Raw genomic sequence first — 55,795 nt, forward strand, 5'->3', positions numbered from 1 at the left:
ACGTAAACGTCGCTTTGATGGGTGCTCCCCCACTGCTCGAGGAGAGCGCACATTGATGGATCCAAAAAAGTTGCAATTGCCTTCGTCTTCCGAACTTCTGGCCAGACTTCGTTCCAAGGATGGCCGGCGCAGCGCCGCCGAGTTGGACGGCGACATGGAGTTCCACATGAAAATGGCCGATGATCTGGTTCGGCGCTACAAGCGAATGAAGGCGGAACTCGCCAACGCGCCGGACGAGCCGATCCCACCCAACCGCCAAGTGGTCGTCGACCGCGATCAGGGCGCTCTGACCGCTCTCCGCGCCAAACGGGCCAAGAAGAAGCGGTTGAACTGACCCGCCCCTGCACGGCATCCAAGGGGGAGACCGTGCCCCTCAACCCAGACGCCCCGCGAAAGCGGGGCGTCTTCTTGGGTCAGAACTTCGGACGATAAGGTCGGGTGTCTGATTTGGAGCCGCCTTGCTGGTCATCCTGTTCAAGCGGGGCCGGGGGCTCTTCTTTCTTCGAAAAGCGCGGCATGTCGGGAGTCCAACTGTCGGCATCGACTGGGAATTTTTTCAGCATGTCGGCACTCCAGTTTTCCAGGCTCTGGGCGCGCTCCTGCAACTGCTGAGCGTAGCGTTGCTGAGCGTCTTCGCTGATCGCTTCCCGCGCTTTCCGCCACGCGCTGCGGCGCTCGCTCACGGCCGCCAATCGCCTGTCGCGCCGCTGTTGCCACTCGCGGCGCTGCCACGGCATGGGCTTCGGGTGTTCGGCGTCGAACGCTTGGAGCTCTTCACGTGCAGCCTCCCATTCCGCCTTCGCGCGCTTTTCGGCCGCCTGCTCCCGCAACAAGCGGCCGGTCTCGTGGACGACTGCTTTCATGTATCGCACCAGTTGGCGGAGGTGGACCGCGAACGTCTGCGTGTCGATGTGCGCCTTCAAGCGCGCGGCGTAGTAGCTCAAGATGCGGGGGGTGTAAACGAACAGCGCGTGACTGGGCCCCACCATGCCGGTCGCCCACAGCTGCCTTGCTTCCGTGTAAGCCTCCCGCGCCGCCCCTCGGCGCCCCTCAACGGTGGCCAAGCGGGGTGTATTGCCGCGCGGTTTGGCCTTGGGGGTGATGCGAATCTCGCCGGGATGGGACAGCGCATCGGCGGCGTGGGGCGGCGCTTGGCCGATCGCAGCATTGAACGCGCCCAGCGCCGTCGCCTCGCCCTTTCGCTCCAACGCGGTGGCGTGCTTGCCGAGGTGAATCGTCGGCTCGCGGGTCAAGCCGAGTGCTGCCGCGAGGTCTCCCCGCGATTCCGCGTCGGCGCGCTGATCCTCCAGGCTGCGGTGGTCGACGCGCGCGCTGACGGCGGCCCGCTCCAGGTGCTGGTTGATCACCCTGGCGACCATCTGCCGCGTCCACTCGACTTCCGCCCGGCCCGTGGGGCCGCCGTCGAGTTCACGGGTCTTGCCGTCGAGGCCCAACGGACCGATGCGCCTTGTGGTGGCCAGCATGTGCACGTGGTGGTTGAGCGAGCCCTCTGCCGCGGGCCGGTGGATGCTTACTTGCATCGCGAAGCGGTAGCGGGTCACCAGCTCGTCCGCCAGCGCCATGGCGACGCCCACGCGCTGGTCGTCGCTGAGCTCGTGTGGCAGGGCGACTTCGAATTCCCTGGCGAGGGTCGCGTCCTTGCGTTTCTCCGCCGCCTCCGCCGCGGCCCACAGCGCGCCCGGCTCGAACGCCCAATTGGGGGCGTCGTGCGGCGCGATGCACCGGGTTTCGACGACACCGTTGCGGAAACGGTAGTTGTGGTGGCGCCCGGTGGCCGGGTCGGTGAGCAGCATACCGGCGCGGTAGGCGGCCGCTGCGATCGCCGACTGGCCTTTGCTGCGGCTGATGGTTTTGACGTGTGCGTGATAGATGGCCATTGAATCCTTGCGAAGTGGGCGAGGATTCGTTTATGGCATCGCACGCGGCGTTGGCAAGAGGCTTTTGAAGGCTTTTTTCTTCTGCTGTTGCGCTGTGCGTTTGGGGTTCGGGGGCGACGCCCCCGACGCACGCGTCCGACGCAGGAGGATGCATAAGTGCGCTCTTGCTCCACGTTGTTCGCTTTGCGTTTTCTTGCTTTTCCGACTTTGAGTTTTTCGTCGTTTCAGTTGCTGCGAACCGTCTTGACGCGGGAAGAATCAACGCTTCAATCGGAGCACCCCACCTTCGAAGGATGCCCCCCGCATGCAGCAAACCGATCACCTGCACAGCAAAATCGCCCGCGCGACCACGCGGCTGGCGCAACTCCAGGCGCAAGATCTCATCGCGGCGCAGCGCAAGGCCTTGCGCGATCGCCAACAGGCGCGCCGCGACAGCGAGCGCCGAAAGCGCCGGCTGGCCGAACTGGTCATCGCCGCCGGCGCGCAAGACCTGCCGGATGCAGAAGTGACCGGCGCGCTCGCGCACTACGTGCGCGAGCGCCGCGACCACAACCTCCAGCAGCAAGCCGATCTGTCGGGCCAACGGCTCCTAGAAGCGATGCTTGGGCCGCCGAGCGCCCCATGATCGCCCCCGAGTCCTTGCAGACTTAGGGATATGCCCGCCCGCTCGACAGCTTGGCGCTGTTTTGACACCGTATGGGCACCATCCGGGCAATGGATTGCACATGGCTGCTACCAAGCAGGAAGCCGCGGCGCGCGCCGCCAAGAAAATCCTCGGCCACTTCTCACCCACACAGGGCGTGCCGTGGGAGACGCTGCGGCAAGCGGCTGAGAAGCAGGTCGCGGCCCGGCGCCAGCGAAACGACACGGGCTACACGGTCACGCTCAACGAGGCCGCCGGCCTCTTGGCGCTTGAACCCGATCGGCTGCGCCGCCTGGTGGTCAAGCATCCCTTCGGCCCTCCGCCGCTTTTCAGCAGGCCCGCGAGCAAAGTTTCATCCAAGTCCGTCGGCGGCGGGGAGAAGCCCGTGCGCAAGCCGAACACCGTGCAGCGCGCTTCGCTCGTGCGGTTGTTCGACTGGCACGACGCGCTCGTAGCGCAGGGCGCCGTCGAGCCGATCGGCGAGCGCATCCACCCCGATGCGCGCGTCGGGGGCACCGAAAACGCGTTCGTGGCCCGCGACCGCTCCGTCCTCACCGTGCGCGCGCCGTTTCTCTACAGCCGCGACAAGCGCGGCAATTTCAAGATCACCGGCGTGGCGGACCCGGACGACTTGAACGGCCTGCTGCGCAGCCTCGGGGGCCGAGAGGTGAAGCTGCAAGCGCTCTTCCTCACCTTCCCCGAAGCTTTCCAACTGCCTTGGCAATCCCTACCGATCCGCCAAGCGGTGGCGGATGCCTACGCCGCCATCGTGCAGGACGCACTCGCCGCAGCGCGCGCCCACGTGGCCGCGCTGGAAGCCGCTCGGCTGACCGCCGTTCTGCTGCCTGCCAACAGCGACCGTCCGAGGCCGCGTCGGCTGTAGCGGTTGAATCGAACTGGCGGTATGCCGCCAGTTCCCCAAGCCTCGAATCCCCCAGTTCCTAGCATGCGCAGCGTCGCCCCTCGGCGGCGCTTCTCTAACCCTCGCCGCACGTGTCCTCGATCGGACGCGACGGCGGCGCATTGCACAAAGGAATTGACATGGTCACGAAACTTAAAAGTCGGGTTGCCGTCCAGAAGTGCGTGGGCTTCGATCGCAACGCACCGGGCGGAACCACCACGACCTGGCTGACGCCCAAAACTCTCGTGGACGTGCTCGGACCGTTTGATCTAGATCCGTGCGTCCCGCCCCAGATGCCCTGGCGCACCGCGACTCGAATGCTCACTGTGAAGGAAGATGGTCTAGCGACACCCTGGCCTCGGTCGGCGTTCGTGTTCCACAACCCGCCCTACGGCAAAGGGCAAGTCGCCTGGATGCAGAAGGCGGCCGAGCACGGGAATGGGGTCACCTTGGTGTTGGCCCGTTTTGACACCCGGTGGATGCACGACTGGGTGCTCAACCATCCCGCAACGACCGCGCTGGTGTTCGTCAAGGGACGTGTTCAATTCTGCCGGCCGGATGGATCTCCCGGCCCCAGTTCCCCGGCACCATCCATCTTCATCGGCTACGGGAAAAAAGCCTCGAAGCGTCTGGAGCGCGCCGTGCGTTCCGGCGCGATCTCAGGCGCGTTTTTCGCGGTCGATCGACTTGCTCTTGTCGCTCGAAACCATTCCGTCGCTGCCAACGACGAATGCTATCGCTTGCCGCTTGGCGCCGGTTGATCCGTGGACAAAATCAGACTTATTTCGTCGGTGGCCAAATGGACGCCGACGCTCTCAATCATCGCAGTGCTTACGCGCGTTCGGACCTCCCGCTGCCAACAGGGAAATGAAGCCATGATCAGGACTTGTCCTTGTAGGCGAGCAACCGAAGCGCGTTCACCACCACGAGCAAGGTAGAGCCTTCATGAATGGCCACCGCCGGACCGATTCCCAGCCCAAAGATCGTGGCGGGCACGAGGAAGGCGACGATGCCCATGCTGACGAACACGTTCTGGCGAATCACCCCACGCGTGTGTCGGCTGAGCCCGACGGCGAACGGCAGGTGCCGCAAGTCGTCGGCCATGAGCGCCACATCGGCCGTTTCCAGCGCGACGTCGGAACCTGCCGCGCCCATGGCGATGCCCACCGTTGCGTTGGCCATTGCCGGTGCGTCGTTGACCCCGTCACCGACCATCGCCACCTTGTCCTGCGTGCGCAGCTTGCGAATGGACTCGACCTTGTCGTCGGGCATCAGATCGCCCCAGGCTTCGTCGAGCCCCACCTCCTTGGCGATGGCCTCCGCGACGCGTTGGTGGTCGCCGGAGATCATGATCATCCGGGAGATGCCCTGTCGGCGCAGTTCGGCGAGCGCGTCCTTGGCGCCTTCCCGCGCGGTGTCCAGCAAACCGATGGCGCCCAGATCCCGGCTGCCCTTGCGCACTACCATCGTCGTGCGCCCGGCTTCCCGCAGCTTGGCGATAGCCGCGGCGGCCGATTCGCCCAACGGAGCGATGCCGTCGGCACCGAACATTTCGGCCTTGCCGATCCAGACTGGCTCGCCATCCAGTTGTGCCTGCACGCCGCGGCCGATCAAGTTATCCAGGTCGCTGGCCGTGCCGATCGTCGCGTTGCCCAACCGTTCGCGCCCGTCGCGCGTGATCGCTGCTGCCAGCGGGTGGTCGCTGAGTGACTCGACTGCCACGGCGACTTGAAGCAATTCTTCATCGGTAACGCCATCGACCGGCACCACATCGGTGATCCGCGGACGTCCTTCCGTCAATGTGCCGGTCTTGTCGAAGGCCATCGCGTTGAGCGACCCCAACTCTTCCAGCGGCGCGCCGCCCTTGATCAGCACGCCGGAGCGTGCCGCGCGCGCGATGCCCGACAGCACCGCGCTGGGCGTGGCGATGGCCAGCGCGCAGGGGCTGGCGGCGACCAGCACCGCCATCGCGCGGTAGAAGCTGTCGCGGAAGGGTTCGTCCACCACCACCCACGCGAACAGCAACAGGAATGCCAGCACCAACACCGCCGGCACGAAGATGCGCTCGAATCGATCCGTGAAACGCTGGGTCGGTGATTTTCGGGTCTCGGCCTCGCTGACCATTTTCACGACGCGGGCCAGGGCGGAATCGCTGGACTTGCGCGTGACCTCCACTTCGATGGCGCCGCTGCCGTTGATGGTGCCGGCGAACACGCGCGATGCCGCATCGACGGCATCAGGACGTTCGCGCGAAACCGCGGTATCCGCCACGGGGCGCTTGTCGACCGGAATGCTTTCGCCGGTCACCGGTGCCTGATTGACGCTTGATGTGCCCTGCACGACAAAACCGTCGGCCGGCAGGCGTTCGTTCGGTTTGACCAGGACGATGTCGCCCACGACCAGCGCGTCGACCGGGATGTCCTGCACGTTGCCCTCGCGCCGAACGGTCGCCGTGTCTGGCGCGAGTTCGGCCAGCGCTTCGATGGCGCGCTTGGCGCGGCCCATCGCGTAGTGCTCGAGCGCGTGGCCCAAGCTGAAGAGGAAGAGCAGCAGCGCGCCTTCCGCCCATGACCCAAGCGCCGCGGCGCCTGCAGCGGCCACCAGCATGAGCGTGTCGATCTCGAAGCGCTTGAGTCGCAGGTTGTCGTAAGCCTCACGGACCGTGTAGAAGCCCCCGAACACGTAGGCCAAGATGTAGAACGCCGTAGGCAACCAGGACGGAGCGGACGAAGCGAACTTCCCGATCAGGAAGCCGGCCAGCAGCAGCGCGCCGCACGTCAAGGCGAAGATCAGTTCTGTGTTCGGGCCGAGCAGGCCGCCGTGTGCGTGGGAATGATCGCCTTCCTTGCCGTGCGAATGCTTATCGCCTTTGCCATGGTTGTGGCCATCGCCTTCGGCATGCGTGTGCCCATCTGCTTCCACATGATCGTGGGCTTCATCGCCGTGATCATCCGCCGCCCCGTCGCTGCGGCGCGGCAAACTGGGCGTCACTTGCATTTCGGCCAGGACAGAGAGGATCTCATCCTCGCTCAACTGTTGACGGTCGAATTCGACGTGGACCGCGCCCGCCGCGCTGGCTTCGGCCTCCAGCATCCCAGCGATCAGCTTCAAGCGATCGGCCACGGTCCGGGCCCGGCGCTCGTGGGTGATGCCGTCCACCATCCAGAAGGCGTGGCCATAACGTTGGCTGATCGCGGCGCCGGTGCTCTGCACGACTTCCCTGATGCGCGCCAAGGGTATTGCGTCGGCGTCGTAGTGGATACACAGCTGCGTGGGCATGTTGCCCACCGCGGCGCGCACGTGCACCTTCTGGATGCCGTTCCGACCTTCCAGTTCGTTCACCAGTCGGCCGACGCATGCGTCCGCTTCATGCGGCAGGTCGGGCAGCAGTATCTGCAGGTCGATGCGAAGCTTCTCGGTCATTGCCGTTCTCCTTCGACGCTAGGGTCTAGCCCTGGGATATCAGTGAAAAATCGAACCCGCTTGGCAGGCAAATTACTGCCTTCGCAGGCATGGTCAACCGGCGGCGACATTGGCTGTCAGCCATCGCCGGTCTTGCTGTTCTTGACGCTTGTGAGGATTTCGATGCCGCCCTTGAAGGCGATCAGTGCGATCAGCGCACCCGCCACCAGGTCAGGCCATGGCGTTCCCAGCCAGAGCACGAGTGCACCAGCGACGATGACGCCGCCGTTGGAAATGAAATCGTTGAAGCTGAAGGTCTCAGCGGCCTTCATGTTCACGTCGTCCGAGCGCAGGCGCCTGAGCAGAACCAGACACCACAGGTTGATTGCCGCCGCTGCCAGCGCGATCAGCATCATGGCTGGGCCCAACGGTTCCGCTCCGCTGATCCACCGGCGCACCACGTCGACCACCACCGCAACCGCGAAGAGCAGCAGCATCGCGCCTGAGACGGTCGCCGCCCCGCGCTTCCACGCGGGGCGGCGATCAATCGCCAGGTAGCTCAACAGGTAGACGGCCGCATCCGACGCGTTGTCCACGGCGTTGGCCAGCAGCGCGCTGGAATCGGCGATCCAACCGGCCACGCCCAGCCCCACGAACAGGCCCAGGTTCCACAGCAGGACCTGTCGCAGGATCCGCTTCTGCTGGACGCCGCCGGCGGTCATGTCACGTGCCGCTTCGGTCGCTTCGCCGTGGCCCGAGCCGCGAACGTGGGCAGCACGAGCAAGGTGAGCACCGTGGCGGTGAGCAGGCCGCCGATGACCACGGTCGCCAAGGGCTTCTGCACCTCCGCCCCCGACCCGGTGGCGATCGCCATCGGGATGAACCCGACGATGGCCACGAGCGCCGTGGTCAGCACCGCGCGCAGACGGCTGGACGCACCGTTGGCTGCGGCCTCAAGTGGTGCGTCGCCTGCGGTGAGCCGTTCGCGGATCGCTTGCATCAGCACCAGCCCATTGAGGGTGGCCACTCCCGACACCGCGATGAAGCCCACGGCAGCCGATACCGAGAACGGCATGCCGCGCACGAGCAACGCCAGGGCACCGCCCACCAGCGCCAGCGGCACGCAGACGAAGACCAGCCCCGCCTCGCGCACCGTTCCCAGTGCCATATACAGGAGCGTGCCGATCAGCAGGAACACGACCGGGACCACCAGCAACAGCCGCGCCTCCGCCCGCTGGAGGTTCTCGAACTGCCCACCCCACGTCAGGTAGATGCCGGAGGGCAAGGACACACCGGAAACCGCGGCTTGGGCCTCCTTCACGAACCCACCCAGATCGCGGCCTCGCACATTCGCCTGCACCACGATGCGTCGACTGCCGTTGTTGCGGCTGATCTGGTTGGGCCCTTCGGTCACGTCGATTCGGGCAAGGGACGACAGCGGCACCGTTGTGCCATCCGCAGTCACCACCGGAAGCGCGGCCAGTTGCGCGGGATCATTCCGCGCCTCTTCGTCCAGACGCACCACGACATCGAAGCGGCGGTCGCCCTCGAAGATCTTGCCGGCGGCCGTGCCGCCGACGCCGGTGGCCAAGGCTTCGCTGACGTCCGCAGCGCTCAGCCCATACTGCGCGGCCGCCGCGTGGTCGATGCGCACGGTGAGCGTCGGCAGGCCGGATATCTGCTCCACGCGCACGTCGGCTGCACCCTGCACGCCGCGCAACTTCACCGACACCTGATCGGCCACGCGTTGCAGCACTTCGAAGTCGTCGCCGTAGACCATCACCGCCAAATCCGTGCGCACGCCGGAGATCAGCTCGTTGAAGCGCAACTCGATGGGCTGGCTGAACTCGAACGCGTTGCCGATGCGGTTGCCGACGACCTTTTCCAAGCGCTCGATGAGCGCTTCCTTGTCCAGCGACGGGTCCGGCCATTCCGACCGGGGTTTGAGCACGATCACGCTGTCGGAAATGTTGGTCGGCATCGGATCGATGGCGGCCTCGGCGGTGCCGGTGCGGGAGAACACCGTCGCAACCTCCGGCTCCTTCGCCAACGCTTTCTCCAGAGACACCTGCATCGCCAAGGACTGCTCCAGCGACGCGGACGGCACCCGCAACGCCTGCATGGCGAGGTTGCCTTCGTCCAGGGTGGGCATGAACTCGCGCCCCAACGAGAAGAACGCTCCTGTGCCCATGGCCAACATCAAGGCTGCGCTGACCAGCACCGCACGTGGCCGCGCGATCGCAGCGCGGATGGCCGGCTCGGTCTTGCGGCGTGTCCACCGCAGGATCCTGGTTTCGTGTTCCTCGGCGTGGCCTTGCGTGTCACCGCCATGCTGGCCTGCTTCCGCATCCGGAGCGTGGGACGCATTCTTGGCGTGCACCTCCTTCGGATCCCGCACGAACAGCGCTGCCATGGCGGGCACGAACGTGAACGAGAAGATGAAGGCGCCCACAAGCGCCAGCATGAAGGTCGCAGCCATGGGCTGGAACGTCTTGCCCTCCACCCCTTCGAGCGTGAGGATCGGTGCGAACACCAGCAGGATGATGAGCTGACCGAATGCAGCAGGCCGCACCATCTTGCGTGCCGCCTGGATCGCCACACCCAGCCGTTCGCCTGCGGAGAGATGCCGGCCGAGTTCGGCCTGCTTCTGCCCCAGCATCAACAGCGTCGCCTCGATCACGATCACCGCGCCGTCGACCAGGATGCCGAAGTCCAGCGCGCCCAGGCTCATGAGGTTGCCGCTGATGCCGAAGCGGTTCATGCCGATCACCGCGAACAGGAACGACAGCGGGATCACCAACGCGGTGATCGCCGCCGCACGGATGTTGCCGAGCAGGAGGAACAGCACCACGACCACCAGCAGCGCGCCTTCGGTCAGGTTCTTGGCCACGGTCTTGATGGTTGAATTCACCAGCAAGCTGCGGTCCAGCACGGGTTCGGCTTCGATGCCCGGCGGCAGCGTCCGGTTGACCTCCTTGAGGCGCTCCGCTGCGGCCTGGGCCACGGTGCGGCTGTTGCCCCCGGCGATCATCAGCGCGGTGCCGAGCACCGCCTCATGGCCGTCCCGTGTGGCCGTGCCCAACCGCGGCGCCTGGCCGAGTTCGACACGCGCCACGTCGGAGACCCGCACCACCAAACCGTCGCGGTTCGCCACCGGCGCCTGCGCGAGGTCATCGATGGTCTGCGCCAGGGCGTCGGCACGGACGATGAGACCCTCGCCGCCGCGCTGCACGAAGCCCGCGCCGGCCTGCACGTTCGAACGCTCCAGCGCACGCACCAGATCGCCCATGCCCAAGCCGTAGGCCGCCATGCGTGCCGCGTCGGGACGAATGGCGTATTCCTTCACGTAGCCGCCGATGGTGTCCACGCCGGCCAGACCGGGCGTCGACCGCATCTGCGGCGCGATCAGCCAGTCCTGGACGGTGCGCAGGTAGGTCGCTCGCTGTTGCGGCGTGGTCAGCCGGTCGCCCTCGGGCGTGAGGTAGGCCTTGTCGGCCTGCCACCCGGGCTCGCCGGCCTTGGCGACCTTCTTCGCGTTGAAGGGCACGTAGTCCACCGTCCACATCAGCACCTCACCCAAACCCGTCGTCACCGGCGACATCATGGGCACCACGCCTTCGGGCAGATCCTCCTCGACTTCGCGCATCCGTTCGGCCACCTGTTGGCGGGCGAAGTAGATGTCGGTCTGGTCGGTGAAGATCGCGGTCACCTGCGAGAAGCCGTTGCGCGACAGCGAGCGGGTGCTGCTGAGTCCCGGAATGCCTGCCAGCGCGGTCTCCAGCGGGTAAGTGACCTGCCGCTCGATCTGCCCCGGCGCGAGCGCCGGCGCGATGGTGTTGATCTGCACCTGCCGATTGGTGATGTCCGGCACGGCATCGATCGGCAACCGGCTGAGTTGAAACAGGCCATATGCGGCGAGCATCGCCGCGGCGAAGACCATCGCCCAGCGGAATCTCACCGCTGTTTCGATCACGATCTTGAACATGGCGGCGCCCTCAGTGACCGTGCTCGGCTTCGCCCTTGGCGAGCTCTGCCTTCAGCAGGAACGCGTTGCTGCCAGCGATACGCTCGCTGCCAGTCAACCCGTTGAGCACTTCGATGCGGCCACCGGCGCGACGGCCGGCGAGCACGGGCATCGCGCGGAAGCCCGTGTCGGTCACCACGAACACGACCGATCGGCCTTCGACGGTCTGCACCGCGTCGGCAGGCACGCTCAGGGCCCGGCCTTGCCCCGCGGACACCACGACACCCGCGACCGGCGAACCCGCAGGCGGCAGCGTCCCGGACTCGGCGCGAGCGCGGATGACAGCCATACCGCCCTGTTCGCGGACATCGGCCGCAGCGCCGATCACCACGGCCGTGAAATTCCCGGCCGGACCGGACACTTCGATACGAGCACCGGGCGCGACCTGTGCCGCCAGTGCCGGCGGCGCGGAAAACACCAGTTCGGTCTGCTTTGGATCGGAGACGTTCGCCACCAGAGCACCTGCACTCACCACACTCCCCGGGGTGACCTGCACCGCGCCCACCACGCCCGCCACCGGGCTGGTGATGGTGATCCGGCCGCTCGCGTCCGGCGTGCCGGCAGCGCTGGCCTGGGCGACCGCAGCGCGAGCAAGCGCATCGGCCGCCAGCGAGCGAGCGCGTGAGGCTTCGAGTTCCTGCCGGGCGACCACGCCCTGCGAAACCAGAGACTGATCGCGTCGGAACACCAATCGTGCCGCCTCCGCCTCTGCCCGAGCCGCGTCGGCGTTGGCCCGCATCGTCGCAGCTTCGCCGCTGACGACCACTGCGAGCGGCTGGCCAGCGCGGACCTGCGTGCCTGGCGCAACGATCACGCGCTCCACCCGACCGGCGATGGACGATGCCACTGCGGCCCGAGCACCGATCGAAGGCTCCACCCGGCCGCTCAGCCGGGTCTCGCCACCGCCACCACGCGACACCGCGACAACGGTGATGCCGGAGGCTTCGATTTGTTCTTTCGTGAGCGCAACGGTGCCTTCTTCTTCGGCTCCTTTCTTGCCTTCTTCTTCGCCGTGCCCGCCTTCGTCGGCGTGCGCATCAGCCCCCTCACTTTCTTCGTTGTGGCCCTCTTCTCCAGCGTGGGCGTCGGCAGCGTCTTTGTCTTCGGCGTGTTCGGCGTGGGCCGCTTCGCCAGCGTCGTCGCCTGTCACACGCGCAAGGCCGAAGCCTGCTGCCAAGGCGATCAGGATCGCGGCAACCAGCACCAGTCGGTTGTTCTTGAATGTCATCGGGATTCCCCAAAAGGAGCACGGCCTTCCAGGCCGGCCAAGTCGATTTCGGCGCGGACGCGCGCGAGGCGCGCTTCCACGGCGGCGTTGCGCGCGGAGATGAGCGAGGCGCGCGTGCTGCGTAGTTCAAGTTGCGAGAGACGCCCGGCGTCAAAACCGACACGTGCCATGCGATAGGCCTCTTCAGCGGCGCCAACACCGCTGTCGGCCGCGCGAACGCGCGCCATCGATGCCGACAGCGTGGCCTCTGCAGCCAGTCGATCGGCCCGGGCTTCCTGCTGCTGGGCGGTCAGACGCGCTTCGGCAGCGCGCTGGTCGGCGTAAGCAGCACGGACACCGCCACGGTTGCGGTCGAACAACGGCACCGACACGCTCAAACCGATGGTGAACGCATCGTCCCCGGTCTCGCGGAAGCGACGCATGCCCATGCTCGCGCTGAGATCCGGACGGGCGCGCCGCTGCTCCACCGTGAGGCGCTGACCGGCTGCATCGACCTCGGCCTGCGCGATGCGAACGGCCAACGGGTCGCTGGCGTCGAGCGCATGCGATGCAGGCGCAGTGTCCAGCAAGCTCGCGCCAAGCGTTTCCACAGGGGCGTCGAGCATGGCGATCGCGGAAAGTCGGGCGAAGGCCGCATCGCGCACGGCGCGGGCTTCTTCCAGCTGGGCGCGTGCCGCATCGGTCTCGCTGCGCGCCTGGATACCGCGCAGAGTGGCCTCTCGACCGGCTTCCACCAGCAACGCGACTGCACGCGCATCCTGCTCGGACAGGGCAAGCGCTTCAGCGGCGAGATCGTAGCGGCGCGATGCCGCCTCGGCATCGCTGTAGGCCTGCGCGAGCCTGCCTGCGGCCCGCCAGCGCATCTGCTCGCTGCGCAGGCCGGTGGCGAGGGCATCGGCCCGAGCGGCGCCGATGCGGGCGCTGCGCTGGCCGAACAGTTCCAGCGGCTGCGTGACGGACACCGTGGTCTCGGCGTTGCCGAACCCGCGGTAGGGGCCGGAACCCTGGATGTTTTCGGTCTCCCAACTGAGGGAAGGGTTCGCGATGGCTCGCGCTTGTTGCGCACGGGCATCGGCGGCCTCGGACAGCGCCGCAGCCTCGATCGCGGCGGGCATCTGCTCCAACCGTGCGAGCAGGGATTGATAAGACGGCGCGACTTCCCGTGTCTGCGCCATCGCCAAGGGCGATGCGCAGACAAGGATAGCCACGCCCAGCCAGACCGCTCTGAGCGGTCGGCCAAGCAACATGGGCATTGGACACTCCTGGATCGAAATGGACGTGGAAAGCGCCCGCGCAAGGCGGGCGAAACACGTCAGATCCGGGGCGGCCTCATGAGTCCGTCGGACGCATTCGCCAAGAGGTTGGCGTCATCGATCGGTTGCGGATCGGCGGCCTTCAGAAAGAAGGCACCGACCGCCGACTGCGGCGGCAGGTCCGCCGTCGTGTGGTGGCAGTGGTTGTGCACGCAAACGTCGTGGGAGGCTTCGCCGGTGTCTTCTTTACCGGAGCTGTCCTCGGTATGAGACGCCTGATCGCCATCGGTCACGAATTCGGCCGAGTGAGTCGATTCGCCTTCCAAAGAGCAAGAAAAGGCCTCCGTCACAGGCATCAAAACCATGACTGCAAGAAGCAGCATGGCGATGGGGCGCGTGAATGGGCGGAAAAACCGATGCATAACCAAGATTATGAAGGTATCAATGCGTGTATACAATTACAGCGGCTCCCCATCTGGCTCAGGAGCATTCAGGTCGTTTCCCTGGCCGGCGGGCAGCCCCACAGATACCTGAGGTCTTGGCGTCGCGCAACTGCCAAACAGGTCCAGGGCGGGCTCGTAAACAGCGGTGGTCACCTGCATCAACCCCAGAACGGAATGGAACAGGTTGTCGTGGCTGGCCGGCTGATCGGCCCGGGCCCTCACGCAGCGCATGTCGATGCCGGTGCTGGCGATCATGCCGGGCGAGAGCCAAGCCACCATGGGCACCTTGATCTGCGTGTCCGGTGCGATCGCATACGGGAAGCCGTGCAGGTAAATGTTGTTCTCGCCCAACGACTCACCGTGATCGGACAGGTAGATCAAGGCCGTGTCGTGGGACGCGTCCTGGGCCAGCATGCGGATCGCCTTGGCCAGGAAATCGTCGGTGGCGAGGATGGCATTGTCATAGGCGTTGACGATCTGTTCGCGGCTGCACCGCTTCAGGTCGGCTTCCCGGCAATCGGGCAAGAAGCGCCTGAACTCGTCGCCGTATCGCTTGTAGTAACTGGGACCATGGTTTCCGATTTGATGTAGAACGACCACCACGTCCCCGGGGTTGTCGTCGATGGCATCGTGCAAGCCCTGCAACATCACGGCGTCACGGCACGCTTCGTCATTGCACATCGGATTCTTCGGCGGCTTCCGGTAGGACTGGAATGGCAGTCCATCGCAGACCCCTTTGCATCCCGTCTGGTTGTCGCGCCACAGCGTCCGGACCGCCGCCCTTTCCAGCACATGCAGAAGCGAATCGGAATTGCTGATGAGCTGCTGGTCGTAGCGTCGACGGCCGGTGGAGGAAAACATGCAAGGCACAGAGACTTCGGTGTTCGAGCCGCACGCGCTCACGTCCTTGTAGTTGACGACGTCCAGACGGGCCAGTTGCGGCGTGGTCTGGCGGCCGTAGCCGTTCAGGCCCCAGTTCTGGGCGCGAGCGGTCTCGCCCACGACGATCACGAGGAAATGCGGTTTGGTCGATGCGGTGTGTCCCTGAAGTCTCGCGTCCGCACCCACCACCTGGCGCGGCCCTTCAGGTGCACGAGCACGCTCGGCGAGGACCTTGGTCGTGGCCACCAGCACATTGCCAGGCGCAATCATGTAGCGCAGCGACGGATGATTGCGCATCAGAGGCGAAAGGTCGTCGAACGCAACGAACAAGGATGCAGCAGTCAGCACGATCATCGAGAAGGCGAACAGCAGTCGGCGCATCAATGCCATCCGAAGCGGACGCACATGGATCCGAACCAGCCAGACCAGCAACGACGGCAGCGCACCGAACAGCAGCAACGACACCCCGAGATCCAGCGTCAGCAGCTCTCCCGCCTCGGTGGTATCGGTGCGCAGCACGTTCCGGATCATGCTTGGATCGATATAGACCGAGTATTTCTTCGAGAAATACGACACCCCAGCCGCAGCCAGAAGCAACAGGGTCAGCGCAGGCTTTGCGACGGCACGCGGGATCAGAACCACGAGTAGCAGCGCATGAAGGGCGAAGATGGCGAGGGCAGCGCAAAGCACCACGACCCATGCATCGGATTCGGAAAGCGTGCCAGCCGCTCGCATGCCTGACCAGAAAGCGGAGTTCGTGGCCAGTACGAAGTATGCGGCCACGACGACAATCAAGCCTTCGATGCTGATCGAAGGCAGATTTCTAGCCAGCGATCCACCTAAACCTGTGCGTGCCACACGAGGACGACGTGTTTCATCGAGAGGGCGCTTCATCAGTGCGGCCCTCCCGCAAACGGGTTCACATTGAAACGGGACGCAACACGCCTGCGCGGCGGCGCCTTTGATGGCGACACACGCACATAGGCGGCCACGCCCGAACCGGCCGCGTTCCGCGGCCGGGCGAGCAAGCTGCACATGGGAAACTCCTGGATTGAGAAATGACGTGGAGATGCGCGCCTGCAGTTGCAGGCGTCACGTCAGGCCCGTGGGGGCCTCATCAATCCATCGGAGCAGTTGGACAAACGGTTCGCGTCCTGGCGGGGATAGGCGGCTCCGCCGCGCCCATGGTCCGGGGCGGCCAGCCCGTCAGACGGAACGTCCGCTGTGGTGTGGTGGCAATGGTTGTGCGCGCAAACACCGTGCTGGGTATCGGCTTCACGCTGCTTGCCGGACGGATCAGAAGCGGTGCGCTCTCCGGCTTCGGCGGCATAGGTGGATTCGGACTCGAACGCGCAGGCGAAAGCATCGGCCACGGGCACAGCGGCCATGACTGCGATCAGCAGCATGGCGACGAAGCGCCCGAGATGTCGAAAAGGCCGTCGCATGTGCCATGAGTATGAATCCATACCCTGCAAGGCCACAAGACGGGCGCAGCCTTGGGGATACCGGTGTCGCAGGCGCGCTGGGGCGGCGCTTCCTGTTGCATGCAGGAGGACGACCCAACGTAGGTTCCTGTGCGCCGCTCGCCAAGGTGCGCGCATCAAAGTTTGGCACTGGCCTGCTCCGACAGTGGTGGCGAAAACAGAGCCATGCCGGTCAGCGCTTCATGGGTAGCCATCGAAAACGTTAAGGATTTGGTTTCCAGTTCGAGCGCGAGTGCCTCACGCGCTCAATTTCTACACGTCCGCCGATGCGGCGGTAAAGAATAACGAAGTGCCCATCGTGGGTCGTGTAGAGATGCGAATCCGCTAAAGGCCCTTGCTTGTAGGTGGCCACACCATCGAGCGCGTTTCCTTCAGCCTCAATCCGATCATCCTGCTCGGCGGCCGCGGCGTGTATCTGCGGATCCGCACTTGCGATCGCACGCTCCAGCGCGTTGACTAGGAACCAGGTGCGATCATTGAGCGCAGTCTGTTTCCATTCAACTGTCACGCGCGCGCGCCCCCGTTTCGCACAGCCGCATCAAGGCGCGCTTGCTGCTCGGCCTTGACCGCATCCATCTGCTGCTTCGCTTGGAAGCTCGATAGAGCAGGCCTAGGATCGGCGCGAGCTTCCAGAACGTCCTCACGCAGGGAGGCGACATAACGGGCATCGGCGTCTTTGAGCTTCATCGCCGCCGACCGATCGGGACGACGTCGAACGCCTTGGCCTCCTTCAGCTTCCCATTGCACGGCATCGACTCGGAGCAAATCCAACCGCACGCCCAACTCGCGCAGGACTTTCAGGGCGCTCTCAAAGGTGCCAAACCGACGGGGTTCGTTGGCCTTGGTGGCCAATACCCGGGCTTGGTTATAGGTGTGAAGTTGCACAGTCCAGCCGCCGGGCAAGCCGATCACCTCGGCCTGCTTGACGGCACCGGCGTCCACCAGCTCTCGCGCGGTGGCTAATTTCAAGAATTCGGCCATCACAAAGACCTTTCATTCATTTATTGGGATGCAATTTACCATTAACTGGGTGTCAGTCAATGAATAGAGTATGTCAGCGAAAAGGGACGGATTCCCAGCCCGAGCGCCAGCCCGTCTGCTCCGCGTCCTATCAGGCCTTTATCGGGCACCGTTGGCCCGGATCCTCCACCTGCAGAGCTGACGCTTGCGGTCAGCGGGGGCCTGCCAACGCGTCGTCGATCTGCCGCCGCGCCTCCAGCGGTTGGTTCATCGCCTGCGCAGTTGGCACCGCCACGCGAGGCGCTTTCGGATCCGGAGGGTCCTTCCGCGCGAAGAGCGTCTGCGCATCGGCACTGGCCACGGCGCGATCCGGGTCGAAGTCCGCCTTGACCGTGGCGCTGGTCAGCGCGCGTTGCGCGGGCCGGGGGTGCGGTTCGACGGAAGCGTATTGGCGTATGTGGGGTCAAGATGAAGATGGGCCGCAAGCAAGGCCAGCGCGACCAAGCGCTGGCCGCGCTGTTGAAGTAAACGGTGAGAGCTTGGGCCAAGAGCTCAAGCACGCCATCTCCCCGGTCCAGACAGGAGACAGCCGCGCCGACTTGCCTCCGAAACGCGATTGCGCGCGGTATTGCATCGCACTCTCGGTGCATAGGGCTGAGCGGATTTGGATCCGCTTCTGGCGTGGTCTCGATGGCCTAAACGCTTGCAACAGCAGCGCCGCTCATCCAGGAAATTTCGGATACTTCTGCTTTGGGTGCTTGGCTTTCCACTCGCGGTGAGAAACAGTGCCCTCCCACGCAGCAAACGATCGCGGCGGTCGGCCGCGACCGGACCAGGTCTCGCCCGTGTGCGGAAGCCAATACTTCGGCGGAGCTTCCGAAACAGCACGTGCCGCCTTCTTCGCCGGACGCGTTCCGGCTGCCACCAGCGCGGCGATCTCGCTCTTTTGCTTGGCGTCGAAGGAGCTCGCGAACAAGTGCAGGATGCTCATTGTCTGAGCGAACGCGTCGTCGGTTTGCTCCTTTCGCAGTTCTTGCTCCTGCTGATCCAAGCGGCGGATTTCCTCGGCCAATTCCGCTTTGGCCGAGGCGATGGATTCAAGGGTCGGTTTCATAATCAAGAAGTTGGAATCGCGTGCGGACAATTGTAGCGCCACGCTCGGCTTTGCTTGCTTGACGGGCACCTGCTCGGTGGTATGAATCCACTTTTCCGGAGGATCCCATGCCCAATCCGCCATACCCGGTCCCCACCGCGAAAGCGCACGCCCCCTTGATTGATGACGAAGAGCGGGCGATTCGCCAGTATGCGGTCGAAGAAATGTTCCGGGTCCACGCCGAAATCGGCCATCGCTTGGACGACTGCTGCTTGCCTCTCCTCGATCAGTTCACCAACGGCGAGTTGGATGTCGACGAGTTGCACGCGGCGATGATGCGGCTTTATTACCACTGATCCGGATGAACGTGGCGGCGAATACGCAAATTTTAGCTTTACGGCCTTTCACTCAACGATGCGATCATCTTGACGGAGGTGGTTATCTTGGTAGGAATCGAGCTCCCCCAGGAGGCCGCCCATGACCGCGAAACACATCCACATCGTCCGCACCGCCCCGATCGCCGATTCCGAACGTGCCGTGCGGCGCGGCGTCGTCGACAAGCTCGTCGCAGACTGCCGCGCAGCGGGCGTTCCCATTGGCCCGCACGCCATGGACGTCATGGAACGTTTCGCAACAGGCGAAGTCGACGCTGACCATTTGCATCGCGAGATGCGCGTGGCCGCCACGCTGGAAAAGAGCTCTTACAACACCTCGACGCGCGAAGGTCGGCAAGCTTGACCGCCGGAACTCTGCCTAGAGGAACGGCGCAACGCGATACGAGCGCGGGCCGGTCGTGTGCGAGATCAGAATTGACTAACAACCCAGCGCGGGTTCGGTCTGATTCGACTCTTTCGACGTATTCTGAAAAGCCTAACATTTATCAGACGTACAGACTTAGACTAACAACCGCGCCGTTAGGCATTCCTTGAACAGTACAGTTATGCCCGTGATGCATGCATTGGGATTTCACATCCAAAATCCCTTATTTTTCTAGCCTTTCTTGTAACCATCGCCCTAAGAACAGTCACCTGCCCCAGTGCCACTTGTTGCGCATGTTTTAGCGCCTCTGGACAGCGATCAGGATTGCCAAAACCCCGTTGACGGATTTCTTTTATCCCCTATCACGTCTCCTGACTTCACATGGAGATCAACGTGACAGATGACGCTGTTGATGACATCGACTCTTACATGAAAGCCCCAAAGGGCGTCCTCATCCTGGCGGACGTTCGAATTGGCCGCATGAAGGTCGGGAAGATGGTGATCCAAGGGGCTGATGCGGCCCAAAGCGCGCTGGATGTCATCCGACATTCCTTTGAGAACACGCGCCGGGTGCGGACGAAACGCTTAGGAACGCGCCATGCCGACGCGCTGCCCCTCGGGTCCCCCGCACGCATGCTCTCGGTGGAGATCGCCGACTATGTCGGTCACCTCAAGCGGCGTCGGCTAAAGAAGGACACTATCGATGCCGTCACGCGAACGTTGCGCGTGCTTCTCGCCGCGTGCGGCGACACCGTCGTGTCGAACATCACGACCGAGCACATCTACCTCGCATGGGACCTGCTCACTTGGGCATCGCCCGGAGACATCTGGGAACTGCATTTGAAGTCGGTTCCCCCAGAAGACATGCTCGCGCAGGTCAGGCGCCCGGACGGCCGACCCGCCGCATCCAAGACACTCGAAAAGCACCGCCGCTTTCTGACGACGTTCTTCAAAAAACTTCAGACAACGGGCGCGATCTACCAGTCGCCCATGGCGGGTTTCGGCAAGTTGCCCAACGATCTCCGACGCCCCGCGAACAGCGTGGTCCGCTACTTCTCCGAACAGGATTTGAAGAAGATTTTCGAACCGGGCACGTTCATCCCATGGGCGAAGAAATACCCGCATCGGTGGTGGTGCCCCATCCTGGCGCTTTACACCGGCGCCCGCATCAACGAGGTCGCGCAGCTCAAGCTCTGTGACGTGTTCGAGAAGGCTGGCCGCTGGTGGATCGCCATCCAGATCACGGACGACGCCGAGGCACCGGACAAGACGCACTCGGCTTCCAGCCAAAGCCTGAAAGGCGTGTCGGCCATCCGAACCATCCCGATCCACCCCAGACTTCAGCAAGCAGGCTTTCTGGAATTCGTCCAAGACATGCATGTGTGCGGGCACGAGCGGCTCTTCCCCAACCTGCCCGCCGGGACGAACAAGGAAACCAAAGAGTCCAATCGGCGCTACGGGAGCGCCATCGGACGCCAGTTCGGCGCCTACCTCAAGGACTTGAAGTTCGGCGTCGGCATCGGCTTCCACGCCTTTCGCCACGTGTTCATCACCCACTTGTCGAAGAAGCGGGTCCACGACGGCGACTTGGCTCTGCTAACCGGCCACAGCAAAGGAAACGACTACCCCGTGCTGCAAGTCTACAAGCACCCAGACGAAGTCTTGGACGACCAGGCGAAGTGGGATGCCATCGTGAAGTTCACCCCGGACGTCGAGGTGCCCAAGTATCGCAAGGGCCAGTTCCGCGAGGCGTTGTCCGACCCCTCTAAGTTCTATCCTCCGCTCAAGCAGTAGATAAGTGCAGAGTACTTCCCACAACTGCGCCTAGGATGTGAGTCGCCTATCGTATTCAGGTACGCGTTTGCCCATCTTGACTTTAGCCGCTATAAGTTGTAACTTAACCCTCAATGGGGGCTTTAATGGCCATGTGGAAGCTGCCCAGGAGTCTACCGAAGGGGGCCACCTTTTTAGACCACGCAGGTTGCGCCAAATGGTGGGCAATCCTGTGATACCACAAGAAGAGTTCGCAATCGCGAGCTCTTTTTTTTTGGGAAGTTGCGAGAATGGACAAAGAACGCGTAGTAGAGATTATCACGCAACTGGTGTCTGAGCTTGGCCCCATCACGGGTTCCAAGCTGTCTTCTTTGCTTAGGAAAGCAGATGGATCTTGGAATCCGAGTGCGTATGGCGTGCCGACGCTCGGAGTGTTTATTTCAAGTTTCGTGCCGCAAGTTAGCGAAGTGGGCCGAGCCGGCTTGGATCCGCTCTATGGAATACATCACGCTGACAGGGACATCGTAACTGCCGCAGTTGAAGATATCTGGCGAGCTTGGTCAAGTCCGAACAGTAAGCTTGCAGTTGAAGTTAGCGCTTCCACAGGTGAACTGAGGACGGTAGAACGCCATCAACCTATTACTACAGGATGGGCTCGCTTAGCCACGCCGGATGCCGATGCGCACCGATCAATGGCCCGCGACTTCATCGCATTGCAGTTTCCTTCCGGCGATCCCGAACTTTCCGAATTGATCACACCTGACACTTACTGGTGGCAGACGTGGTTTAAGCAAATCAGACAACGCAAACTTGCGCGTGTTTGGTCGGACTTCCGGCGTGCTCGCCTTTTCGCAGAGTTTGAGCGCGCGGTATCGCTGGCAACCATCTCCCCTGAAGCTGATGCGTCTGCCCGTCTGCTAGTGCGGCGATGGGGTAGCTTAGGCGCTGAATTACATGAAACACTGGCGCTTCGCAGTGAGTCTCCAAATAAGAGCGAACTTCGCACAATCGCAATGCTTGCGATTGAAGAAATGAACGACGACGAGTTGTTAGCACTTCGTCTGCCTCTCGGCCTTGTATTGCGCGCCATCAAACGCAATCGGTGACGCGCCAGCCAAGGACCGGGCACCATGCGATTTTTGTTCATACTTGATCGGCATGCTCGAGCTTTGGATGCTGTGATCCAAGAACTCGGCGTGAGCGATATTGAAATCATTGCCGTCTCCAAGCGAGATCGCACAATTGCAACTCCTTTGCTTGAACGACTGATCAAAACTCAAACAGCAGTTGGTTTGTGTGAGATTGACCGAAGCTACCGAAAAAGTCTAGGCAATTTGACCTTTAGCTTGTGTCGAAAAGCGTTTCGGAGTGATGACGCAATATTGAGAGAGTGGTTAAAGCCACCACCACCGGCTCCTACAGCAGAGTCACCTGCTCCGTCTGCAAGTTTTCTGAATGCTTCCTCTATCCAGCCAAGGTTGATACTTGCGGATGGAGCACTCGACAGAGCAGATGAAATCCCCGAGCACCGGTGGCTGTTCGTGAGCAAATCTGCGAGCCTGCTTGCTAGATACGCAGGTGGGGAAGCGATGGGAGACATGCGAAATTGGGAGCATCTACACGGTGTTGACTTCGCGGCTACCGGTAAAGTGATTCACGTCTACAAGTTGCCTGGTCAACACAAAGCAACAAAAACGCAGTGGCATCTGAAACAGGGCGATAAAACAAGTGCGATAAGTGCTGCCCGAATTTATTTTGATAGCTGCTCGGTAAATGGAGAGATGCACACAATTGTCTTCTATGTCGGTCCTCATCCACCCGACGGGCAGTATGAGCCGAAATTCAGCAGCGCGCAGTGGGTAAAGCGAGAGAGCTAAGTCGACCACAATTGACTCAAAGAGTCGTAAAGAAAAGAGGCAAGTCTATGCCCAAGTTCAACTTTTGCCTTTGACGAATTCTTTCAATCGCTCCAATGCCTCTTTCTGCTTCGCAGCCGGTAGCTTCGCCACCAGTAGGATGACGTCAGCCATCACCTCGGACGTTGCGTGGAAGTAGGCAGCCGGCACCCCCAAAGCTTTGGCCAAGGCCTGCGCCGTTGCCAGATCCGGTTCGTGCTCACCGGTCTCGTAGCGGCTCATGCGGGCTGCCCCGGCGACGGGGTCGACCATCCCAATGCGCCTCGCCAGCTCCGCCTGGGTCCAACCCGCCGCCGTGCGAGCGCCGCGGAGGCGCTTGCCGAACAAGGTGGTTGGCGGCTTGGGCTTGGGCATCGATGCAGTTGCACGGTGGCTGAACTCCCAGAATTTTGATCTTTCCAACTCGGCATTGCATTTGCGATTATCGTAAATGCCGCCGGGTGGTGGTTCAACGGGGATACCCATGCATACGAACAAAGGATCGGGCCTTTTAGCCCTCGCCTGCGCTTTCGCGCTCGCCGGCTGCAGCGCCGGCCCCTCGAAGGCCGATGCCCAGAAGGCGATCGAGGCCGAATTCTCCCGGATGTTCGGGGCCGCGCTCCAAGGCGTCGAAATCCAGGGCTTCGAGATGGCCGGCTGCCGAAAGGCCAAGGCCGCCGACGGCTACGCCTGCGACGTCACCGGGAAGGTGGTGCTCAACATCGCCGGCACCCAGCAGGTCCGTCCGCTCCAAGGGAACCTCCGCTTCCGCCGGGACGGCGGCGGCTGGAAGGTCTACGAGAAGTGAGGGCCGCCTCCATGACCCAACATTCCTACGCGAACGTCGGCTGCGCGACGGTCATCCTGGGCGGCTTCGGGCTGCTCCTCTTCGGAGTCGGGCTGGACGAACTCTCAGGGAGCCGGTTGGCCCCGGCCGGCGGCTACCTGCTCGGCGCGGGAGCGGTCTGGGGCTTCCTGGCCTTCCTCTGGGCCATCAACATCCGCGCGAACGGGCGCCGGGCGTGGGTCGCCCGGCAGCCCTACCCTCACTTAGCCGAAAAGGGGCTCAAGCGTGGCGGATTCTTGAAGGGAGCGGCCGTGACCTGGGTGCTAGTGGCCGCGGCCCACGCGGCAGCCTACTTCGCGGTGTTCCAGCCAGCGCTGAGCGATGGCTTGCGGACGACCGCCATGTCGCTGGCTTACGGCATCCTCCCGCTGTGCCACCTCGTGGTGCCGCTGACGGGAGGGTTCCTGTGGAGCGCATGGGTGGGCTCGTCGACGCCCAAGAGCTAGCGAGTCAGATTTGGAATCTCCTAGAAGTCCTGCAAGAACTTTTCTTACGGTATCCGGAGTAATCACATGCTGCCTGACGCAGGCGGCGTTGATCGGAGTAGGACCTAAAATATCTAGAAGAGAACCTATTCATCGAAAACATGCTCACTGTTCGTCAGCAATTTTCTTGGTCAAATAACTCCGATACTCAATCAGCCGTTCAACGTCTGCCGGGGCCAAGCGCTTTATGAGGTCATCCGTTTCAGAAACCGCCTGAGCGCAGCTCAACGGCCCTACTTCCAATGCTTGTTCGCGTTGCGCAAAGTGGGCTTTGACAGCTTGGCTCTGCTGCTGTGTAAGCAAGTGAGGAACTTCGTCGTGGAGAAGCCGCATTCCAAGCAATCTCAGTCGGTCATCCTTGAGCCGACTTACCAAATCGGCGCGCTCGTGCCACCCTGCCTCATGGAACTGCTGCATCAATACCTCATCCTCACGCGTATAGAAGCCATCATAGATGCGCTGTTCTACATACGACGAGGTCGGCCATGGCTTAGCACGGGAGTGATAAATTCTAATCAGACGTTCACACACACTGGGGTCAGCCTTGACCTCGCAGGCAATCGTTTCCATCTCATATTGGTCAAGGTCGAACTCCAACTCATCGACTTCATACAGCGGAGTTAGGCTTGGCGCAGCATTGACTCGGACACGCCGCAACGGGCACGGCTTTTCGTCAAGTGAGGCAAGAATTTCATCGTCCGACGCCATCAGAAGAGTGCGTGTGCGCGAATTCAGCGTTAGACAGAGTCGTGCATTAGCGTCTGCGGGATCAATCCCAACGCATACTACGGGCGTGTGATATGCCTCGTTCGAATAAAACTCGGTCAATAGGAAAGCATCTTCGCCTTGAATAAAGTCGATCACAGTCGCCTTCTTAGAAAAGCGAACGAAACGCTGCCATGCCTGCGGGGCGCGGACACTGACCAAACGACAAAGGGCAAGAGTGGCTTCGACATCGGACATCGCAGCATGTGCTTTCCGATGCTGTAGCTTATTTGCACGAGCCAAATCTGGCAGCCTGAAACTCCGACGCCCGGTTTCACCGACTGGCACTATAAGCGCATCGGATGAATTAGCGACGGCTGACAGCGCGAGACCAAGAACATCGGCTCGCCCGTTGTTGTGAAAGCTCGTCAAATAAGGCGGATAGAGCGCTTGGTAGAACGCTTGACGTAAAAGCTCTTCGTCGAAGCGGATTGAGTTATACCCTGCAAAGATTGAAGGTGACCAAGATAAAAGCTTCGCGTGGATAGCGCAGACCATCGAGTAGAAAGACGGTAGAGCTGGATCCAGGAGCTGGGAAATCCCGATCTCATTCACCCATAGGGCAGAAGGATGAGGGATGACATGGCCGCGCAACCGAGACCGTATTTCAAATCTATCAATCTCCTTGAGATTGCTGTCCGTTCTGATCGCAGCAAAGTGAACGATCTGGTCGAAGGCTTTAGAAAGCCCCGTCGTTTCAGTGTCGAAAAAGACGAAGCTCACTTCGTCTGCGGATCGTTCATGAGGCCAATTAACCGGAAGCGGAGCGCGGAAGCACTCACCCTGAATTTCTTAGCAAGCGTTTCAATCTGAGTGTCATCGTCCATGTCGACACCACCTTCATCCAAGGCCTTAACCAACAGATCCTTCGGCATTAGCAGTTCTGAAGCAAAGGCATTAGCCTCAATTTCTAGCAAGTCGACACCCTGAGAGGACACGTCATCTCTCAGCAGAACGCGCAACCCTTTATCGACATGCACTGCATTTTTTAGATGCTCGGCGTGAAGCACATGATGGCCCAACTCGTGGGCAGCCGAAAAACGCTGTCGATTAGGATGGTGCAGAGCGTTGATGCCAATGATTGAAAGGCCATCGTTGATATAAGCCATCCCCGAGAGATCTTCCTCGAAGGGCGCGTATTGCAGAACGATATCGCGCTTCTTAATGATCTTCTCGATTGGCACCGGCGCGGATGTCACACGAAATTCTTCTAGCAATTCGCGAGCTCGCTGCCTCGCAATTTCTTTGACATTAGGCGAGCCGGCGCTCATGCCTTGCTCTTCCGCTGCGATAAAGCTTTGGACACTAGTTCGCTCATAACTGCCTTTGTCTGTTCGCTGATGTTCTGATCTGCGAAGGGCACGCCAAGCAATTCAGTGTCAAGTCGGCTAGAACCAACAGCTGTCGGAAGCAAGTCCGCAGCATTAGACATCTTCAGCGCCTCAGCGAACCGATAGAGATGATGAAGCAATACGTTCTGTCTGCCGCATTCGATGTTAGCAATCGAGGCTCGTGACATGCCTACAGCAGTCGCAAGCTTCTGCTGGGTCATCTTCAGCCCACGTCGCCGCGCCGCTATTTGCTGGCCCAGCCGTTCATATATCTCTTCATCGCGCACGAAAGATGTTTGCACCTGCTTGCCCGCAATGTCAAGGTCGCAAACAATTGTGCTTAATACAAACTTCTATTTGTGCTTATTGACACAACCTTTCAGGATATGGCCTCATAGTCTCACTGCGGGATTCGCCCGCTAGGAGATTGAGATGAGCAAACGTATCCACGTCGTCCCTCACGGCTCCGGCTGGGCCACGCGCAGCGAAGGCGCGAGCCGAGTGGGCGGAACCCACCGCACGCAGAGCGAAGCCGCTGAGGCCGCCCGCAATCAGGCCATCCGTCAACGCGGCGAGGTCGTGATCCACCGTCCCGACGGACGGATCCGCGATTCCAACAGTTACGGCAACGACCCCTTTCCTCCGAAGGGCTAAGCCCCCAGCACATCGAGGTAATACACATGACCATCAACGATACGAGCGCCGAGCCGCCCGACCATTACCGGGTCCAATTTGCTCACGAAGGCTTCAATTTCGTGGCGAAGACCATCCAAGATCCGGTCCCCACCGGCGAGCAGTTGTTGGCCGTGGCCGGCCTCAAGCCGGCCCGCGAGCACCTGCTGTTCCAGCTCTTGCCCAGCGGCGCCCTGGAAGAAATTCGCCCCGACGAAACGGTGGATCTGCGGGAGCCGGGGCACGAACGCTTCGTGAGCTTCAAGAGCGATCGCACCTTCCGCTTTCATATCGACGACGAGTCGCGGGACTGGGGACAGCAGAAGATCAGCGGCTTGCACTTGAAGCAGATCGCGCAGGTCGACCCGCTCAGCCACGATGTGTTCCGCATCGTTGTCGGCGGTAACGACCAGCTCATCCGCGATCAAGAAACCTTCGACCTGGGCGCGGCTGGTGTGGAGCGTTTTGCCACCACGCCGATCGAGATCGAGGTGTTCGTCAATACGCGCCCGCACATTGTCAATCGGCGCGTGCTGGACTTCTGGACAGTGGTCCGCTTGGAGCATCCGGACGCCGACCCTGCCAATGCCCAGGTCGAATACACGATCACCTACGACAAGGGGCCGCGCCAAAACCCCTCGGGCAACCTGGTGAATGGCCAGTCGGTCGAAATCAAGGGAGGGATGGAATTTTATGTCCTCCTCACTGATAAGTCGTAGTCCTCATCTGCTGCGCCTGCGGGACGAAGGCATGACGCTGGAGGTAGCCCACGGCTACCTCCTCGTCCACGATGTTCCCTACGTCAACGCAAGCCGCGAAACGAGAATCGGCACGCTTGTTTTCCGTCTCGACTTGACGGCGGATATCGCCGTCAATCCGGCGGACCACACGGCCTACTTCATTGGTGAAGCTCCGTGCGACGCGAGCGGCAAGCGCCTTTCCAGAATCATCAACAACAGCAATCCGCAGGAGTTGGCGCCCGGCATTCGGGCTGACCATTACTTCTCCGCCAAGCCGCGATCGGGAAATTACAAGGACTACTACGAGAAGGTCACCGCCTACGTCAACATGCTCACAGGCCATGCTAAGGCCATAGATGCGTCGCTGAAGGCACAGGTTTTCAAACCGTTCCTCAGCGAAGAGGATGAAGGTCCTTTCGTCTATGCCGACACAGCATCCACGCGCGCTGGTATCGCACTAGCCAGTCAGCGGCTTGCCGGTCAACGAATCGCTATCGTGGGACTTGGCGGCACTGGCGCCTATCTGCTTGATCTGGTCGCGAAGACTCCGGTTGCCGAAATTCACCTCTACGATGGAGACACGTTGCAGCAACATAACGCCTTCCGCTATCCGGGCGCAGTGGCTTTCGAAGCACTCACAGAAGGTCACGCCAAAGTGGCCTATCTCGCAACCGAATACGGAAAGATCCATCGGAGAATCTACCCGCACCCCGTCATGATTGATGAGAGCAATGTGCCTGAACTCAAGGGATACAATGCCGTGTTCGTGTGCGTGGACAACGGTCATGCGCGCCGATTGATCGCCATCGCTCTGGCTTCGAGCGACACGGTGATGTTCGACACAGGCATGGGTGTTCAGATGAATGCCAATGCAGAACTTTTCGCCATTGTGCGCCTGTCGACACTGGACCGTGCATCGGCAACGGAAGCGGCCAAGAACATGCCGATGTCCGCCAATGAGGACGACAATCTCTACGGGACCAATGTGCAGGTAGGAGACTTGAACTGCCTGAATGCCTACCTCGCTGTCGAAGCGTGGAAGAAGCGGTGTGGGTTCTACTTCGGAAGGTCTCGCCCTCATCTGACCACCTATACGACAGCGAGCGCATCGATGGCAGCGAACGATGCAAGCGAAGACAACGAATGAAACAGTCGCGCTTCCGCCTGGTCGAGGTCGAAAGCTTTCCGCGTCCACTTCAAGAAGGTGTTGTCTACTTTTCCGAAAGATTTAAATGCGCTGCACATGCCTGTGCGTGCGGGTGCGGAAAGGAAGTGATCACACCAATTTCACCAGTTCAATGGCGCATCTCAAGAAGCACTCGGGGTGTTTCGCTCAGCCCATCGATCGGAAACTGGAACTTTGCCTGCCGATCGCACTACTGGATTACCGATGGTCGTGTGGAATGGGCAATGGATATGACGAGGGAAGAAATCCAGGCAGGACGTGAATACAACGCTGCCCTCCGAGAAGAATACTTCAAAGCAAAACGTGGAAAGACAAAGGCTGCCATCCAGCACCCCGAGGCACTGCCTCGCTCGCGTGGACTATTCGCCCGTTTCATTAACTGGCTGACAGGAATGCGCAGGTGATCGAAATACATTTTCGATGCCAATTCCCGCACCCCATCTGCGTCTTCGGCTTTAGACGAAGCCACATCTGAAAGGATTAAGGTCATACGCAAATGAATATGCTTATCGCACACCATGGCCGCATGCAGCAGTGGTGGTCTTCTCTCGACAACGTGAAGCAGTTGTATGTGGCGGGCATGATCATGGCCGGCTTGTTCGTCGCTACAATCGCCGCATCAGGCATCGGGCTGCCGGCCGACGTTCTGCTGATGACCGCTATCACCATTACGGCCATCGCGTTTGTCATCGAGTCTTACCGCTGGTTGGTCGCCGCGCTCGAAGCGCCACTAGCGAAGTGGCTGACCGGCGTCGCTGGGGTGATGGCCGCTGCCGTAGCCACGGGAGCCGCGTCGTCCACGCTAGCGGTGGCGACAGGCCAAGATCCCGGTGCATTCAAAACGTCAACGGCGTTTCTTGCCCCTTTGTCGTTTATCCCCATCCTTGCCGTGCTGATCATGGCCGGCGCGTTGCTGGGGTTGCCCTTCTTCCTCATCGGTATGCTCACGAAGCACAGTCTCGCACGTGGCAAACCGAGAGACTTCGACATGTTGTTGTCGTTCGCTCGGATCGTCGGATTGACTGGTATCGCGGCTGCCGCAGGTCAGCTTATCGCGCCGCCGACGCGGCTCAACGAAGGCCTGGAGAAAGCGGCGCGTTACAGCGCATATTTCCTCGACATGGTTCCCGACCGAACCTGCGCCCCCGCCGAAGGCGATCGCGCCGCCCGCGTCAACGACAGCTTAGTCATCATTGGTCGGATGACTGATGACGGGTTGCAATTTGTTAGAAAAGATTGCGCTCTTGCCGCAGAAAATCGCTGACAAGGCACTATCAAGAGCTTGCCATAGCTTGATTGTATGAAATTGCTGAAATGGTATGCGGCGGACTGACGCTTATCCATCTTTGTCATGTCTTCAACCCCTTCCTTGACAACCGCCTTGTCTCTGCTATCAAACCATCCCCCGACGTATACGCAAGGGGCCTAAGATAGCGACTGACGAGGAACGGGATGCACGTGCCATCAACGAAAAAGACCATCGCCTACTTCGCATCGTTGGGCTATCTGGTCGAGAAAGTCGTATTGCGAGGTGGGAATAAGGGGGGAGTGGAAGCTTGGAAGATCACGGGTAAAGATTGCCCGCTCGATGGCCGTGAGTTCTACACGAGGCTTGAACTTTGGGCCGAGTGGCTCGACTACTCCGCAGAGCGAATTTACGCGGCGGCTATTGTTGAGCCGATCAAATCAATGTGGGCTGGGGCGACAGAAGAGGAGCGAGCAAACATCATCGCCGATCTTCGAGAGTGGAAAAAAGTAGAAGGCCATACGGCGCCGTGGATTGAGCAGTTGGTTCGGAAGGCGTCTTGGGGGGTCGACAATCTTCCGCGGGATTGGAAAGCAAAGATGGCGCTACTTTTGAAGAAGGACTATACCCCCATCTGGAGTATCGTCGATCATCTGCTTTGGAAATCTAGACCCAAGACGAGCTAATTTGCATACTAGCTTCTCTGGACGAAAAGGAGCAGGTCATGCCAGGGATATTGGATGCATCTTTGCAAGTCGCGACAGCGCTCATCACGTCGATGAGTGCGTCCGAGAAGGAGCACGAGGAGACCCTCACGGGGACGCTTTTGGGATCGCTTCTAGCCTCGAACTCTCTTTTGGCAATGCTCACCGCTCATCTGAATGTCTATCCGTCGCAGTGCTGGTGGGGCTCATACAGCAAATATCGATCCAAGGAAACGGACAAAACGGAGGCGGGTAGTGGAGCGGATTTCGCGCTTCTGACGCTTTTGGAGATGGGTGGCGCGAGACTCACAATTTTTCAGGCCAAGCGCGGAGAACTGGACGGGGAGACATGGACCTTTGACGCTAATCGCGTGCCACAACCCCCGAAAAATCACGCTGGAGAGCAGCGTGCTGCTCAAATGGTCGTATTGGTGGAAACGGCCAGACGATTGTCCGCGCTTGCGAGGAGCGGGACAGAAGTGGTGGTGTCACGCGAGAGTGCTAAGTCGGAAATGCTGGAAGGAATGAGCGAAGAGATGGCCGCAAAGCTGCATGGCTTCGACTGGATCCACTACCTGATCTACACCGCGGAAGAGCCAAAGTGCATTGCGCTCGAACATATGAGCAGCGCGTATATCAAAGAGCTGATTGGCATTCGGAAAAAGACCCCTGTCGATCTCACCGAAGAGAACTGTGAACGATTTACTGCGTTAGTGCTGCGCGGGAGTGGAACAGATGGTCGCGGATGGCTCGAATTCAAAGATGCCGCAACGGCGATCTCCGCATTGCCTCATCTATTACCACTCGTTCCTGTAGTCGTAGGCGACGGGACTGGGTCTCATGGCCCTGCACTACAAGAAGACTTTGGGCTCAAGCAACTAGTTCTTGATTTACAAAGCGGACCATTGGCAGATATCGTAGGCAAAATAACCGCCGCACCCAGCCGTTCCGGACCGCGGCCTAGCATAAAAATGTAACCTAAAGAAGGGCAATAAACGTCGGCGCAATTGCTATAGGTGAAGCGAGGATGGCTCCATCATTGATTTTTCGAACTGACAGCACCCATAGCTTTGTATTGTTATCTCTGGCCTAAACTTCGCCAGCGCCACGCTTCTCTCCGGCAACGTCTTTACGTCTGCGATGTGGATGTAGTGCGTTTCCAGCACTGACACACTCACTTTACTGGCGTGGCCAGTAATGAGCGCGATCGTCGAAGTCGGCACCAGGGCTTCAGCGAGCGCGGTTGCAAGGGTGTGTCGAAACGCATGGAATGCCGTGCCCTTCTCGATGCCGAACTGCCTGAGATACACCGAGAACTGCCTAGACAACTGTCGACCGTAACCGAGACCATTTGGCTTGCCATCTTTGCGCGTTCCCGCAGGCAGATGCGGAAACAAACGCGGATGCCCCGTCTTGCGCATGTCCTCGACAAACTCGAGAAAGCCCGCATCCAGCACCGGCTGGGCCAGCGGAATGAAGCGAATGGAGGATTTCGTCTTGACCTTCTGGTTGCGGTCCTTCTTCCACACGAAAAGCCCCCACACCCCATCGACTTGGCGCACGTCGTCGATGTAAAGCTGAGCGACTTCGTTGACCCGTGCTCCGGTGTAGAGCCCGAGAATCGGCCCCCACCAACGGTGCGGCAGATGCTTCGCCCACGGCACGAAATGCTCCGGCGCGAAGATCTGCTTTAGCTCTTCAGGTGTGAATGGCCGTCCGGTTTCCAGCTCAGTGCCGGTGTCGATCTCTGAGCCCATGCCCTTGAGCGGCGAGCGTGGGATCACGTCCATATTGACCAAGGCGTTGAAAAACACGCTCAGCCGTTGGCGGTGCTTGTTGCGCGTGTGCCTTGATGGCACAGGCACGTTCTCCTCTTTCCCCTTCGCAATCGTCTCGGCCACTGACAGGCGCCGATACTTCGGCTTCACAGTGGCGAGGGCGGGCCACCAGCGCACACCCTCCCAGAAGGCCCGCAAGTGCTTCGCCTTGATTTGATCGACCGGCAGGTCACCTACGATTCCCAGCAGCAGCCGCAGGCTGTGCTTGCTCTCTGTGATGGTGTCAGGCGACAGCTCCCGTTGCTCCAAGTCGGCGACGTGGTTCGCGATTTCGACCGATAGCAAGGGCGCCGGTTCGCCTTGAAGTGCAGACAGAGCGGGCATCGCAACGGGCGCTGCGAGCGCCGCCGACGGAAACACCATCGGCAGGCCTTCACGCGCCATCTCGGCGGCAGCCTTCATGGTTTCGATGAAATCGAGGGTGTCCCGACGGCCCGTCGTGGTTACGGTTCCGAAATCGACCCCGCCCACGCGCACACCCGTCGCGGTCCACTCGCGCAGCGAGCCGTCTTCGGCCGCGCGCTGTGCGCTCTCCAGCAGTTTCTTGACATCGACATCGGCCATCCCGGCCCCCTTCCGTAGGCGCGCGAACGCTTCCGAGAGTGCCACACCCTGGAGCGCTGCGGATAGCCGAGCGGCGTCTCCACGAAGCCCGTGTAGCGAGCGGACGATGGAGCCAAACCCCAAGCGGGGCACCAGGTCGCGGGGCACTCGGAAGCGGACGTAGAGGCCGCTAGGGCGGGCTAGCAAATAGGGCTTGGGCATGAAAAAGGTCCCTCAAATGGTTCCTCGGGAAGGAACCGCTTGGGGACCTGTTTTCTGAAAACCCCCGACAAGTCAGTCACTTGCGCGACCGGGTGCCGGAGTGGAGCGGGTGATGGGAATCGAACCCACGCTAGCAGCTTGGGAAGCTGCAGTTCTACCATTGAACTACACCCGCGGGTGCACCCAGTGTAGCGGGTGCGGTGGGCTCCGGGAACCGGGCGCGGCCCGGGCCGGAGCCCGTCGGCATCAGAACTTCTTGCCGAAGGTCGCGAACAGGGTGGCGTCGTTGCCGTTGCCCTGCGCGGTGCCGACGCTGGCGCCGATGTCGGCGTCGAAGCCGAACAGTTCGGTGCGTGCGCCGATCACTGCGGTGACGTAGCTGTCGTCGAACTCCAGGCCGGGAACGGCGTAGGGCAGGCTGCCGGCGATCGACTGCGCGCGGGCGAAGACTTCGCTCGGGGCGTCCTCGTGTTCCTTGTCCCAGGTGACGCGGGCGTAAGGCGCGAGGTGGTCGTTGATCTCGTAGCTGGCCTGCCAGCCGAGGCTGGTGATCAGCGAGTCGTAGCTCTGGTCCGAGTAGGCCAGCGAGGTGGCGAGGGTCGGCTGGTCTTCGGCGTAACCGTCGACATCGATGCGCTGCACCAGCACGCTGGCCACCGGGCCGTGGGTGAGCTGATCGCGCTGGAAGTTCATGCCGGCGTTGACGCCGAAGGTGAGGTTGCTGCCGTCCGGCGAGCCGCTGTGGCTGCGCCGGGCCGGGCCGAGCCACACGTCGCGGTTCACGTCGTAGCGCAGCTGGGTGTAGCTGAGCTGGGCGTTGGCCCACAGGCGCTCGCCGTACCAGCCGCCGAAGCCGCCGAGGGTGAGATCGGTCTGGTCGAAGTCGCCGCGACGCTGGCCGAAGTCCTGGGCGTTGCGGCCGAAGCCGCCGAAGGCGCCGTAGACGAAGTTGCCGCTGGTCCAGTCGACGCCGCCGCTGATCGACGGGCCGACGCCGTCGTACAGGTCGCCGCCTTCGTAACGCTGGAAGTCGGCGCGGGTGTCCACCCACCAGCGCATGCCGTCGCCGGCCGGCTTGCCGGCGAGATGCGCCGAGACGCGGTCGGCGCGGGCGCGGCCGACCACACCGGCCGAGTGGCCGAGGATCTGGTTCTGACGCGGGGCTTCGAGGACGGACACCACGTACTGGGCCAGGATCTGGTGCGCGCGGCTGGTCGGATGCACGCCGTCGGCGAACAGGTAGGTGTTCGGCGCGTTCGGGGTGACGTAGCTGGTCGGGTTGCAGGTCAGCGAGTTCGCGGTGATCTGCGGCTGGCAGGCGGTGCCGGTGATGTTGGTGAAGCCGTAGGCGCCCGGGTTCGCGGTGATTTCGCGGATCAGGGTGAAGGTGTCGATCGGGATCACGCGCAGGTTGTTGGTGGCGAGGCCGCCGAACAGTGCGGTGTTGTAGTTGATGGTCAGCGCGGTGCCGGTGGCCTGCGCGGTCGCGCCCTGGGCGCGGAACGCCGGGGTGATGCCGAGGTCCGGAATGGTCGGGACCAGGATGTAGCGGGCGCCGGCATTCTGCAGGGTGCCGACCATGCCGATCTGCGACGCGACGGCCGAGGCGATGGTGGTGGTCGGGTTGGCGCCGGCGTTGGTGATCGCGAACAGGTCGTTCGCGCCGCCCCACACCGTGTACAGCGCGCGGCTGTCGGCGCGGCCGCCGTTGGCGGCGAGATAGTTGGTGAGCTGGGTGGTCATCGCGGGGATCGGACCCAGCGCGCCGGTGCTGTTGGTGCCGACGCGGGCGCCGCCGGCGGCGTAATTGGTGCCGGTCTGGCCGTTGCCGTTGGGATCGGCGCGGGTGCCGTAGAAGTCGGCGAGGTACTGCGACCACACGAAGCCCGGGTTGGTGGTGAACTGGCCGGTGACGGGACGGACGCTCGCCGGCAGCAGCGGACGGAAGAAGCCGCTGTCGGTCAGGCTGTCGCCGAAGAACACGGTCTGCGAATACGGGCCTGCGGCGGAGGCCGGCGCGGCGATCGCGGCGGTGGCGGCGAGCACGGCGACGGAAAGAAGATTGCGGATGGGCCGCTTGGCCCCACGGTTGGACGACATGGATCCCACTCCCGGACTGGTGGAAAAACTGGAAGAAAATGCGGAAAACCCACGGCGCTCTGTGCGATACGGCGCCGGATGGTGGCGGCATCGTTTCACGAAGGCTTTGATGACTCAAGTGTGACAGGGCATAGCCGGACGGCCGCACCGCATCCGGGGCGGCGCCCGCCGCGGCGGTTCGGCCTAGAATCCTTCCATGGATATCCGACTGAATGGCGATACCCTCGCCCTGCCCGCCCCCTGCACCCTCGCCGAACTGCTCGCCACCCAGGGCCTGGCCGGCCGCCGGGTGGCGGTGGAAGTGAACGGGGACATCATCCCCCGCGGCCGCCACGCCGATCATCCGCTCGCCGAGGGCGATGTGGTCGAGATCGTTCACGCCCTCGGAGGCGGCTGACCGCACGCACCAGGCCGATGCGGGGGCTGCCCTAGTTGGCTCTCGGGAGGAACCGCGGTGGTTTGTCGCGACTTGCGTCGCTCCTACAGGTGCTCCAGAACGTTCGCCGTGACCGGGGCGTCCGCTCGGCGCGGCGATGCGCGATAATCCCGCGATGACCGCACCCCATGCTTACGACGACGCGCTCGTCATCGCCGGCAAGATCTACCGCTCGCGCCTGTTGACCGGTACCGGCAAATTCAAGGATCTCGACGAAACCCGCCTGGCGACCGAGGCCGCCGCCGCCGAGATCGTCACCGTCGCCATCCGCCGCACGAACATCGGCCAGACGCCGGGCGAGCCGAACCTGCTCGACGTGCTGCCGCCGGACCGCTACACCATCCTGCCCAACACCGCCGGCTGCTACACCGCCGACGACGCCGTGCGCACCTGCCGGCTCGCGCGCGAGCTGCTCGACGGCCACACTCTCGTGAAGCTCGAAGTGCTGGGCGACACCCGCACCCTGTTCCCCGACGTGGTGCAGACGCTGCAGGCCGCGGAGACCCTGGTCGCCGACGGCTTCGACGTGATGGTCTACACCAGCGACGACCCGATCCTGGCCAAGCGCCTGGAAGAGATCGGCTGCTGCGCGGTGATGCCGCTGGCCGCGCCGATCGGCTCGGGCCTCGGCATCCAGAACCGGTACAACCTGCTGGAAATCATCGAGAACGCGAAGGTGCCGATCCTGGTCGACGCCGGCGTCGGTACCGCCTCGGACGCCGCCATCGCGATGGAACTGGGCTGCGACGGCGTGCTGATGAACACCGCGATCGCGGGCGCGAAGGATCCGGTGCGGATGGCGCTGGCGATGAAGCTCGCGATCGAAGCCGGCCGCCACGCGTTCCTGTCCGGCCGCATCCCGCGCAAGCGCTTCGCCTCGGCGTCGTCGCCGGTGGACGGGCTGATCGGATGAGCGGGCCGGGCGCATGCTGAAATTCGAATGGGACGCGCCCAAAGCCATCGCCAATCAGCGCAAGCACGGCGTATCCTTCGAGGAGGCCGCAACGGTGTTCGGCGACCCGCTCGCCCTGACCTTCCCGGATCCGGACCACTCGGTGCGCGAAGCGCGCTTCCTGACCATCGGGCAGTCGCATCGGGATCTGCTGCTGGTCGTCGCGCACATCGAACGCGGACGTGCAATTCGCATCATCAGCGCGCGCAAGGCAACCCGACACGAGCGAACGATCTATGAAAAAGACTGAAGCCATGCGGGCCGAATACCGTCGCGAAGATCTCGGCACCGGCGTTCGCGGCAAATACCTCCGCCGGTATTCGAAAGGCAGCAATCTCGTGCTGCTGGACGACCGGGTCGCGCACGCCTTTCCGAATGCGGAAGCGGTGAACGAAGCCTTGCTCGGGCTGCTGATCTTGGCGGAGAAGGCCAAGCCGGCCCCTTCCAAATCCCGCAAGCGCAACGTTTGACCGCGATGACTCAGGACCACGCGCACGACCAGCCATTCACGGTCGAACCCGGACAACGCAAGATCCGCAGTTTCGTGCTGCGCCAGGGGCGCTTCAGCCCGGCGCAGCAGCGTGCGTTCGACGAACTGTGGCCGCAGTTCGGGCTGGACTATGCCGCCGGTCCGCGCGACTACGACGCCGTGTTCGGCCGCACCGCGCTGCGGGTGGTCGAGATCGGCTTCGGCAACGGCGAAGCGCTGCGCTTCGCCGCGAAGCAGGATCCGTCCCGCGATTACATCGGCATCGAAGTGCATGCGCCCGGGGTCGGCCGGCTGCTGAACTGGCTGGCGGCGGATGCCAGCGATCATGTCCGCGTCTATCGTCACGACGCGGTGGAAGTGCTCGAACACGAGATCGCCGACGGCAGCCTCGACGAAATCCGCATCTATTTCCCCGACCCCTGGCACAAGAAGCGTCATAACAAGCGTCGGCTGGTACAGCCCGAATTCGCCGCGCTGCTGGCGCGCAAGCTGCGCATCGGCGGGCGCCTGCATCTGGCCACCGACTGGCAAGCCTACGCCGAACACATGTGGGACGTGCTCGACGCCACGCCGGGCCTGCGCAACGTCGCCGGCGCGCGCGGCGCGGTGCCGCGACCGGAATGGCGGCCGCAGACGCATTTCGAGACCCGCGGCCAGAAGCTCGGCCATGGCGTGTGGGATCTTCTGTACGACCGCATCGACGACGCCGACACGCCCGACGCACGCAGCGACTGACGATGGAGAACGCACTCACCCTCACCAGCGATATGCAGCTCGTCCTCGGGCTGACGGCGCTGACGATGGTGTTGTTCCTGTTCGAGCGCATCCGCGCCGACGTGGTCGCGCTGGTGGTGCTGGTGCTGCTGGGCCTGACCGGGCTGGTGCCGCGCGAAGACCTGTACAACGGCCTCGCGGGCAACGCGGTGATCAGCGTGATCGCGACCATGATCCTCGGTGCCGGCCTCGATCGCACCGGCGCGCTCAACCGTCTCGCCGCATGGCTGCTGCGCCGCGCGGACGGCGTCGAGCAGCGGCTGATCCTGTTCACGTCCGCGATCGCCGGGCTGAACTCCTCGGTGATGCAGAATCCATCGGTGATGGCGCTGTATCTGCCGGTGGCCTCGCGACTGTCCTCGCGCACCGGCCTGCCGCTGTCGCGGCTGCTGCTGCCGATCGCGGCGGCGATCGTGATGGGCGGCGGCCTGACCATGGTCGGCAACTCGCCGCTGATCCTGCTCAACGATCTGCTGGTCTCGGCAAACAACAGCCTGCCGTCCGGCCTGATGACGCTGAAACCGCTGCCGATGTTCGCGCCGCTGCCGATCGGCCTGGCGCTGCTGGCCGCGGCGCTGGCGTATTTCCATTTCTTCGGCGGCCAGCGCCTGCACGAGAACGCCGCCGACGCCGGCGTCACCCCGGCGCGCACCGAAACCTATTTCGCCACCGCCTACGGCATCGAAGGCGAGGTCTATGAACTCACCGTCACCGCCGACAGTCCGCTGGTGGGGATGTCGCTGCGCGAGACCGAGGACCTGCACGACGCCCCGCTGATCCTGGCCCTGAAGACCGGCAACGAATCGCGGCTGGCGCCGCCGGGCGACGCGCGCATCTGGGTCGGCAGCGTGCTCGGCGTGATGGGCGCGCGGCCGGCGATCACCGATTTCGCGCAGAACCGCTTCCTGCGCATCAGCGCGCGGCTGCGCGAGTTCGCCGATCTGTTCAATCCCGCACGCGCCGGCATTTCCGAAGCGGTGATCCCGCCCACCTCGACCTTCATCGGCAAGACCGCGACCCAGCTGAAACTGCGCCGCCAGCACAACCTGCGCCTGCTCGCGATCAACCGCGACAAGCAGGTGCTGCGCGAGAACGTGCGCGAGCAGCCGCTGCGCGCCGGCGACCTGCTGGTGCTGCACAGCATCTGGACCGACCTGGCGCAGGCCGCGAGCAATCGCGACTTCGTGCCGGTGACCGACTACCCGAAAGCCGAGCAGCGTCCGCACAAGTTCAAGATCGCGATGACCATCTTCGGGATCACGATGCTGATCGCGCTGTCGTCGCGCATCCCCGCGTCGCTGGCGCTGATGACCGGCGTCGCCGGCATGCTGATCACTGGCGTGTTGAAGATGGACGAGGCCTACGCCGCGATCAACTGGAAAACCGTATTCCTGATGGCCTGCCTGATTCCGCTGGGCTGGGCGATGGATTCCAGCGGCGCAGCGGCCTGGGTCGCGGCGCACACGCTGGATCGTTTGCCCGAAGGTACGCCGCATTGGCTGATCGAGATTTCCGTCGGTCTGCTCACCACCGCGTTCTCGCTGGTGATCAGCCACGTCGGCGCGACGATCGTCATGGTGCCGATCGCGATCAATCTCGCGCTCGCCGCCGGCAGCGATCCGACCGCGTTCGCGCTGATCGTGGCGTTGTCGGCATCGAACAATTTCATGACCGCGTCCAACCCGGTGATGTCGATGATCACCGGCCCGGCGGGTTACACCGCGAAGGAACTGTGGAAGGTCGGCGGCCCGCTCAGCCTGCTGTACACCGGCATCGTGGTGCTGGTGGTGAACCTGATGTTTTGAGCGCCGGCGCAGGACCTGCGGCACGCGCGGACGCGGCCGAACTGGACCTGCAGTGATCCGGCACCGGTCCGGGACGGACCCGACAGCGGCCCGGCGTCGGCCCAGCAAGGAGCCGCGATCGACCCCCGCCTCGGCTTTGAAAGGCGACGAGGATGGCGTAGCCTCGATGCGGGTCCGCGGGGACCAGGCGGCGTCGGAACCGCGTTGCGCGGCCGCGCCGGCAGGATCGATCGCCCGCACCGACGCCTACACCAGCACCAAGGACGACATCGCCATGCACCAGGACCGTTCAGCGACCGACCCCGCCCCTGCCAGCGCCGCGCGCATGGTCGATCTGCTCGCCGCCATCCGCGGCCCCGAGGATCTTTCGCCCGAACGTCTGCAGGCGCTGAGCGGCCTGCCGGTGACCTCGGCGCCGGACGATCCGCGCCGCTACGGCGCGGGCCTGGCGATCGATGCACAGTGGATCTTCAACATCGCGGCGCTGCCCGGCCGCGACGACGCGCCGACGCGGATCGTCGTGGCCTACGACCGCCAGACGCCGGATGCGGCGGACGCGCCCGACGGCGCGCCCGCGTTCGAGGCCTGCGCCGGAACGCTGTGCGCCGCCGGCTTCGTGCAGACGACGATCCCGGGGCCGCGCGGCGTGCGCTACGGCGACCGCTTCGAGCGCGACGGCGTCCGCATCGATCTGCAGACCGAACGCGATGGAAGCGGTCTGCTGCGGGTCGTGCGCGCCTTCATCGACACACCGGTCGCCGCGACCGCGGAGGTGGGCCATGGCTGAGTGGTTCAAGGGGCTGTTCGATTTCCGCAACGCCGATGAGCGCGCGCTGGATACCATGCTCGATCGATACGCCACCGGCGGCGCCGGACATCGCGACACCGTGCGCGGCATCCGCCTGGCGCTGGAGGCTTCGCCGGACCTCAGAACGCGCACCCTGAGCGCGGTGCACGACGGCTACGTCGCCGAGTTCTCCCCGCAGGCGGTGGACGGCGGCGCGGCGGCCTACAATGCCTTCCACAGGCAGGTGCGGATGCCGCCGGATTTCGATTACCGGAACGGCGACATGATGGGGCTGATCTTCACCCTCGGCCACGAGATCGAACACGCGCGCTCCAACCGCGGCATCCATTATCCGAGCGCGGTGCTGCAACCGTCCATCCAGGGAATCGCGGATGCCCCCGCCGCGGACGGCGTGCGCGACTACACCCCGGCGTTGCGCGCCTACGTCGAACACACGCGGGCGGACGAAGGCCGCGCGCACATCGGCGGTTTCAACGCGATCGCGTCCTACGTGCACGAAGTCGAATCCCCGGGACGGGCGGGCATGCTCCGGGCGCTGTACGAGGCCTGCCCCGGGCGCATGGGCGACTTCATCGAGCGCCGGGGCCAGGCGCCCGCACACACCTACGCATTGAAGGACGGCCTGACGATCGACCCGGACACCGGCCGGATGGCGTACACGCGCGAGAACATCAACGCGATGAAGGTCTATTACGCCGATCATGCGCAGCTCGGCCCCGAACGCCTGAACTATCGGCAGGACGGCATCCGCTTCGCATGGAATCTCGTGCACGACGCCGAAACGCGGGCGGTCGACGGGGAGTTCGATCCGGTGCGGCGCGAATACCGGATCGATTTCGCCGCGCTGCTCGCGGATGGCGAAACCATCACGCTGCCCCGCAACGACGCTGCCGCCCTGCATCCGCCGGCGGACGGTGCGCCGGTCGTCGTCAACGAAGGGGTCCAAATCCTGCAGCTGGACGACCTCGGTCTCTCGGAACCGCTCATCGTCGGGCCGCCGGGCATGCCGTCGCAGGGCGCGGAGTCGCAGATCGTGCAGTCGCAGGTGGCGGAGCCGCTTGTCGTGGAGCCGCTCGTCGCTGAGCCGCGCATCGCGGAAGCGTCGGTGGTGCGGGGATCGGAACCGCCGCCCGATCCGCCGCAGTCGCACGCGGTGCCGGCTCCCGAACATCCTCTGTTCCGGCAGGCATTGACGCTGGTCGAACAGCAGCACCTCGACACGCCGCTGGGCGAATCCCAGGAGCGGCGCAATCTCGCCGCGGCGCTGGCGGTCGCGGCGCAGGAGCGCGGCATGACCGCCATCGAGCGCATCACGCCCAACCTCAACGGCGATGGCCTGATCGTCAGCCAGGGCAGCGCCGAGAGCCGCAACAACGCAGGCGTCTCGCTGGAGGTCGGCAAGGCGACGCCGGAACAGGACAACAGGGGCCGACTCGTCGCGGCCGAGTCACCGTCGCTGGCCCCGGCGCAGGGACAGGAGCAGCGCCGGGATCCGTCCTCGCATCCGGTGGTGCTGTAACGCCGCAGGCACGATGCGAACCGGCGCACCCGCGCCGGCAGGTCCGCCATGGCCGCCGGCCACGGATTTCGTCGTTCCTCCCGATGCGCCCCGCTTTCCGCCCGGCGCGCGCATCCGCGCCCCCGCGCGATCGCGCTCCCCCTTCTCATCACGCATACGGGTGTTTCCCATGCCGCAGTCACTGCCCACCAACGCCGAAGACATCGGCCGCCGCGTCCTGCGGCTCGCCGAGAACGTCCGCGGCCCCGACGACATCGCCCCCGCGCGGATCGAACAGCTCACCGGCATCCCGGTCGAATTCAATCCCGACGACGCCAACGAATACGGCTTCGGCGGCCAGCTCACCGACGCCTGGGCCTACAACCTCGTCTCCCTGCCCGAAGGCGACCGCAAGCCGTCGCGGATCATGTTCTCGTTCGACGACGAAAGCCGCGCCAACGCCGACATGGCGCCGATCTGCGCGCTCGACTTCGACGACTACGCCGCAGCGCTGGAAGCCGCCGGTTTCCGCTCGAAGGCGAACCGCGGCCCGCACGATCGCGTGCTGTACTGGGACTTCTCGCGCGAAGACGTGTCCGTGCAGATCTACGTGCGCGGCGAAAGCGACGCGAAGGCGGACCACGCCTGCGTCTCCAAACTCATCATCAACGCCTGAGGGATACCGACATGGCCGCCATTCCCGAAGACGTCCTGAAGAAAATGGCCGCGGACAAGAAGGCCGCGGAAACGAAACTGGAGAAGATCCTCTCCGATTTCGAGAAAGCCCACGACACCAAGACCGAAACGCCCGGCAAGAACCTGCGCGCGCTGCTCGACAACTCGCCGGATCTGAAGGCGCGCATCCTCGACTCGGTGCAGAAAGGCCACCTCGAGAAATTCGACGTGCTGCCCGCCGGCGCGAACGCCGGCGGCACCTACAGCCCCGACACCAAGACCATCGAGCTGCCGGCCGATTACCTGAAGAAGGCCGGCAAGGACAAGGCCGCCGCCGCCGAGCTGGTGTTCGTGATGGGCCACGAGATCCAGCACTCGTTCAACAGCACCGTCAGCGACAAGGCCACGGATGCCTTCGTCAAGGACGTCGAGAAGATCGCCAAGGGGCCCGGTCCCCACGACTACACCAACGCGGTCAAGACCCTGATCCAGAACTACCGCGAAGACGAAGCCGGCGCGCACATCGGCGGCTTCAACGCGATCGCCTCGCAGGTGATGAAGGACAATCCGAAGGCCGGCCTGAAGGAGCTCTACAACGCCCATCCGGGGCGCATGGAAGACTTCATCGAGCGCGGCGGCAAGGCGCCGAACTTCACCTACGCGCTGAAGCCGGGCCTGACCCTGGAAGCCGACAACACGATGAAGACCACGCCCGAGAACGTGAAGGCGATGGGCAAGCACTACTTCGATCAGCCGCCGAGCTCGGCGCGGCTCGGCACCAAGGGCAACCAGGACTACCCGAACTACTACGGCGAATGGGCACTCAACGTCATCAACGACACCGAGAAGCGCGCGCTCGCCGAAGCGAAGAAGGCCGATCCGAAGGCGGTCGCGCCGGAAGTGAAGATCGACATGAAGTCGATCGGCCTCGACAAGTCGCTGCTGGACACCGGCCTGAAGTTCACCGACAGCAGCCCGAAGAAGCCGAGCGTCGAAGCCCCGGCCCCGGAACCGGCGCTGTATCGACAGGCGGAAGATGCGTTGAAGAAGGTCGACGGCCTCGGACTGAAAGGCGAGGAATTGCGCAACGTCGCCGCAGCCACCGCGCTGCAGGCGCAGACTTCCGGCATGGAGCGCATCGACGGCGCGCTGCTCGGCAAGAACGGACAGGTCTTCGCCTATCAGGGCGATCCGACCAGCGAATCCGCCGACCGCATCGCGGTGAACGTCGCCCAGGCCAGGCAGCAGCCGGCCGACCAGTCGCTGGCGACGATGATGGTGCCGGACCCGCAGCAGGCGCCCGCCCAGCAGCAGAGCGCGCGCAGCGTGGGCATGTAAGCGATCCGCACAGCGGCAACGCGAACGCCCCGCAGCGATGCGGGGCGTTTTCGTATTCGGGCAACGGCACGGGCAACGGCGATGACGATCATCGCGCCCTGCACCATCGTGGAATCACAACCCCCGCGCCGCCTCTTCCACCGCGCGGAACAGCGCGCGGCTCTTGTTCATCGTCTCTTCCCATTCCTTCTGCGGGTCGGAGTCGTAGACGATGCCGGCGCCGGCCTGCACGTGCAGTCTGCCGTCCTGGATCACCGCGGTGCGGATCGCGATCGCGGTGTCGGCGTCGCCGTGCCAGCTGATGTAGCCGATGCTGCCGGCATAGACGTTGCGCTTGATCGGTTCCAGTTCGCGGATCACTTCCAGCGCGCGGATCTTCGGCGCGCCGCTGACGGTGCCCGCGGGGAACGTCGCGCGCAGCACGTCGGCGTAGCTCAAGCCGTCCTTCAGGCGGCCGGCGACCTCGCTGACGATGTGCATCACGTGGCTGTATCTTTCGATCACGAAACGATCGCCGACCTCGACCGTGCCCGGCTCGCTGACGCGGCCGACATCGTTGCGACCCAGATCGATCAGCATCAGGTGTTCGGCGCGTTCCTTCGGATCGGCCAGCAGTTCCGCTTCCAGCGCAATGTCCTCGTCGTGCGTCTTGCCGCGCGGACGGGTGCCGGCGATCGGACGCACGGTGACCTCTCCGGCTTCGAGGCGCACCAGGATTTCCGGCGAAGAACCGACGACCTGGGTGCCGCCGACATCGAGGAAATACATGTACGGCGAGGGATTGAGCGCACGCAGCGCGCGGTAGACATCGACCGGGCGCGCGCGGAACGGCACCGACAGACGCTGGCTCAGCACGACCTGGAAGATGTCGCCGGCGCGGATGTATTCCTTCGATTTCTCGACCGCGGCGATGAAGCCTTCGCGGGTGAAGCCGGACACGAAATCGGCCTCGTTCAGCCCGGCGGTGTCGCGCGCTTCCGGATAGCCCGCCCCGCCCTGGCGCAGACGATGCGTCAGCTCGTCCAGGCGCCGGTTGGCGCGCGCCCAGGCCTGCGGTTCGCGCGGGTCGGCGTGGACGATGAGATACAGCCGGCCCTTGAGGCTGTCGAACACGGCCACGTCGCGGCTGTCCATCAGCAGGATGTCCGGCGTGCCGAGTTCGTCCGGCTTGTTCGTCGTGCGCAGTCGCGACTCGATGTACTGGATGCATTCGAAGCCGAACCAGCCGACCAGCCCGCCGGTGAACCCCGGCAGCCCCGCGAGCCGCGGAACCTTCTGCGCGGCGCGCAGCCGTTCGACCTCGGCCAGCGGATCGTCGACGACGCGGGTGTCGACCAGCTCGCCCAGTTCGCTGACGAACAGCGTGTGTCCGGCGAAAGCATACACGCGCTGCGCGGGCAGGCCGATGATCGAATAGCGGCCGAAGCGTTCGCCGCCTTCCACCGATTCGAAGAGATAGGTATGCGGGCCGTCGGCGAGCTTGAGATAGACCGACAGCGGCGTGTCGAGGTCGGAGAGCACTTCGCGCACGACCGGAATGAGGGTGTGGCCGTCTTCGGCGTATTGCTGGAACTGTTCGAACGAGATCACGCGGGAAGTCCTTTCGGAAAATCGAAACGGGAAGGGAAGGCGGCGCTCAGCCGCGCCATCGCCCGTGCCCGCACGGTGCGGCCGAGGCCGTGGTTCGATGCTGGAGGACGATCCCGTTCATGTCGCGACATCCTAACGGCTTCGGCCGGCGGTCGCACCTGCGCCATGCCCGCGTCACGGAATCGTCATCGTTCGCCCGGAGAATGGAAGGCCATCGCAGGGACGACGGACGGAAGCGGGATTGCTTCCACAACACCGGGGCGGCGCCGAAAGGCGCCGCTCTTTCTTCATGCGCCGGACGACAGCAGCGGGCAGGCATCGGGCAGATGCATCCGCAGCCGGCCGGGCACGCAGACGATCCGGAACGCGGTCGCCTCGACCGGTTCGCCGTCGAGATTCAGCGTGAGCGGGCGTTCCGCGATGATCTCCACCCAGCGCGACTGCAGACGCGTGGAGACGCGCTCCAGCGCCGCCTGGCGACCCTCGGCGATCAGCGTGCCGAGCGTGGCCGCGACTTCGCCCTCGAGCGTCGGCACGAGGGTGAGATCCAGCAGGCCGTCGTCGATGCGCGCGTCCGGACACAGCACCTGCCCGCCACCGGCCTGGCGGCCGTTGCCCACCCCCAGCGCGATGAAATCGCCCGACCACGCGAAGTCGTCCGCCGCGAAGCGCGCGCGGATCGGTTCGATGCGACCGACGCGGGCCAGGCCGCTGATGACGTAGGCAAGACCGCCCAGCGTTTTCTTCAACTGCTCGTTGGTCTCGGTGGTGACGACGGTGCCGAACCCGCCCGAAGCGAGATTCGCGCACCAGTGTTGCTGCCCGTCGGCATCCACGGACAACAGGTCCACCGCGCGCGGCGGTATGCGCAGCAACGCGAAGGCGGCCTGCTGTTCCGCGGGAATGCCGGCCGCGGTCGCGAAATCGTTGGCGGTGCCGAGCGACAGCACCGCCAGCGCCGGCAGGGCCTCGGCCGGCGCATCATGCGTCGCCAGCGCCGCGGCGACTTCGCGCAGGGTGCCATCGCCGCCGCCGGCAACGACAGCGTCCATGCCGGCCGCGACCGCTTCGTCGACGTAGCGCGCGGCATCGCCGTGCTCCCAGGTCACGCGCACATCGACGCGCATGCCTTCCGCGCGCAGCGCGTTCACCGTCGTGCGCAGGGTCTCGTCGGCCGCGGCCTTGCCGTTGAGGATCAGGCCGACATGCCGCGCACCGGCGTGGCGCAACGCGTCAGCCACCGCGCACGGACGCGACCGCCGCCTTCATCTGCGACACGATGCCCGCGTAATCGGCCTGGCCGAAGATCGCCGAACCGGCGACGAAGGTGTCCGCACCCGCCTTCGCGATCTCCGCGATGTTGTCGACCTTCACGCCGCCGTCGATTTCCAGGCGGATGGTCCTGCCGGTGCGCGCCGCGGCGGCATCGATGCGCGCGCGCACCGCGCGCAGCTTGTCCAGCGCCGAGGGAATGAAGCTCTGGCCGCCGAAGCCCGGGTTCACCGACATCAGCAGCACCAGATCGAGTTCGTCCAGCACGTAGTCCAGCACCTCCACCGGCGTCGCGGGATTCAGCACCAGCCCGGCCTGGCAGCCGCTGGCCTTGATCAGCTGGAGCGTGCGATGCACGTGGCGACTGGCTTCGGGATGGAAACTGATCAGCGACGCGCCGGCCTTCGCGAAGTCCGGCACGATGCGGTCCACCGGCTCCACCATCAGATGCACGTCGATCGGTGCGGTCACGCCATGTTTGCGCAGCGCTTCGCAGACCAGCGGACCGATGGTGAGATTGGGCACGTAATGGTTGTCCATCACGTCGAAATGCACCCAGTCCGCACCGGCCGCGAGGACGGCATCGACCTCCTCGCCGAGCTTCGCGAAATTCGCGGACAGGATGGACGGGGCGATGACGGTGGGTTGCATGGGCGGCGCTCGATCGGACAGCGCGCATTGTCGCCTTCCCGCACGGCGGGGCCAAGCGCGGGATCCGACGAACGGTCGCATCCTGAACGCGCGGGTCCGCGTACTCGCAATGAGGCATTCGCAAACGGAGCATTCAGGCCGAGCGCGCCCTCGCACATTCCACTTCCGCGAAGGAGATCCCATGACCATGCGCAATCTCGCGCCCGCCCTGCTCGCATCGCTCACGGCCGCGCTGGCCCCGTCCGTCTTCGCCCAGTCGTCCGACGACTGGACCGGCGCTTACGCCGGCGTGTACGCCGGGCAGGCGCAGAAGCCCGACGGCACCGGCGACCGCTTCATCTTCGACACCAACCTCGACGGCAGGTACAACGACACCGTGACCACCGCCGCCGGCGCCGATGCGTTCTCGCCCGGCTCCTGCGACGGCGTGGCGCGCGGCCCCACGCCCGCCAGCGGCTGCATCGGCAACAGCGGCGGCGCCGACTGGGGCATCCGCGGCGGTTACGACTGGCAGCTCGGCGACAACTGGGTGGTCGGCGTGGTCGGCGAGTACGGCATGAACGACGTGCGCGACGCGGTCTCCTCGTTCAGCACCACGCCCGCGCGCTACACGATGCTGCGCAAGATCGACGGTCTCGCCGCGCTCCGCGGCCGCCTCGGCGGCGCCTTCGGCGAAGGGAGCAACAACCTCGTCTACGTCACCGCCGGCTACGCCACCGCGAAGATCGAGAACAGCTTCTTCACCAGCAACGGCGTCAACACCTTCGTGACCAACGGCGATGGCCGCGCCGACGGCAGCCAGTTCGGTATCGGTTACGAACGCCGCATCGGCCAGATCGCGGTCGGCCTCGAAGTGCTGCGCACCAAGCTCAACGACGACGAATACCGCGTCCGCGCCCAAGGCCCGGCCCCGGCCACCAATCCCTTCATCCGCCAGAACCCCGCCGGCACCGACATGCGCCGCAACGACGACAACTTCAACTTCGACAGCGTCCGCCTCACCGCGGTCTGGCGGTTCTGACCCGGCGTCGAATCGCCCATTGTCGAATCACGGCCTGCCCGCATCGCGCGGGCAGGTCCTCCTGCGATGACGCGACAGTCTCGTCGCCAGGGCCGAAGATCCGTGCGATCGAGCCGCGAACGTGACTGCCTCGCGCTAACGCAGACGTCCCGCATTGGCGAGTGTTTGCATACGCTCGAACAAGGAACAGCAGATCCCTCCGCGCTGTGCGCGTTCGGGATGACAGCAGAAAGTAGCCCGCGTGCGACGAGATCGCGCGGCGTCACGGCCGCTTGCGCAGCGTCTTGATCCGGTCGTACGCAGCGTTGATGTCGGCGGCCTTCCGTTCGGCCTGGCGACGGAGTTCTTCGGCGACGCCGGTGAGTTTGTCGGGGTGGTACTGGCTGATCAGGCGGCGATAGGCCTGATCGATTTCGGCGTCGCTGGCATCTTCGGCGACGCCGAGCACGCGGTAGGGCGTGTCGCGTTGGCTCTTGAACCAGTCGGCGTCGAAGGCGTGACCCAACAACAGGCCGACAAGGCCGCCGCCGGGATGGCGGAACAGCAGCCAACCGGCGACGAAGCCGAAGAATTTTCCGTACCAGCGTGTCATGCGGTGAGTTTACAGGCCCCCGACCGTATCGAGGCGCGTCATCGTCGGGATCGGATGCGACCGCCGGGCCGGCGCGCACCGCGGACGGTGCCGCTCAGTCCAGCAGCATCCCGCAGGTCACGCCCATGCAGGCGCCGGTCGACAGATCCAGCACCACAGAATGACCGGAATCGCCGCGCGGGTAAGGCGCGCCGGTGTCGAGCAGGAAGATCACCGCATGCGCGCCGTTGAGGCCATCCGGGATCGTGAATTCCCTCTGGATCACGTACGACTTCATGAATCCGGCGCGCTCCTGCATGCCCGTCGGCGCACCGCGGCGGTTGGCCTGGGACCAGCGCTGGGCCCAACGCGAGAAATCGCCGCCCGTGGCGGGGCGGAGCTGGCCCGCACGAAGGGCCTCAACAAGGGCGGCTTCACCGCTGAGGGCTGGCGGCGCCTGAGGCGCGGGCGGTGCATCCTTCGGCATCAACGTCACCAATCGATCGACCGACGCGCTGCCTGCGTCGTTCGTCGCCACCGGCAGCGTCGCGATGGGCCGCATCGCAGGCACGTCGGACGCGGACGCGCTCGGCGGCGGACGTACGGACGCCGGCAGCGACGAAGGCGGCGCGCTCGAAGTCCGCGCACTCTCACCCGCTGCCGGGACCGGCGGTTGCGACGCGATCGTCCTCGGTTCGCGCATGCCTGCGAGCCAGGCGACCATCACCAGCGCGATCAGCGCCATCGCGACCCACAGCAGACCGCCGGTGTTGAGGCGATCGTCCGCGGTCGCCATTGCGGCGCGCGAGGCTTCGGAGGTGGAACTGCTTTGCGCATCGCGCCGACGCTGCGCGCGGATCCGGCCGTAGGCGGCGTCGATGCCGCGCAGCTTTTTCTCGGCCCGACGGCGGAATTCCAGGGCGAGGCCGACCAGGCGATCCGGTTGGTGCTCGTCGATCAGACGCAGGTAGGCCTGCTCGATCTCGGCGTCGCTGGCGGTCTCGGAGACGCCGAGGGTGCGGTAGTCGGCTGCGCTGCCGCGACCGAATCGGAACCGGGTAGCGCGGGAATCGAAGGCGGTGTCGTGTCCGGAGGTCATGGCGGCGAGTCTACAAGGCCGGCGCCCGGCCCGGCGGCCGGGGCACCGCGAAGCCGCCGTGCGCCTTACACTAGGCGGCCCGACCGCTCCCGATGGACTGCGCGTGGCGACCACCCTGCTCGAATCCGACCTCCCCGGCCTGACCCTGCGCCATCGCGGCAAGGTCCGCGATGTCTTCGACCTGGCGCCCGACGCATTGCCTCCCGAGGCGCGCGAGCGCGGTCCGCGAGAGCAGGGCCCGCTGCTGCTGATCGTGGCCACCGACCGGCTGAGCGCCTTCGACGTGGTGCTGCCCGATCCGATTCCCGGCAAGGGCGAAATGCTGTGCCAGATCAGCAATTTCTGGTTCGAGAAGACCGCGCACATCCTGCCCAATCATCTCACCGGCATCGATGTCGCCGCGGCGCTGCCGGCCGGCGTCGACGCCGCGCTGTACGCGAAGCGCGCGGTGGTCACCCGCAGGCTCAAGCCGGTGCCGGTGGAAGCCATCGCCCGCGGTTACCTCATCGGCAGCGGCTGGAAGGATTACCAGCGCACCGGACGGGTCAGCGGCATCACCCTGCCCGACGGCCTGCGTCAGGCCGAGCAGCTGCCGGAGCCGATCTTCACGCCGTCGACCAAGGCCGCGGTGGGCGATCACGACGAGAACATCGATTTCGACACGATGGTGAAGACCGTCGGCGCCGAACTGGCCGAGCAGGTGCGCGACGCGACCCTGCGCATCTATCGCCACGCCGCGAACTACGCCGCCGAGCGCGGCATCCTGCTGGCCGACACCAAGTTCGAATTCGGCACCGACGCCGACGGCCGCCTGTACGTGATGGACGAAATGCTGACCCCGGATTCGTCGCGCTACTGGCCCGCCGACGAGTACGAAGTCGGGATCAGCCCGCCGAGCTACGACAAGCAGTTCGTGCGCGACTATCTGGAAACCCTGGACTGGAACAAGACCGCACCGGGCCCGCGATTGCCCGCCGAGGTCATCGACCGCACCCGCGCGAAATACGCCGAGGCGTTGCAGCGGCTGGCGGGGATTTCGGTGGATTGAAGGCGATGACGGACGCGCGATCGTTCGGTGGCACCCTGACTGCCGACGATTTCGTCGCCGCCCAGACATTGCACATGCGCAAGTGGCGCAAGCGCCAGTTCGCGCTCGTCGTCGTGGTCGCGATCTTCGGCGCCGCACTCGTCCGGTACGGTCCGCCGATGCTGGGCGTGATCGTCCTCGGCGCGGGCATCGGCGGCGGCGCGGGCCTCCTCGTGCTGCACGCGTTCAAGCTGCCGCGCGCGTGGAAGCGGCTGTTCGGACAGCAGAAGTCGCTGCACGAGCGCTTTTCCTATCACTGGGACGATGCGGGTCTGCACGTCGCCACTTCGCTCGCGCAGGCCAGACGGCCATGGACGCATTTCACCGGGTTCGACGAAGACGCACGCTCGATCCTGCTCTACCATTCGGACGCGATGTTCGAGCTGATTCCGAAGCGCTGGTTCGCCGAAGCCGAATCGCTCGACGCGCTTCGCGCGGAAATTTCCCGTCATCCCTTCGCCGCCAGGACATGAACGCATGAACACCACCGCCGAAGCGCCATCCGCCGAGCGCCCCATCGACCGCTGGCTCGCGCAGTATTCCTCCGATCACGTCAACCCCACCAACCAGAAGATCCACCATGTCGCGGTGCCGCTGATCGTGTGGTCGGTGACCGCGTTCCTGTGGTGCATCCCTGTGCCCGGGAGCTGGTTCGGCAGCGGCTTCTGGGCGGCGATCGCCGCGTTCGCCGCGTGGATGTTCTACTACCGCGCCTCGCGCATGCTTGGCCTGTCGATGCTCGTGGTGTTCGTGGCCCTGCTGTGGCTGAATCGCTGGCTGCAGGCGACCATCGGCATCGAAGGCCTGCTGTGGCTGGCGACGGGTGTCTTTGTCGTGGCCTGGATCGCGCAGTTCGTCGGCCACAAGATCGAAGGGAAGAAACCGAGCTTCCTCACCGATCTGGTGTATCTGTTGATCGGCCCGACGTGGGTGCTCAGCAAGGCGTTGCGCAAGCTCGGCCTGAAATACTGATGCGCGCCTCCGCGGCGCGCCACCGCGTCGCATCGGCACCACTGTGACGACAACGACGACGCTCACCGAGCGCGGCCTCGGTGCGCGCGACTTCGCGCTCGTGCTGCTCGTGTGCGTGGTCTGGGCCGGGAATTTCCTCACCTCCGCGTTCGCGCTGCGCGAAGTGCCGCCGTTCCTGTTCAGCGCGCTGCGCATGACGCTGCTGGCCGCGCTGTTGATCGCGTTCCTCAAGCGCCCGCCGCGCGCGCAGTGGCCGCGCCTGATCGCGGTGGCGCTGCTCAACGGCGCGCTGCATTTCGGCACCAGCCTGTGGGCGCTGCGGATGGCGGGCGACCTGTCCTCGCCCGCGATCGTGATGCAGAGCTACATCCCGATGGCGGTGCTGCTGGCGTGGTGGGTGCTGGGCGAACGCTTCGCCTGGCGCACCGGTTCGGCCATTGCCCTGAGTTTCGCGGGCGTGCTCGTGCTCGGCTTCGATCCGCTGGTGCTCGACCATCCGGCGTCGCTGCTGATGATGCTGTTCTCCGCGTTCCTGATCGCGCTGGGCACGGTGTTGATGCGCGGCCTGAGCGGCATCGATGCGATCAGCATGCAGGGCTGGACCGCGGTGATCGGCATCCTGCCCTTGCTCGCGATCAGCGCGCTGATCGAACCCGGCGGCGTCGCCGCGCTGCGCGGCGCGGGCCCGGCCACTTGGGGCGCTGTCGCGTATTCGGCGGTGTTCGCGTCGCTGATCGGGCACAGCGTGTTTTTCGGCCTGGTGCAGCGCCATCCGGTGGTGCAGGTCACGCCGTATCTGCTGCTCACGCCGGTGTTCGCGGTGGCGCTGGGAATATTGATCTGGGGCGATCGTCCCGGGCCGCAGTTGTGGATCGGCGGCGCGATGGTGCTCGGCGGCGTGCTCGCGATCGCGCTGCGCGCACGCGCGAAGGCGCTGGCGCGCAGCTGAAGCGACACGCGCGGACAAGGCGCCGCCGCGCGCATTCACGCATTCCGGCGCGCATTCCGGACACGCTTCGCGCATGCGATGCAAAAAAACGCGACGCGCATCGAAAAGACGCGCATGCGGCGCATCCGACTGTCCGCTCCACGCATCCGCCTACGTGATTCCGGATGAGGTTCTTCCCGACCGATGGAATGACCACGCATCCCCCGGAGATCACCATGTCGTCCCTGCCCGGCAAAGCCTTTCGCTTCTGCGCGATCGCCGCATGTTCCGTCATCGTCGCCAACGGCTGCAGGCTCGATCACAGACCCATCATTTCGCCGGGCACCGTCGCTCCGGGGCAGTACTGCCCGGGAGATACGCTCACCGCGTCCTACGATTTCCTGCGCTTCGCCGGCGGGGTCTGCACACCGCGCGCGGGAAGGCCCACCGAATGCGCCACCGCGGCGCCGACGGTGACGATGACCAGCACGCCCGCATTGTTCCCGCCGACGACCCTGCAGAGCTACCAGAACACGATCAGCTTCCCCGCCAGCGGCGACCGCGTGGACGTGAGCTTCGCTTACGGCACCGGTTCGGTCTTCGTACCCCCGTCGACGGTGCTGCTGAACGTGCGCGACAACACCGACAGCGCCACCCGCATCATCGGCAACCTCGATACGGCACTGCCGCACATGGGCCATTGCGCCGCGGGTTTCGCCATCCCCAGCTATGCGCCGGTGGAAGTACCGATGCCATCGCCGCGGCTCGGCGTCACCGGCATCTGCAATCCCGCCAGCAACGGCGTCCCGGTCAACCTCACGATCAGCGGAAGCGGACCCGGCGAAAGTTTCCCGGTCACGCTCGCGCCCGGCGAATGCCTCGACCCGAGCGCACCGGGCGTGCCGGCATTCGTCGCGAACGCGACCATGATCGGCGTCTCGCCGGCCGGCCTGCGCTGCGGCCCCGGCGGCGACGGCACGACCATGCCGCAGCCGATCCCGCCGCCGATTTCGACGCTCGTGCGCCAGGCCTGCCGCTGAGCGCATCGACGCGCCGAAACCGGGCCGCACGATGCGGCGCGGGTATCGGCACGTCGTCGCGCCACGCTGCGAACCGGTCCCCGACCGCATTTTTACGCCATTCCGAACGATCGCTTTCTTTCACGCGCTTCCTCAAGGACATCCGCATGCGCATGCTTCGACACACATGGATCCGTGGCGGCATCATCGCCGCATGCTCGGTCTGGATCGCCACCGGCTGCATCATCGATCGCGGCCCTTTGCGTCGAGGTTTCGGCGAACTTGCGCCCAGGGCGTATTGCCCGGGCGACACGATCGCCGTGTCGTACGATTTCCTGGAAGATCTGCGCTGCCCGGCCGGACTGGAAGACACCTGCACCAGTTTTTCGCCGAACGTTGCGATCACCAGCGAGCCGATGGTCTTTCCGGCGCGATCGTTCAGCGGCTACACCGGCAGCTTCACCGTGGCGGCCCCGGACCTGGACCGCTTCAGCGTGCTGTTCAATCCGGATCGCGACGAGGTCCTGATCCCGACCGCGGACATCCGCGACGGCAATCGCGTCTTCGTCGGTCGCGACAGCCGCGATCTGACCTATGTCGCGACCCGGCAGGGGCCGCTCGACAACGTGCTCACGCACGGCGGCATGTGCGCCGGCAGCGAAGCGGTGAACACGCCGCAGACGCTGCCGGGTCTGCCGCAGTTCTCGCCGAATCTGGTGCTGACCGACCTGTGCAACGTCAACGCGGTGCCGGTGATCGTCACCTTGTCCGGCGGCAGCGATGGCACGACGTACACGCAGACGCTCGCGCCGAACCAGTGCCTCGGCGAGATGCCGGGCGTACCGACCAGCACCCGCAACGCACGCGTGGTCGACGTGCGACCGATGACCCCGGACCCCGGCACGCGCTGCACCGCCACCGGCCCGAACATGCCGCCTCCGCCGCTGCGCACGCGCATCCGGATGCAGTGCCGTTGAAACGATCGCGTACCGCCGCAGCGTTCCCATTCCCCCTTTCCACCGAGGCATCGCCATGACCCCGATCCGCACCCTTTCCTGCATCGCCCTCGCGTTGACGCTGAGCCTCGCCTCGGCGCTGTCCGCGCACGCCGGCTCCGCCACCGCACAGTTGCAGTACTTCGACAAGACCACCTACAGCGGCGATCTCGCCGTCTCCGTCGATCTGTACGATCCGCCGCAAAAGCCCGGCCAATACGTCGTGCCGAAACGCTATCCGGCGACCTTGCTGTTCGAACGCCCGGATCGCTTCCGCCTCGTGCTGCGCCCCGGCGCCAAGGACGAATTCCGTGCGGTCGCCGAAGCCGGCATCGTGCATTGGAAGGACAGCGCCACGGGTCTGTCGGGCAAGGAAGAAGCCGGCAAGATCGTCGACCCGCTCGCGCTCGCGCTGCTCGGTGCCGCCGGAGAACTGCTGCGTTTCAGCGCCGCCAAGGATCTGGTGCTGCCCAAAAGCAGCAAGCTCAGCGGCGCGC

The 55,795-nt window shown here is 64.2% G+C and carries 60 protein-coding genes, 1 tRNA gene and 1 pseudogene (1 of these 62 cut by a window edge); 36 read left to right on the forward strand and 26 right to left on the reverse strand.

What is annotated here, in order from left to right:
• The first annotated feature begins 55 nt into the window (after positions 1-55).
• Entirely contained in the window at positions 56-334 is a 279-nt protein-coding gene (locus ABD974_RS10980; RefSeq protein ID WP_345303357.1) for a hypothetical protein, read from the forward strand.
• Positions 335-413: 79 nt separating this feature from the next.
• Here the strand turns inward: ABD974_RS10980 and ABD974_RS10985 are convergent, their stop codons facing one another.
• Complete coding sequence (locus ABD974_RS10985) at positions 414-1,898, reverse strand: MobA/MobL family protein (protein ID WP_345303358.1); 1,485 nt, start codon at positions 1,896-1,898, stop codon at positions 414-416.
• 304 nt (positions 1,899-2,202) lie between these two features.
• Here ABD974_RS10985 and traD point away from each other — a divergent pair, with 304 nt between their 5' ends.
• From traD to ABD974_RS11000, 3 genes are all read left to right on the forward strand, one after another.
• On the forward strand, positions 2,203-2,523 hold the full coding sequence (gene traD / locus ABD974_RS10990) for a conjugal transfer protein TraD (RefSeq protein WP_345303359.1): 321 nt from the start codon (positions 2,203-2,205) through the stop codon (positions 2,521-2,523).
• 100 nt (positions 2,524-2,623) lie between these two features.
• A complete protein-coding gene (locus tag ABD974_RS10995; protein ID WP_345303360.1) occupies positions 2,624-3,424 on the forward strand; it encodes a hypothetical protein in 801 nt (266 codons plus the stop codon).
• A gap of 158 nt (positions 3,425-3,582) precedes the next feature.
• The gene (locus ABD974_RS11000) at positions 3,583-4,203 is read left to right on the forward strand and encodes a DNA N-6-adenine-methyltransferase (protein ID WP_345303361.1); all 621 of its coding nucleotides are present in this window, start codon (positions 3,583-3,585) and stop codon (positions 4,201-4,203) included.
• A gap of 118 nt (positions 4,204-4,321) precedes the next feature.
• Here the strand turns inward: ABD974_RS11000 and ABD974_RS11005 are convergent, their stop codons facing one another.
• From ABD974_RS11005 to ABD974_RS11060, 12 genes are all read right to left on the reverse strand, one after another.
• A complete protein-coding gene (locus ABD974_RS11005) occupies positions 4,322-6,865 on the reverse strand; it encodes a heavy metal translocating P-type ATPase (protein WP_345303362.1) in 2,544 nt (847 codons plus the stop codon).
• Between the two features lie 116 nt (positions 6,866-6,981).
• Positions 6,982-7,566 carry a cation efflux transmembrane domain-containing protein gene (locus ABD974_RS11010; protein WP_345303363.1) on the reverse strand — a complete coding sequence of 195 codons (585 nt, stop codon included), beginning with the start codon at positions 7,564-7,566 and terminating at the stop codon, positions 6,982-6,984.
• Entirely contained in the window at positions 7,563-10,829 is a 3,267-nt protein-coding gene (locus ABD974_RS11015) for an efflux RND transporter permease subunit (protein ID WP_345303364.1), read from the reverse strand. Before ABD974_RS11015 ends, ABD974_RS11010 begins: the two co-directional genes overlap by 4 nt.
• Positions 10,830-10,839: 10 nt before the next feature.
• Positions 10,840-12,096 (reverse strand): efflux RND transporter periplasmic adaptor subunit, encoded by a 1,257-nt coding sequence (locus ABD974_RS11020; protein WP_345303365.1) that lies wholly within the window; start codon positions 12,094-12,096, stop codon positions 10,840-10,842.
• Complete coding sequence (locus tag ABD974_RS11025) at positions 12,093-13,349, reverse strand: TolC family protein (protein ID WP_345303366.1); 1,257 nt, start codon at positions 13,347-13,349, stop codon at positions 12,093-12,095. The genes ABD974_RS11020 and ABD974_RS11025 overlap by 4 nt, the downstream gene beginning before the upstream one ends.
• 59 nt (positions 13,350-13,408) lie before the next feature.
• On the reverse strand, positions 13,409-13,732 hold the full coding sequence (locus ABD974_RS11030) for a hypothetical protein (RefSeq protein WP_345303367.1): 324 nt from the start codon (positions 13,730-13,732) through the stop codon (positions 13,409-13,411).
• A 75-nt stretch (positions 13,733-13,807) separates the two neighbouring features.
• Positions 13,808-15,568, reverse strand: coding sequence for a phosphoethanolamine transferase (locus ABD974_RS11035; RefSeq protein ID WP_345303368.1), 1,761 nt, complete (start codon positions 15,566-15,568; stop codon positions 13,808-13,810).
• Between the two features lie 203 nt (positions 15,569-15,771).
• Positions 15,772-16,080 carry a hypothetical protein gene (locus ABD974_RS11040; protein WP_345303369.1) on the reverse strand — a complete coding sequence of 103 codons (309 nt, stop codon included), beginning with the start codon at positions 16,078-16,080 and terminating at the stop codon, positions 15,772-15,774.
• A gap of 280 nt (positions 16,081-16,360) precedes the next feature.
• Positions 16,361-16,666 carry a type II toxin-antitoxin system RelE/ParE family toxin gene (locus tag ABD974_RS11045; RefSeq protein WP_345303370.1) on the reverse strand — a complete coding sequence of 102 codons (306 nt, stop codon included), beginning with the start codon at positions 16,664-16,666 and terminating at the stop codon, positions 16,361-16,363.
• The gene (locus ABD974_RS11050) at positions 16,663-17,139 is read right to left on the reverse strand and encodes a hypothetical protein (protein ID WP_345303371.1); all 477 of its coding nucleotides are present in this window, start codon (positions 17,137-17,139) and stop codon (positions 16,663-16,665) included. Before ABD974_RS11050 ends, ABD974_RS11045 begins: the two co-directional genes overlap by 4 nt.
• Positions 17,140-17,329: 190 nt before the next feature.
• Entirely contained in the window at positions 17,330-17,575 is a 246-nt protein-coding gene (locus tag ABD974_RS11055) for an XVIPCD domain-containing protein (RefSeq protein ID WP_345303507.1), read from the reverse strand.
• A gap of 264 nt (positions 17,576-17,839) precedes the next feature.
• Positions 17,840-18,235, reverse strand: coding sequence for an H-NS histone family protein (locus ABD974_RS11060; RefSeq protein ID WP_345303508.1), 396 nt, complete (start codon positions 18,233-18,235; stop codon positions 17,840-17,842).
• 104 nt (positions 18,236-18,339) lie between these two features.
• On the opposite strand from ABD974_RS11060, the gene ABD974_RS11065 reads away from it, so the two are divergent.
• From ABD974_RS11065 to ABD974_RS11085, 5 genes are all read left to right on the forward strand, one after another.
• Entirely contained in the window at positions 18,340-18,567 is a 228-nt protein-coding gene (locus ABD974_RS11065) for a hypothetical protein (protein WP_345303372.1), read from the forward strand.
• A gap of 121 nt (positions 18,568-18,688) precedes the next feature.
• A complete protein-coding gene (locus ABD974_RS11070) occupies positions 18,689-18,949 on the forward strand; it encodes a hypothetical protein (RefSeq protein ID WP_345303373.1) in 261 nt (86 codons plus the stop codon).
• Positions 18,950-19,351: 402 nt separating this feature from the next.
• Positions 19,352-20,764, forward strand: coding sequence for a site-specific integrase (locus ABD974_RS11075; RefSeq protein WP_345303374.1), 1,413 nt, complete (start codon positions 19,352-19,354; stop codon positions 20,762-20,764).
• A 269-nt stretch (positions 20,765-21,033) separates the two neighbouring features.
• The gene (locus ABD974_RS11080) at positions 21,034-21,849 is read left to right on the forward strand and encodes a hypothetical protein (RefSeq protein ID WP_345303375.1); all 816 of its coding nucleotides are present in this window, start codon (positions 21,034-21,036) and stop codon (positions 21,847-21,849) included.
• Positions 21,850-21,873: 24 nt separating this feature from the next.
• Complete coding sequence (locus ABD974_RS11085) at positions 21,874-22,620, forward strand: hypothetical protein (protein ID WP_345303376.1); 747 nt, start codon at positions 21,874-21,876, stop codon at positions 22,618-22,620.
• Positions 22,621-22,677: 57 nt separating this feature from the next.
• Here the strand turns inward: ABD974_RS11085 and ABD974_RS11090 are convergent, their stop codons facing one another.
• The gene (locus tag ABD974_RS11090) at positions 22,678-23,124 is read right to left on the reverse strand and encodes a helix-turn-helix domain-containing protein (protein WP_345303377.1); all 447 of its coding nucleotides are present in this window, start codon (positions 23,122-23,124) and stop codon (positions 22,678-22,680) included.
• Here ABD974_RS11090 and ABD974_RS11095 point away from each other — a divergent pair.
• Together ABD974_RS11095 and ABD974_RS11100 are read left to right on the forward strand one after the other, a co-directional pair.
• Entirely contained in the window at positions 23,123-23,446 is a 324-nt protein-coding gene (locus ABD974_RS11095; RefSeq protein ID WP_345303378.1) for a hypothetical protein, read from the forward strand. The two genes, ABD974_RS11090 and ABD974_RS11095, sit on opposite strands and share 2 nt — an antisense overlap.
• Before the next feature lie 11 nt (positions 23,447-23,457).
• Positions 23,458-23,931, forward strand: coding sequence for a hypothetical protein (locus ABD974_RS11100; RefSeq protein ID WP_345303379.1), 474 nt, complete (start codon positions 23,458-23,460; stop codon positions 23,929-23,931).
• A gap of 144 nt (positions 23,932-24,075) precedes the next feature.
• Here ABD974_RS11100 and ABD974_RS11105 read toward each other — a convergent pair whose 3' ends face one another.
• The 3 genes from ABD974_RS11105 to ABD974_RS11115 are packed head-to-tail and all read right to left on the reverse strand — an operon-like array spanning position 24,076 to position 26,368.
• A complete protein-coding gene (locus ABD974_RS11105) occupies positions 24,076-25,458 on the reverse strand; it encodes an exonuclease domain-containing protein (RefSeq protein ID WP_345303380.1) in 1,383 nt (460 codons plus the stop codon).
• Positions 25,455-26,006, reverse strand: a complete 552-nt coding sequence (locus tag ABD974_RS11110) for an ImmA/IrrE family metallo-endopeptidase (protein ID WP_345303381.1) — start codon at positions 26,004-26,006, stop codon at positions 25,455-25,457. Before ABD974_RS11110 ends, ABD974_RS11105 begins: the two co-directional genes overlap by 4 nt.
• Complete coding sequence (locus ABD974_RS11115) at positions 26,003-26,368, reverse strand: helix-turn-helix domain-containing protein (protein WP_345303382.1); 366 nt, start codon at positions 26,366-26,368, stop codon at positions 26,003-26,005. Before ABD974_RS11115 ends, ABD974_RS11110 begins: the two co-directional genes overlap by 4 nt.
• Before the next feature lie 130 nt (positions 26,369-26,498).
• Between ABD974_RS11115 and ABD974_RS11120 the strand changes: the two genes are divergently transcribed.
• The 7 genes from ABD974_RS11120 (at position 26,499) to ABD974_RS11150 (ending at position 31,591) form a co-directional block, all read left to right on the forward strand.
• A complete protein-coding gene (locus ABD974_RS11120; protein WP_345303383.1) occupies positions 26,499-26,720 on the forward strand; it encodes a DUF2188 domain-containing protein in 222 nt (73 codons plus the stop codon).
• Positions 26,721-26,746: 26 nt separating this feature from the next.
• A complete protein-coding gene (locus ABD974_RS11125; RefSeq protein ID WP_345303384.1) occupies positions 26,747-27,457 on the forward strand; it encodes a multiubiquitin domain-containing protein in 711 nt (236 codons plus the stop codon).
• Positions 27,432-28,625: a ThiF family adenylyltransferase gene (locus tag ABD974_RS11130; RefSeq protein WP_345303385.1), complete on the forward strand. Its 1,194-nt coding sequence runs from the start codon at positions 27,432-27,434 to the stop codon at positions 28,623-28,625. The genes ABD974_RS11125 and ABD974_RS11130 overlap by 26 nt, the downstream gene beginning before the upstream one ends.
• Positions 28,622-29,068 carry a ubiquitination-like system serine protease family protein gene (locus tag ABD974_RS11135; protein ID WP_345303386.1) on the forward strand — a complete coding sequence of 149 codons (447 nt, stop codon included), beginning with the start codon at positions 28,622-28,624 and terminating at the stop codon, positions 29,066-29,068. The genes ABD974_RS11130 and ABD974_RS11135 overlap by 4 nt, the downstream gene beginning before the upstream one ends.
• Positions 29,069-29,160: 92 nt before the next feature.
• The gene (locus ABD974_RS11140; RefSeq protein WP_345303387.1) at positions 29,161-29,928 is read left to right on the forward strand and encodes a hypothetical protein; all 768 of its coding nucleotides are present in this window, start codon (positions 29,161-29,163) and stop codon (positions 29,926-29,928) included.
• A 194-nt stretch (positions 29,929-30,122) separates the two neighbouring features.
• Positions 30,123-30,596: a hypothetical protein gene (locus ABD974_RS11145; RefSeq protein ID WP_345303388.1), complete on the forward strand. Its 474-nt coding sequence runs from the start codon at positions 30,123-30,125 to the stop codon at positions 30,594-30,596.
• A gap of 38 nt (positions 30,597-30,634) precedes the next feature.
• The gene (locus ABD974_RS11150) at positions 30,635-31,591 is read left to right on the forward strand and encodes a hypothetical protein (RefSeq protein WP_345303389.1); all 957 of its coding nucleotides are present in this window, start codon (positions 30,635-30,637) and stop codon (positions 31,589-31,591) included.
• A 33-nt stretch (positions 31,592-31,624) separates the two neighbouring features.
• Here ABD974_RS11150 and ABD974_RS11155 read toward each other — a convergent pair whose 3' ends face one another.
• The 4 genes and pseudogenes from ABD974_RS11155 to ABD974_RS11165 form a co-directional block, all read right to left on the reverse strand.
• Positions 31,625-33,016, reverse strand: coding sequence for a site-specific integrase (locus ABD974_RS11155; protein WP_345303390.1), 1,392 nt, complete (start codon positions 33,014-33,016; stop codon positions 31,625-31,627).
• 24 nt (positions 33,017-33,040) lie between these two features.
• Positions 33,041-33,217: pseudogene (locus ABD974_RS19515) on the reverse strand (DUF6538 domain-containing protein); the annotation flags it as partial.
• Positions 33,218-33,318: 101 nt separating this feature from the next.
• Positions 33,319-33,392: transfer RNA gene (locus ABD974_RS11160), tRNA-Gly, on the reverse strand.
• Positions 33,393-33,463: 71 nt separating this feature from the next.
• The gene (locus ABD974_RS11165; RefSeq protein WP_425562682.1) at positions 33,464-35,263 is read right to left on the reverse strand and encodes an autotransporter domain-containing protein; all 1,800 of its coding nucleotides are present in this window, start codon (positions 35,261-35,263) and stop codon (positions 33,464-33,466) included.
• 250 nt (positions 35,264-35,513) lie between these two features.
• Here ABD974_RS11165 and thiS point away from each other — a divergent pair, with 250 nt between their 5' ends.
• From thiS to ABD974_RS11215, 10 genes are all read left to right on the forward strand, one after another.
• Positions 35,514-35,714: a sulfur carrier protein ThiS gene (gene thiS / locus ABD974_RS11170; protein WP_345303392.1), complete on the forward strand. Its 201-nt coding sequence runs from the start codon at positions 35,514-35,516 to the stop codon at positions 35,712-35,714.
• Between the two features lie 154 nt (positions 35,715-35,868).
• Positions 35,869-36,666, forward strand: coding sequence for a thiazole synthase (locus ABD974_RS11175; protein WP_345303393.1), 798 nt, complete (start codon positions 35,869-35,871; stop codon positions 36,664-36,666).
• Between the two features lie 13 nt (positions 36,667-36,679).
• Positions 36,680-36,955 carry a BrnT family toxin gene (locus ABD974_RS11180; RefSeq protein ID WP_345303394.1) on the forward strand — a complete coding sequence of 92 codons (276 nt, stop codon included), beginning with the start codon at positions 36,680-36,682 and terminating at the stop codon, positions 36,953-36,955.
• A complete protein-coding gene (locus ABD974_RS11185) occupies positions 36,942-37,175 on the forward strand; it encodes a hypothetical protein (RefSeq protein WP_345303395.1) in 234 nt (77 codons plus the stop codon). The genes ABD974_RS11180 and ABD974_RS11185 overlap by 14 nt, the downstream gene beginning before the upstream one ends.
• 5 nt (positions 37,176-37,180) lie before the next feature.
• Positions 37,181-37,930 (forward strand): tRNA (guanosine(46)-N7)-methyltransferase TrmB, encoded by a 750-nt coding sequence (gene trmB / locus ABD974_RS11190; RefSeq protein ID WP_345303396.1) that lies wholly within the window; start codon positions 37,181-37,183, stop codon positions 37,928-37,930.
• A gap of 2 nt (positions 37,931-37,932) precedes the next feature.
• Complete coding sequence (locus ABD974_RS11195; RefSeq protein ID WP_345303397.1) at positions 37,933-39,774, forward strand: SLC13 family permease; 1,842 nt, start codon at positions 37,933-37,935, stop codon at positions 39,772-39,774.
• 166 nt (positions 39,775-39,940) lie between these two features.
• Positions 39,941-40,561 (forward strand): hypothetical protein, encoded by a 621-nt coding sequence (locus ABD974_RS11200; protein WP_345303398.1) that lies wholly within the window; start codon positions 39,941-39,943, stop codon positions 40,559-40,561.
• Entirely contained in the window at positions 40,554-42,101 is a 1,548-nt protein-coding gene (locus tag ABD974_RS11205; protein WP_345303399.1) for an XVIPCD domain-containing protein, read from the forward strand. The genes ABD974_RS11200 and ABD974_RS11205 overlap by 8 nt, the downstream gene beginning before the upstream one ends.
• Positions 42,102-42,270: 169 nt before the next feature.
• Positions 42,271-42,756, forward strand: coding sequence for a hypothetical protein (locus ABD974_RS11210; protein WP_345303400.1), 486 nt, complete (start codon positions 42,271-42,273; stop codon positions 42,754-42,756).
• 11 nt (positions 42,757-42,767) lie between these two features.
• A complete protein-coding gene (locus ABD974_RS11215) occupies positions 42,768-44,093 on the forward strand; it encodes an XVIPCD domain-containing protein (protein ID WP_345303401.1) in 1,326 nt (441 codons plus the stop codon).
• 114 nt (positions 44,094-44,207) lie between these two features.
• On the opposite strand, the gene trpE is transcribed toward ABD974_RS11215, so the two are convergent.
• The 3 genes from trpE to rpe all read right to left on the reverse strand — a co-directional run bounded on the left by trpE (position 44,208) and on the right by rpe (position 47,606).
• On the reverse strand, positions 44,208-45,683 hold the full coding sequence (trpE, locus tag ABD974_RS11220) for an anthranilate synthase component I (RefSeq protein ID WP_345303402.1): 1,476 nt from the start codon (positions 45,681-45,683) through the stop codon (positions 44,208-44,210).
• 287 nt (positions 45,684-45,970) lie between these two features.
• On the reverse strand, positions 45,971-46,924 hold the full coding sequence (yegS, locus tag ABD974_RS11225; RefSeq protein ID WP_345303403.1) for a lipid kinase YegS: 954 nt from the start codon (positions 46,922-46,924) through the stop codon (positions 45,971-45,973).
• Positions 46,917-47,606, reverse strand: a complete 690-nt coding sequence (gene rpe / locus ABD974_RS11230) for a ribulose-phosphate 3-epimerase (RefSeq protein WP_345303404.1) — start codon at positions 47,604-47,606, stop codon at positions 46,917-46,919. Before rpe ends, yegS begins: the two co-directional genes overlap by 8 nt.
• A 187-nt stretch (positions 47,607-47,793) precedes the next feature.
• Between rpe and ABD974_RS11235 the strand changes: the two genes are divergently transcribed.
• Complete coding sequence (locus ABD974_RS11235; protein WP_345303509.1) at positions 47,794-48,627, forward strand: outer membrane protein; 834 nt, start codon at positions 47,794-47,796, stop codon at positions 48,625-48,627.
• Positions 48,628-48,889: 262 nt separating this feature from the next.
• On the opposite strand, the gene ABD974_RS11240 is transcribed toward ABD974_RS11235, so the two are convergent.
• Both ABD974_RS11240 and ABD974_RS11245 read right to left on the reverse strand, forming a co-directional pair.
• On the reverse strand, positions 48,890-49,219 hold the full coding sequence (locus tag ABD974_RS11240; RefSeq protein WP_345303405.1) for a J domain-containing protein: 330 nt from the start codon (positions 49,217-49,219) through the stop codon (positions 48,890-48,892).
• 94 nt (positions 49,220-49,313) lie between these two features.
• Entirely contained in the window at positions 49,314-50,297 is a 984-nt protein-coding gene (locus tag ABD974_RS11245; RefSeq protein ID WP_345303406.1) for a J domain-containing protein, read from the reverse strand.
• 103 nt (positions 50,298-50,400) lie between these two features.
• Here ABD974_RS11245 and ABD974_RS11250 point away from each other — a divergent pair, with 103 nt between their 5' ends.
• The 7 genes from ABD974_RS11250 to ABD974_RS11280 form a co-directional block, all read left to right on the forward strand.
• Positions 50,401-51,345: a phosphoribosylaminoimidazolesuccinocarboxamide synthase gene (locus ABD974_RS11250; protein ID WP_345303510.1), complete on the forward strand. Its 945-nt coding sequence runs from the start codon at positions 50,401-50,403 to the stop codon at positions 51,343-51,345.
• A 5-nt stretch (positions 51,346-51,350) separates the two neighbouring features.
• The gene (locus ABD974_RS11255) at positions 51,351-51,857 is read left to right on the forward strand and encodes a YcxB family protein (RefSeq protein WP_345303407.1); all 507 of its coding nucleotides are present in this window, start codon (positions 51,351-51,353) and stop codon (positions 51,855-51,857) included.
• A gap of 4 nt (positions 51,858-51,861) precedes the next feature.
• Positions 51,862-52,356, forward strand: a complete 495-nt coding sequence (locus ABD974_RS11260) for an Mpo1 family 2-hydroxy fatty acid dioxygenase (RefSeq protein WP_345303408.1) — start codon at positions 51,862-51,864, stop codon at positions 52,354-52,356.
• Positions 52,357-52,399: 43 nt separating this feature from the next.
• Positions 52,400-53,305, forward strand: a complete 906-nt coding sequence (locus ABD974_RS11265) for a DMT family transporter (protein ID WP_345303409.1) — start codon at positions 52,400-52,402, stop codon at positions 53,303-53,305.
• A gap of 188 nt (positions 53,306-53,493) precedes the next feature.
• Positions 53,494-54,324 carry a hypothetical protein gene (locus ABD974_RS11270; RefSeq protein WP_345303410.1) on the forward strand — a complete coding sequence of 277 codons (831 nt, stop codon included), beginning with the start codon at positions 53,494-53,496 and terminating at the stop codon, positions 54,322-54,324.
• Between the two features lie 152 nt (positions 54,325-54,476).
• Entirely contained in the window at positions 54,477-55,280 is an 804-nt protein-coding gene (locus tag ABD974_RS11275; protein ID WP_345303411.1) for a hypothetical protein, read from the forward strand.
• 55 nt (positions 55,281-55,335) lie between these two features.
• On the forward strand, positions 55,336-55,795 hold the 5' portion of the coding sequence (locus tag ABD974_RS11280; RefSeq protein ID WP_345303412.1) for a hypothetical protein. 173 nt of this gene lie beyond the right edge of the window; 460 of the gene's 633 nt are visible here — the first part of the coding sequence; the start codon lies at positions 55,336-55,338; its stop codon lies beyond the right edge, outside the window.

The organism is Lysobacter hankyongensis (assembly GCF_039543145.1).
Classification (GTDB): Bacteria; Pseudomonadota; Gammaproteobacteria; order Xanthomonadales; family Xanthomonadaceae; genus Lysobacter_I; species Lysobacter_I hankyongensis.

Coding starts and splice junctions, on each gene's coding strand:
- ABD974_RS10980 (WP_345303357.1), top strand. CDS start 56: ATGGATCCAAAAAAGTTGCAATTGCCTTCGTCTTCCGAACTTCTGGCC.
- ABD974_RS10985 (WP_345303358.1), bottom strand. CDS start 1,898: ATGGCCATCTATCACGCACACGTCAAAACCATCAGCCGCAGCAAAGGC.
- traD (WP_345303359.1), top strand. CDS start 2,203: ATGCAGCAAACCGATCACCTGCACAGCAAAATCGCCCGCGCGACCACG.
- ABD974_RS10995 (WP_345303360.1), top strand. CDS start 2,624: ATGGCTGCTACCAAGCAGGAAGCCGCGGCGCGCGCCGCCAAGAAAATC.
- ABD974_RS11000 (WP_345303361.1), top strand. CDS start 3,583: ATGGTCACGAAACTTAAAAGTCGGGTTGCCGTCCAGAAGTGCGTGGGC.
- ABD974_RS11005 (WP_345303362.1), bottom strand. CDS start 6,865: ATGACCGAGAAGCTTCGCATCGACCTGCAGATACTGCTGCCCGACCTG.
- ABD974_RS11010 (WP_345303363.1), bottom strand. CDS start 7,566: ATGACCGCCGGCGGCGTCCAGCAGAAGCGGATCCTGCGACAGGTCCTG.
- ABD974_RS11015 (WP_345303364.1), bottom strand. CDS start 10,829: ATGTTCAAGATCGTGATCGAAACAGCGGTGAGATTCCGCTGGGCGATG.
- ABD974_RS11020 (WP_345303365.1), bottom strand. CDS start 12,096: ATGACATTCAAGAACAACCGACTGGTGCTGGTTGCCGCGATCCTGATC.
- ABD974_RS11025 (WP_345303366.1), bottom strand. CDS start 13,349: ATGCCCATGTTGCTTGGCCGACCGCTCAGAGCGGTCTGGCTGGGCGTG.
- ABD974_RS11030 (WP_345303367.1), bottom strand. CDS start 13,732: ATGCTGCTTCTTGCAGTCATGGTTTTGATGCCTGTGACGGAGGCCTTT.
- ABD974_RS11035 (WP_345303368.1), bottom strand. CDS start 15,568: ATGAAGCGCCCTCTCGATGAAACACGTCGTCCTCGTGTGGCACGCACA.
- ABD974_RS11040 (WP_345303369.1), bottom strand. CDS start 16,080: ATGCTGCTGATCGCAGTCATGGCCGCTGTGCCCGTGGCCGATGCTTTC.
- ABD974_RS11050 (WP_345303371.1), bottom strand. CDS start 17,139: ATGGCCGAATTCTTGAAATTAGCCACCGCGCGAGAGCTGGTGGACGCC.
- ABD974_RS11065 (WP_345303372.1), top strand. CDS start 18,340: ATGCCCAATCCGCCATACCCGGTCCCCACCGCGAAAGCGCACGCCCCC.
- ABD974_RS11070 (WP_345303373.1), top strand. CDS start 18,689: ATGACCGCGAAACACATCCACATCGTCCGCACCGCCCCGATCGCCGAT.
- ABD974_RS11075 (WP_345303374.1), top strand. CDS start 19,352: ATGGAGATCAACGTGACAGATGACGCTGTTGATGACATCGACTCTTAC.
- ABD974_RS11080 (WP_345303375.1), top strand. CDS start 21,034: ATGGACAAAGAACGCGTAGTAGAGATTATCACGCAACTGGTGTCTGAG.
- ABD974_RS11085 (WP_345303376.1), top strand. CDS start 21,874: ATGCGATTTTTGTTCATACTTGATCGGCATGCTCGAGCTTTGGATGCT.
- ABD974_RS11095 (WP_345303378.1), top strand. CDS start 23,123: ATGCATACGAACAAAGGATCGGGCCTTTTAGCCCTCGCCTGCGCTTTC.
- ABD974_RS11090 (WP_345303377.1), bottom strand. CDS start 23,124: ATGGGTATCCCCGTTGAACCACCACCCGGCGGCATTTACGATAATCGC.
- ABD974_RS11100 (WP_345303379.1), top strand. CDS start 23,458: ATGACCCAACATTCCTACGCGAACGTCGGCTGCGCGACGGTCATCCTG.
- ABD974_RS11110 (WP_345303381.1), bottom strand. CDS start 26,006: ATGAGCGCCGGCTCGCCTAATGTCAAAGAAATTGCGAGGCAGCGAGCT.
- ABD974_RS11120 (WP_345303383.1), top strand. CDS start 26,499: ATGAGCAAACGTATCCACGTCGTCCCTCACGGCTCCGGCTGGGCCACG.
- ABD974_RS11125 (WP_345303384.1), top strand. CDS start 26,747: ATGACCATCAACGATACGAGCGCCGAGCCGCCCGACCATTACCGGGTC.
- ABD974_RS11130 (WP_345303385.1), top strand. CDS start 27,432: ATGTCCTCCTCACTGATAAGTCGTAGTCCTCATCTGCTGCGCCTGCGG.
- ABD974_RS11135 (WP_345303386.1), top strand. CDS start 28,622: ATGAAACAGTCGCGCTTCCGCCTGGTCGAGGTCGAAAGCTTTCCGCGT.
- ABD974_RS11140 (WP_345303387.1), top strand. CDS start 29,161: ATGAATATGCTTATCGCACACCATGGCCGCATGCAGCAGTGGTGGTCT.
- ABD974_RS11150 (WP_345303389.1), top strand. CDS start 30,635: ATGCCAGGGATATTGGATGCATCTTTGCAAGTCGCGACAGCGCTCATC.
- ABD974_RS11155 (WP_345303390.1), bottom strand. CDS start 33,016: ATGGCCGATGTCGATGTCAAGAAACTGCTGGAGAGCGCACAGCGCGCG.
- thiS (WP_345303392.1), top strand. CDS start 35,514: ATGGATATCCGACTGAATGGCGATACCCTCGCCCTGCCCGCCCCCTGC.
- ABD974_RS11175 (WP_345303393.1), top strand. CDS start 35,869: ATGACCGCACCCCATGCTTACGACGACGCGCTCGTCATCGCCGGCAAG.
- ABD974_RS11180 (WP_345303394.1), top strand. CDS start 36,680: ATGCTGAAATTCGAATGGGACGCGCCCAAAGCCATCGCCAATCAGCGC.
- ABD974_RS11185 (WP_345303395.1), top strand. CDS start 36,942: ATGAAAAAGACTGAAGCCATGCGGGCCGAATACCGTCGCGAAGATCTC.
- trmB (WP_345303396.1), top strand. CDS start 37,181: ATGACTCAGGACCACGCGCACGACCAGCCATTCACGGTCGAACCCGGA.
- ABD974_RS11195 (WP_345303397.1), top strand. CDS start 37,933: ATGGAGAACGCACTCACCCTCACCAGCGATATGCAGCTCGTCCTCGGG.
- ABD974_RS11200 (WP_345303398.1), top strand. CDS start 39,941: ATGCGGGTCCGCGGGGACCAGGCGGCGTCGGAACCGCGTTGCGCGGCC.
- ABD974_RS11205 (WP_345303399.1), top strand. CDS start 40,554: ATGGCTGAGTGGTTCAAGGGGCTGTTCGATTTCCGCAACGCCGATGAG.
- ABD974_RS11210 (WP_345303400.1), top strand. CDS start 42,271: ATGCCGCAGTCACTGCCCACCAACGCCGAAGACATCGGCCGCCGCGTC.
- ABD974_RS11215 (WP_345303401.1), top strand. CDS start 42,768: ATGGCCGCCATTCCCGAAGACGTCCTGAAGAAAATGGCCGCGGACAAG.
- rpe (WP_345303404.1), bottom strand. CDS start 47,606: ATGCAACCCACCGTCATCGCCCCGTCCATCCTGTCCGCGAATTTCGCG.
- ABD974_RS11235 (WP_345303509.1), top strand. CDS start 47,794: ATGCGCAATCTCGCGCCCGCCCTGCTCGCATCGCTCACGGCCGCGCTG.
- ABD974_RS11240 (WP_345303405.1), bottom strand. CDS start 49,219: ATGACACGCTGGTACGGAAAATTCTTCGGCTTCGTCGCCGGTTGGCTG.
- ABD974_RS11245 (WP_345303406.1), bottom strand. CDS start 50,297: ATGACCTCCGGACACGACACCGCCTTCGATTCCCGCGCTACCCGGTTC.
- ABD974_RS11255 (WP_345303407.1), top strand. CDS start 51,351: ATGACGGACGCGCGATCGTTCGGTGGCACCCTGACTGCCGACGATTTC.
- ABD974_RS11260 (WP_345303408.1), top strand. CDS start 51,862: ATGAACACCACCGCCGAAGCGCCATCCGCCGAGCGCCCCATCGACCGC.
- ABD974_RS11270 (WP_345303410.1), top strand. CDS start 53,494: ATGACCACGCATCCCCCGGAGATCACCATGTCGTCCCTGCCCGGCAAA.
- ABD974_RS11275 (WP_345303411.1), top strand. CDS start 54,477: ATGCTTCGACACACATGGATCCGTGGCGGCATCATCGCCGCATGCTCG.